Below are 43487 nucleotides of genomic sequence, written 5' to 3'. Positions count from 1 at the left end.
GCCATGCGCCGGGCGGCCGGGGCCGCGCTGGACGACTTCGCGGCCGCCTCGGGCGGTTGACGCGCTGAAACTTTCACGGACCGGGCTCCACCCGGAAATCACGACGAGCCGGGCATTCGAAACATTTCGCCGAATCGCCCCTGAAATCTCCGCGATCACCTGCTGCATATCGGATTTCGGTTATCCGATCGGCCGGCAGTGCGTTTCGGGTCCCCGGCTCGGCGCATTTTCAGCCGCCCCGACATTCCGGCCTGCCGAAAACTCCGGAGATTGACCGTTCCTAGGGGAGATGGTGCATTCGCTGTGGCTGATTTGAAATGAGGGAGAAGGGACACCAATGTTCGCTGCGAATCCAGCCCGGAGAGTGCTCGCGCTCGGTGCGGCGCTCGTCACCACCGGCGTGCTGAGCCTCGCGCTCGCGCCCAGCCCCGCCATGGCCGACACCGTCACGCTGAACGCCACGGTGGACTGCCTCAACTACAACAGCTTCGGGGACACCAGGGACTGGTACCCCATCTCCGTCATAGGGGTGCCCTACAGCAGCATGGTCGCGGTCCCGGCCACGCACGCGTGGCAGTTCACGAAGACGCTGGCCAGTGGGACGACGGCCGTCAGCGTCTCCGCCATATGCAGTGAGGGCCATTCGTACGACTTCGCCGGCTCCGCCGGCAGCGTCGGCATCCCCGCGGGAACCACCACCGTGACCGCCACCTGGGGCTGCACGACGGCCCCGGTCTATCCCGGTCCGTGGATGACCAACTGCAGCGTGCAGTCGGTTTCCTACAGCTGACCGGCAGGAGAACGCGGGGCCGCCTCCGAGTGAGGCGGCCCCACACGATCTAGCGGGAGAGCTGGGACAGGTCGCGGGACGCGCCGGTCGAGGCCGACGTGGTCAGCGCGGCGTACGCCTGCAGGGCGGCCGACACCGGACGCTGCCGGTCGCGCGGCCGGTAGCCGCCGAGGTCGGCCAGCAGCCGTTCGCGGCGGGCGGCCAGCACGTCCTCGGCCACCCTGAGTTCGATCGAGCGGCCCGGGATGTCGATGTCGATGATGTCGCCGTCCTCGATCAGGGCCATCGCGCCGCCCTCGGCGGCCTCCGGGGAGGCGTGGCCGATCGACAGGCCCGACGTGCCGCCCGAGAAGCGGCCGTCGGTGATCAGCGCGCACGCCTTGCCCAGGCCCTTGCCCTTGAGGAAGCTCGTCGGGTAGAGCATCTCCTGCATGCCGGGGCCGCCCTTGGGGCCCTCGTAGCGGATGACGACCACGTCGCCGGCCTTGACCCTGCCGCCGAGGATGCCCTCGGAGGCCTCCTCCTGCGACTCGAACACGATCGCCGGGCCCGAGAAGCGCCAGATCGACTCGTCCACGCCGGCCGTCTTGACCACGCAACCGTCCTGGGCGATGTTCCCGTACAGGACGGCGAGGCCGCCGTCCTTGGTGTAGGCGTGGTCGAGGTCGCGGATGCAGCCCTCGGCGCGGTCGAGGTCGAGCGACTCCCAGCGGGCGTCCTGCGAGTACGCCTTCACGGTGCGCACGTTGCCGGGGGCGGCGTGCCACAGCTCCAGCGCCTCGTCGCTGACCCCGGGGGACTTCGGGTCCCACTTGGCGATGTACTCCGCAATGGAGGCGGAGTGGACGGTCGGCAGGCCGCGGTGGAGCAGGCCGGCCCGGTCGAGCTCACCGAGGATGCCGGGGATGCCGCCCGCCCGGTGCACGTCCTCGACGTGGTACTTCATCGTGGCCGGCGCGACCTTGCAGAGGCAGGGCACCCGCAGCGAGATCTCGTTGATCTCCTTCAGCCCGAAGTCGACGCCCGCCTCGCGGGCGGCGGCCAGGATGTGGAGGATCGTGTTGGTCGATCCGCCCATGGCGACGTCGAGCGCCATCGCGTTCTCGAACGCCTCACGGGTGGCGATGTTCCTCGGCAGGACCGCCTCGTCGTCATCCTCGTAGTAGCGCCGGGTGATGTCGACGATCTGGCGTCCGGCGTCCTCGAACAGGGCCTTGCGGGCCTTGTGGGTCGCCAGCGTGGTGCCGTTGCCGGGCAGGGCCAGGCCGATCGCCTCGGCGAGGCAGTTCATGGAGTTGGCGGTGAACATGCCGCTGCAGGACCCGCAGGTCGGGCAGGCGTTCTCCTCCATCGCCAGGAGGTCGGCGTCCGACACGCTCTCGTCCGCGGCGGCGATCATCGGGTCGATCAGGTCGAGCTTGCGGCCGGGGATCTTGCCGGCCTCCATCGGGCCGCCGGACACGAAGATCGTGGGGATGTTCAGCCGGAAGGCGGCGAGCAGCATCCCGGGCGTGATCTTGTCGCAGTTGGAGACGCAGACCAGCGCGTCGGCGCAGTGGGCGTTGACCATGTATTCGACCGCGTCGGCGATCAGCTCGCGGGACGGCAGCGAGTAGAGCATGCCGCCGTGGCCCATCGCGATGCCGTCGTCGACGGCGATCGTGTTGAACTCGCGCGGGACGGCCCCCGCTTCGCGGACCGCGCCGGCCACCACGTCGGCGACCTCGCGCAGGTGCACGTGGCCGGGCACGAACTGGGTGAAGCTGTTGGCGATCGCCACGATCGGCTTGCCGAGGTCGCTGCCCGCTACGCCCGTGGCCCGAAGCAGCGCACGGGCGCCGGCCATGTTCCTGCCATGAGTGACAGTGCGGGACCTGAGAGCGGGCATCGAGGGACCCCCATCCGGAGACTACTGAGTCTTCAAATGGTACGACCACTGCCCGGCTGCCGAGACCCGCTGTCCACGAGTCGGGACGTGTCCACCCGGAAACCGGCTCGATCCGGGATGCCGCGCTCTGCTCGGGTATCGCGCTTACTCGGGATGCCGCGCGTTACTCGGGGTACCGCGCGGGCAGCACGCGTTCGGCGGCCCGGTAGATCGCGTCGATCTCCGCCGTGGTGAGCGATCTCTCCCGCTTGGTGATCCACTTGCGGACCAGCCCGCCGGAGAAGACGTCCACCTCGCGGATGTTGAGGATGCGCCACGGGATCGGCGGCCCGTAGATGGCCAGTGACGGCACCACGGTGATCTCCCGGCCGAGCGCCTTGCTGATCAGGTCGCTGGCCTGCGCCGCCTCCCACCGGGCCTCGTCGAGCCGCGGCTTCTGGTTGAACGGGCCGTGGAAGAGCTTGCGGTGCGACTGGACCCGTACGGGCAGCCGTTTGTCCCACTTTTCCGAGTCCACCGCGTACACGCCGGTGGGCCCGACCACCAGGTGGTCGATCTGCGCCTCGCTGCCGGGGATGGCCCGGGCGTGCAGCGTCTTGTATCCGTTGCGCTCCAGCTTCTTGAGCTGGGCCTCCGTCTGGCGCTCCGCCGCGGAGGCGCGCCGCCACGCGGGGATGGTGGAGACGGTCCTCGCCCGATAGACGGCGTCGGCGACGCACGCGAGGATGGCCGCGGTGAGCCCGAGCCGCCAGCTGCCGAAGAGCACGCCGAACACCACGCCCGCCGCGACAGCGATCACGGCCCGCCTGCGCAGGTGGCGATATCGCGTGTCCTGCCACAGGCTGATCAGTGACGTGCGCTCGACCGGAGCGTACGTCGGAGACGCCGGCGCCTCAGGGGGCGCCGAAGGGCGTTCCGCCTGCTCTGACGATTGGTCACCCACCCATATAGGTGACGTATCGTGACCGTCTTCTGGCGCTAGACCGGTATCCACATCACTCACGGTAGTTGAGCCGTCAGCGGCTTGCCTAGTGTTGGATGGTTCATACTTTTGTGGCCTGCTTGAGCTGATTCGTTGCTCGGAAGTGGGGGTATCTTCTCTAGATATCCGCGGCCCAGAGGCCTACCGTTCGGTAGCGTGGCGCACATTCACGATCTTACCGCTCTTGAGCAGGCGGCAGCCGTACGTACGGGTGAACTTTCTCCTGTTCAGATCACCGAGCACTACCTGGAGCGCATCGAGCGGCTCGACCCCGGCCTGGGGGCGTTCGTCACGGTGACGGCCGACCGGGCCCTCGCCCAGGCACGCGAGCAGGAGGCCCGGCTGGCCGCCGGTGACACCGAGGACCTGCCCCCGCTGCTGGGCGTGCCGATCCCGATCAAGGACCTCAACTTCGTCAAGGACGTGCCGCTGCACTTCGGCTCGGCCACGTACGAGGGGTTCGTGGCACCCGCGGACGACAGCGTGGTCGAGCGCCTGCGAGACGCGGGCACGATCATGCTGGGCAAGACCAGCACCCCCGAGTTCGGCATGCCCTGCTACACCGAGACCTACCTGCACGAGCCCACCCGCACGCCCTGGGACACCACGCGGTCGGCCGGAGGGTCGAGCGGGGGAGCGGGGGCCGCCGTCGCGGCCGGTCTCGCGCCCGCCGCGCAGGGCAGCGACGGCGCGGGCTCGATCCGCATTCCCGCCTCCGTCTGCGGCCTGTTCGGCATCAAGCCGAGCCGCGGCCGCATCTCCGCGGCCCCGATCATCCCCGACCTCGCGGGGCTGTCGACCAACGGGCCGCTGGCCAGGAACGTCGCCGACGCCGCGGCGCTGCTGGACGTCATGGCCCACAACAACCCCGGGGACCTCTACCACGCGCCGGCGCCGGAGCTCGGGTCGTTCTCGGCCTACGTCGGCCGCGAGCCGGGGCGGCTGCGGATCGCCAGGTTCGCCACCCCCGCCGTGCCCGGCGCGGAGGTCCACCCCGACGTGCTGGCGGCGTACGAGAGCGCCTCGGCGGTGCTGGAGTCGCTCGGCCACGAGGTGGAGGAGATCGCGCCGCCGTTCGGCCCGGACGTGGTGCCCGAGTTCGTCAAGATGTGGTTCAGCTTCTCGTGCATGCACCCCGTGGCGGAGGAGTTGGAGCCGAAGCTGCGCCCGCTGACCGCGTGGCTGCGCGAGCGCGGCCGCGCCGTCTCGGCCCCGGAGTTCCTCCAGGCGCAGGGGACGCTCCAGCTCGCCACCCGCTTCGCGCTGCTCGTCACCGACGCGTACGACGCGGTGCTCTCGCCGACCGTCACCCAGCCGCCCGTGCCGGTGGGCTGGTTCGAGGACGTCGAGTCGCCCGAGGAGACGTTCGAGCGGATGATGCGCTTCGCGCCCTTCGCCGCCATCTACAACGTGAGCGGCCAGCCCGCGGTGAACCTCCCGCTCTACTGGACGCCCGACGGCCTGCCCGTCGGCGTCATGCTGGCGGGCAGGTTCGGCGAGGAGGGGACGCTCATCTCGCTGTCATCCCAGGTGGAGGCGTCCGTCGGCGGCTTCTGGGGAGACCGCAGGCCGCCGATGTGGTGACGCGGTCACTCCCGCAGCAGGTTCACGATGTGGGCGGCGACGTCGGCGAGCAGCGTGGCCGGCCGCACCGGCGCCGCCGCCACGGCGGAGAACAGCGCGGGTAACCCCGGCAGCGGGAAGCCGTCGTCGGCGGTGACCGCGGCGGCCGCCTCGTGCTTGGCCAGCGTGGCCCGGCTGCGCTCCCACGCCTCCAGCACCTCCTCCGGCGACGGCACGCCGAAGCCGTGGCCGACCGGGGCCGCGTGGCGCAGCCGTACGAGCGGGGTGTCGGCGAACGTCAGCGCGATCCGGCAGCGGGCGGACAGGTCGTCGAGGTCCGGCACCCAATCGAGGGCGGAGCAGGGGGTGCGGCACCGGCCCGCGCAGGTGGCGAGGGCCCCCGCCACCTGGCTGTGCTGCCGGTCGAAGTAGGCCCGCCAGCCCGGTGGCGGCTCCACGGCCACGCGCAGGGTCCGCTCGGCCGCCGACCGCTCCGCCCTGGTGTGGTCGCACTCCCGGTCGGGCATGCTCCCGAACCGGCTGCCGGGAGCGCGCAGGCCCTCCGGCCACCGGGCCGGGTCGCCCGCGTGGCCGAGCGCGGGCTCGAAGGCGAGCAGCGGAAGATACTCGCTGCAGATGTGCACGGCCGCGATCATGGAGCTGAGCTCGCGCCGCCGCCAGCGGGCCTCGACCACCTCCAGGAGCAGTGCGTACGCCGGCCGCAGCGAGTCGAGCGCGCCGCGCGGCTGCTCCCGCGGCGTCTGCGGCATGTGGCAGTCGCGGGCGCGCCTGCGCAGGCCGGCGGGCACCGTCTGGGCGTCGATCTCGGTGTGGAAGTCCTCCGCGTCGAGCGTGAGCAGCCGCTGGCCGAACTCGCAGACCGACGCGACGAGGGCCGACTGCTCTCCCTCCCCGAGCACGGCCGGCGCGAGCGCGCCGACGTCACCGAACGAGTACCTCCCGGCCAGGGCGATCAACAGGTCGTGGGCTGAGTGCACCCGACGACCTTACTCAGGGCGCCGGGGGTCATCGGCCCCGCCGTCCTCCGCGCGGGAGGCACGCGCGGGCCGGTCCGGCAGGACGCGCACCTCGCCGAGGTTCTCCGGCGCGTCCACCAGGTGCTCGCCGGTGTCGTCGTAGGAGGCCCGCAGCCGGGAGTCCTCGATCACGTCGATCCGCCTGATCCAGCCGAGCCTGCGCCCCGCCACGGCCCGCACCGTGTCGCCCTCCCGTAGAGGCCGCCACATCTCCTCGCTCAGGCACATCGCCCTGGCCTCGCGGGAGGTCCCCTCGTCGATCGCACACCAGTAGGTCCACTTGGCGGTGTCGTCCGCCTTGCTGCCGTCCCGGAAACGGCGCAGCCGGACGATCCGGCCCTCGACGTTCGCCGCGCCGCCGAGGTCGCCGATCGCGTAGACGACCGGCAGGCCGGCGACCGCCAGGCCCACGGCGAGGGCGGCGGGCAGGACCAGCCCGTCCGGCCACACCCCGAATGCGGCGGCGGCGACCAGGAGGATCCAGGTGAAGAACCCGGCGAACCAGCCCGCCGCGAGACCCCGCACGATCGTCGCCCCCGGCGGCCGGCCCCACAGGAGGCGCGAGGGATAGCGGACGTTCACGACGTGCCACATCCCGCCGTAGTCGGACCAGGCCCGGTTGTCGTCGGCGGGGGTGCTGACCGGCAGGTTCCCGACGGCTCGCGGCGCGAGCCCGAGCGCGGCGGCGTACGCGAGGTGGCGGCCCCAGATCGTGACCGAGGCGGCGGGCTGCTCGGCGAACCGCCCGGTCGCCCGCAGGTGCTCGCGGACGCCGAGCCAGTGCGCGGCCGCCGCGGCCCCCTCGGCGGTGCCGCGCTCCCCGTTCAGCCTGCCCATCAACGTCACGAGCAGGGCGAAGGACACGATCGCCGCTCCCGGCCCGCCGTCGTGGTCCGCGCCGGCGTCGCCGGCGCCGGCCGCGATGCCGATCGCCACGGCGGGGACCACCGCCGCCGCGCCGAGGAGCAGCGCGTGGGCCCGGCTCCAGCGCGGCCGGGACAGGCCCTGCTCCCGCGCCTCGACGATCACCTTCCTGCGGAAGCTCTTCCACCACCGGCGCAGGTCGCGCGAGCCCTCGGCCAGCGCTCCCGTCGCCACCACGCCGTCCACGGCCAGCGCGCGCACGTGGTCGTAGACGAGCCGCTCGTACGGCCGCAGGCCGCCGGGCTCCTTGCGCAGCCGTACGAGGGACAGCTCGGGGCCGATCTCCTCGACGGTCACGACGCCCCTGGCGGCCAGGTCGAGCAGCGTCGCCGAGGCCGCCTCGTCGCACAGCCGCCAGTCGCCGGTGATCAGGTCGACGACCGCGGGGGAGTGCCCGGCGAGCACCCCGGTGGCCCGGCCCGGCTCGACGTCCGGGTTTCTCGTCGCCGCGGCGAGCGCGAGCAGGAGCAGCAGCCACAGGCCGGTCGCCGCCGCCGCGGCCGTCCAGAGGGCCATCGTCAGAACCTGACCTGCACGGGGCCCCGCTCCTCGCCGGGCGCCTGGAAATACTCCCGGGGCGTGAAGCCGGTCATGCCCGCCACAAAGTTGGCGGGCACCGTCTGGATGGCGTTGTTGTAGGTCAGGACGGCGTCGTTGTAGTACTGCCGCGAGTAGGCGATCCGGTTCTCGGTGGTGGCCAGCTCCTCCTGGAGCTCGGCGAAGCCGGCGCTCGCCTTGAGGTCGGGATAGGCCTCGGCCACCGCGAACAGGCTCTTGAGCGCGCCGGACAGCAGGTTCTCGGCGGCGGCCCGCTCCTCGGGGCCCTGGGCGCCGATGGCCTGCGAGCGCGCCGCGACGACGGCCTCCAGGGTGGCCCGCTCGTGGGCGGCGTAGCCCTTGACGGTCTCCACGAGGTTGGGGATCAGGTCGTAGCGGCGCCTGAGCTGCACGTCGATCTGCGCCCAGGCGTTGTCGACGTTGTTGCGGGCGCGTACGAGGCGGTTGTAGGCGGAGACGACCGTCGCGACGAGGACGGCCACGACGGCGAGGGCGACGAGCATGGGGATCATGGTGTTCACGGGCCTCCTGCACGGACGGTAGCCCCGGCCCGTCCGCCTGTGAAGGGGCCCCCGCGAGGGGTCCGTCGAAGGGCCCGGCGAAGGGCCGGCGAACGATCCTGTGGACGCTCCGGCGAACGGTCCCGGCGCGCCCATCGCACCCCGGGCCCCTTGCACGCGGCTTGCGGCCCGCTTTCATCCGTCCGCCACAGGCCCCCTGACACGCCCGAGGGCCCCGGCGACATGCCGGGGCCCTCGGGATCGTGATCGTGCGGCCCGCGCCGATCCGGCCAGGATCAGACCGGAGTCAGCCCATCAGGCCATCGATCAGGCGGCGGATCCTGCGGCGGCGTCCCGCTCCCGGGCGCGCAGCGCCCGGCTGACGCCGTCGGCGCCCTCCAGCAGCAGGCGCCGCAGGGCGTGCGGCGGCTGCGTGCTGCTGATGTAGTCCTGCGTGCGGGCCACGGTCTCCGGGCTGATCAGCAGCGCGGGGTAGCAGCCGATGGCGAAGCTCTGCGCCATGTCGGAGGTCCACTCGCTCCAGATCCGCCCGACCTCCTCGAAGTAGCGGTCGGCGTACGGCTCCAGCAGCTCGGGGTGCCGCGGGTCCATGAAGCCGAGGATCGTGGCGCGCAGCAGCGCGCCGCTCAGCTTCCCGCTCACGATCGTCGCCCAGGTCTCGGCCTTGGCCTCCGGGGTCGGGATCGAGGCCCGGCTGGTGGCGGCCGAGCGCTCGCCGGTCGCCGTGGCGTCCCTGGCCAGCTCGGCGTCGATGTCCGCGGCGCCGAGGACGCCGCCGGACACCAGCGACTGGATGAGCGTCCAGCGCAGGTCGGCGTCGACGGCCAGGCCCTCGGGCACCGCGGTGCCGTCGAAGATGCCCTTGAGGAACGCCAGGTCCTCGGGCGAGGTGGCGGTCGCGGCGAGGGCGTTGACGTAGGCGAGCTGGTGGTCCGAGCCGGGCTCGGCCGCCGCGACGAGGCGGCGCAGCGCGCCGGCCAGCTCGTTCAGGCCGGTGGCCCGCCACGCCGGGTCGGCGTACTGCTGCACGGCCTGGCGGGCCTGGCGCAGCACGGTCTGAAGGACGGTGAGGTCGCGCACCGAGTCGATGCCGGAGACGACCAGCTTGACGTAGTCGCGGGTGGCCATCTCGGCGTCGCGCGTCATGTCCCAGGCGGCCGACCAGCACAGCGCGCGGGGCAGCGACTCGGCGAACGCGCTGATCCCGCCGTTGACGAGGGTCTGCAGCGACCGGTCGTCGAGGCGGATCTTCGCGTACGTGAGGTCGTCGTCGTTCACCAGCACGAGGTCGGGCTGGACCTCGCCGATCAGCTCGGGCACGGAGGTCCGCGCGCCGACGATGTCGAGCTCGACCCGCTTGGTCCTGGTCAGCACGCCGTCGCGCAGGGAGTAGAGGCCGATGGCGACCCGGTGCGAGCGCAGCGTCGGGTGCTCCTGCGTGGCCTCCTGCAGCACGTCGAAGCTCAGGAACCGGCCCTCGTCGTCGGTGGTGAACGACGAGCGCAGCGTGTTGACGCCCGAGGTCTCCAGCCACTCCTTCGACCAGGACGACAGGTCGCGCCCGGAGGTGCGCTCCAGCGCCGACAGCAGGTCCTGCAGGGTGGTGTTCTTCCAGGCGTGCTCGTTGAAGTAGTCGCGCACCCCGGCGAGGAAGTTGTCGAGCCCCACGTACGCGACGAGCTGCTTGAGCACCGAGGCGCCCTTGGCGTACGTGATGCCGTCGAAGTTGACCTCGACGGCCTGCATGTCCGGGATGTCGGCGGCGATGGGGTGGGTGGAGGGCAGCTGGTCCTGCCGGTAGGCCCAGGCCTTCTCGACGTTGGCGAACGTCGTCCACGCGCCCTGGCCCCAGCGGGTGGCCTCGGCCTGGCACAGCACGGACATGTAGGTGGCGAACGACTCGTTCAGCCACAGGTCGTCCCACCAGCGCATGGTGACGAGGTCGCCGAACCACATGTGCGCCATCTCGTGCAGGATCGTCTCCGCGCGGCGCTCGATCAGCGCGTCGGTCACGCGCGAGCGGAAGACGTAGTCCTCCAGGAACGTCACCGCGCCCGCGTTCTCCATGGCGCCCGCGTTGAACTCCGGCACGAAGAGCTGGTCGTACTTGCCGAAGGGGTAGCGCAGCCCGAAGACGCGGTGGAAGAAGTCGAAGCCCTGCTTGGTGACCTCGAAGATGTTCTCGGGGTCGAGATACTGCGCGAGCGAGCGGCGCACGTAGATCCCGAGCGGGATCCCGTCGTGCTCGTCGCGCACGACCGCGTACGGCCCGGCGACGAGGGCCGTGATGTACGTCGACATGACGGGAGTCGGCGGGAAGTGCCAGCGCCTGGCGGCCTGCAGCGTGCCGTGCCGCCCCTGGTGCTCCTCCAGCGCCTCGACCGCGTCGGGGGCGGCGTTGGACACCACCTCCCAGTCGGCGGGGGCGAGGACGGTCAGCTCGAAGGTCGCCTTGAGGTCCGGCTGGTCGAAGCAGGCGTACATGCGGTGCGCGTCTGCCGTCTCGAACTGGCTGTGCAGGTAGACCTGCTGGTCGACAGGGTCGACGAAGCGGTGCAGGCCCTCACCGGTGCGCATGTAGGAGCAGTCGGCGTCCACGCGCAGCTCGTTGTGCGCGGCCAGCCCCGGCAGCGGGATGCGGCCCTTCTCGGCGTCGTAGGTGCTGATGTCCAGCTCCCGGCCGTTGAGCACGACCTTCCGCACGTGCGCGCCGTGGAGGTCGATGAACGTGTCCGCCCCCTCACGGTCCGACGTGAAGTGGACCGTCGTGATGCTCTCGAACCGCTCCTCGCCCTCGGTCAGGTCGAGTTCGACCCGGTAGGACTGGACGGAGAGCAAACGAGCACGCTCCCGAGCCTCATCCCGTGTCAGATTCCCTGCCACACCCGCTCCTCATCGCATGATCAACGCCCCCGACCCCCGCCGCCCCGTCGCGGCAGGGATTGCATGAATCCTGCCACGCCGCGGCGACAAGGCGGATTCGAGATCGCTCCTACCTGGAATAGGAGATTTCCTGCCCGGGTTGACGACCGAGGGAACCATAGTCCGTACGAGAGGGTGTCACAGTGTCCGACCGAAAGCTTGTCGATTTCTGGTTCGACCCCGCCTGCCCCTGGGCGTGGATCACTTCGCGCTGGATCCACGAGGTTGCCGCGCTCCGTCCCATCGACGTGCGCTGGCACATCATGAGCCTGGCGGTGCTGAACGAGGACAAGGACATCCCCGCCGAGTACGCCGAGAGGGTCAAGCAGACGCTCGGCGCCGTGCGGGTGCTGGCGGCCGCCGCGGACAAGTACGGCGAGGAGGTGCTCGGCACCCTCTACACGGAGATCGGCAGGCGCTTCCACGACGAGGGACGCGACCGCGGCCTGGACACGATCGCCGAGGCCCTCACCGCCGCCGGGCTCGACCCCGCGCTGGTGGCCGCGCACGACTCGGACGAGTATGACGAGGAGATCCGGCGCTCGCACGGCGAGGGCATCGACCTGGTCGGCCAGGAGGTCGGCACGCCCGTCATCGCGGTCGAGGGCGCGGCGTTCTTCGGCCCCGTCGTCTCGCCCATCCCGAGGGGCGAGGCCGCCGCGCGCCTGTGGGACGGCGTCCTGCTCGTCGCCGGCACCGACGGCTTCTTCGAGCTGAAGAGGTCGAGGACCCGCGACCCGATCTTCACCTGAGGCTTCACAGGCTCCTTCACCCTCGCGGGAATCCACTGGAAAGGTTTCGGCCGGAGGACTCGCCATCTGACAGCCGAGGCGCAAGGATGAGTGACATGCGTCACCTCTACGTGAACGGAGCCTGGGTCCCGTCCTCCTCGCGCGAGGCCGTCGACGTCGTCAACCCCGCGACCGAGGAGGTCGTGGACCGCGTGCCCGCCGGGGCGCCCGCCGACGTCGAGTCCGCCGTCGCCGCCGCCCGTGCCGCCTTCCCGTCGTGGTCGGCCCTGGAACCGGCCGAACGCGCCGCGTTCCTGGGGGCGGCGGCCGGGCTGCTGCAGGAACGCGCGCAGGAGATCGCGGCGACGATCGCCACCGACATGGGCGCCCCGCTCACGCTCGCGCTGAAGGTGCAGACGCTGATGCCGGCCGAGGTGCTGGCCTCCTACGCCGACCTCGCCAAGCGGTACGAGTTCGACGCCGGCCGCGTGGGCAACTCGCTCGTCGTGCGGGAGCCCGTCGGCGTGGTCGGCGCGATCACGCCGTGGAACTACCCGCTCCACCAGGTGGTGTGCAAGGTGGCTCCGGCCCTCGCGGCCGGGTGCACCGTCGTGCTCAAGCCGAGCGAGGTCGCGCCGCTCGCGGCGTACGCGCTGGCCGGCATCTTCCACGAGATCGGGCTGCCGCCCGGCGTGTTCAACATGGTCAGCGGTCACGGGCCGGTGGTCGGCGAGGCCATCGCCGCCCACCCGGACGTCGACATGGTCTCGTTCACCGGGTCCACCAGGGCGGGCCGCCGGGTCGCGGCCCTCGCGGCCGAGACGGTCAAGCGGGTGGCCCTGGAGCTGGGCGGCAAGTCGGCGAACATCATCCTCCCGGACGCCGACCTGGAGAAGGCCGTCAAGAACGGCGTCGCGGGGGCCTACCTCAACTCGGGCCAGACCTGTACGGCGCTGACCCGGATGCTCGTCCACTGGGACCAGTACGACGACGCCGTGCGGCTGGCCGTGCAGGCGGCCGGCGCCTACGTCCCCGGCGATCCGTTCGCCGAGGGCACACGCCTGGGGCCCCTGGTGTCCGCCGCCCAGCGCGACCGGGTCGTCAAGTACATCAACCGCGGCCAGGAGGAGGGCGCCCGCCTCGTGCTCGGCAGCACCGACAACCCCCTGGAACGCGGCTACTACGTCGAGCCCGCGATCTTCGCGGGCGTCTCGCCCGGCATGGCCATCGAGCAGGAGGAGATCTTCGGCCCGGTGCTGTCGATCATCCCGTTCTCGTCCGAGAACGAGGCCGTCGAGATCGCCAACGGCACGCCGTACGGGCTGTCGGGGGCGGTCTGGGCGGGCACCGAGGACCACGCCCTCGCGGTCGCGCGCCGCCTGCGCACTGGGCAGGTGTCGGTCAACGGCGGCCGGTTCAACACGATGGCGCCGTTCGGCGGCTACAAGCACTCCGGCATCGGCCGCGAGCTGGGCGAGTTCGGCCTGGAGGAGTTCCTGGAGGTCAAGGCCATCCAGCTGTAGGACGTCAGGGCGCCTGCAGCAGGATCTTGCGGCGCTCGTCCTTGCCCAGCCGGTCGACGTACAGCATGCCTTCGAGGTGGTCGAACTCGTGCTGGAAGCACCGGGCGAGCATGCCGCGGGCCTTCACGGTGACGGGCCGGCCGAGCTTGTCGACCCCGCGCAGGGTGACCCCGGCGGCGCGGGGGGTCGGGGCGTACAGCGGTCTGCCGGTCTCCTTGCCGGGCACCGACAGGCAGCCCTCCTCCTCGACGACCTGCTCGGTGTCGTCGATCGTCAGCTCCGGGTTGATCACGTGGCCCTTGCGGTTGCTGATGTCGTAGACGAACAGCCGCAGGCCCACGCCGATCTGCGGCCCCGCGAGCCCGACGCCGTCGGACTGGTACATGATCGCGAACATCTCGTCGATCAGCCGGCGCAGCTCGCGGTCGAAGTCCGTCACGGGCTCGGCGGGGGTACGCAGGACCGGGTCGCCGACATACCGAAGCTCGTGCATGACACTCCTGTCAGGCGGGAGGGTGTAAGGGACGCAGGCCCATATCGGCTATTACTCTAGTGGAGCCCGGGGTCGTCGCCGCCAGAGCCTTTCTGGGAAACTTGTGTCGTGCGTGTCTACATCGGTGCCGACCATGCCGGCTACGAGCTCAAGAATCATCTGGTCGCCTGGCTCAAGGAGCAGGGCCACGAGGTGAAGGACTGCGGCCCCCACGTCTACGATGCGGAGGACGACTACCCGCCGTTCGTGCTGCGCGCCGCGGAGGGCGTGATCGGCGACGCGGGCAGCCTCGGGGTGGTGATCGGCGGCTCGGGGAACGGCGAGCAGATCGCCGCCAACAAGGTGCGGGGGGTGCGCGCGGCCCTCGCCTGGAACGAGGAAACGGCGAAGCTCGCCCGCGAGCACAACGACGCCAACGTGATCAGCCTGGGCGCCCGGCAGCACACGCCGGAGGAGGCCACCAGGTTCGTCGAGATCTTCCTGGCCACGCCGTTCTCCGGGGCCGAGCGGCACGCCAGGCGGATCCGCCAGCTGGCCGAATACGAGGCCACCGGCAAACTGCCGCCGCTGCCCGCCTGAGCGCCTCCGGCGGTAACTCCAGCGCCGTAACCAGCGCCGTTCCTTCGGCGCCGTACGGCTAGCGAGCGTCCTTGTCCCGGCCCCGGCGGGGTTCCCGCCGGGGTGTCTCGTCGCGCAGCGGCCGCTGGTCGGCGGCCTCCTGCTGCTCGGGCGTCGGCCGGGACACGTCACGGGCCCGCATGGCCGTGATCGCGGTGATCTGCAAACTCTGCAGCGCCATGCCTCGAAGCCTACGCGGTCCCGGCGGCCGTGCGGAGATCAGAACACCCGGCAGCCCCAGGGGGCCGGGTCCCACAGCATGGCGGCCGACAGCTCGCGCACGGCCCCCGGCCGGTGCTCCCGCACCAGCCCGGCGTCCGCCGCCGCCCGCAGGGGCCGCCCGCCGAGGTAGGCCGCGCCCAGCACGTCGACCGGCAGCGTGAGGTCGGCGGGCGCGTCCGTCGGTTCGCACGACCCCTTGTCGGTGACGAGGCGGCGGCGGCCGGCGTTCCACGGGCAGGTCTCGTCCACGACCTCCAGGACCAGGTCGGCGGGGGCCGCGTACGCGCGGGCGGACAGGGCCCGGTCCACGTCGACCAGGCGGATCCACAGGTCGTCGAACCAGATCGCGTTGAGCCGGCGGGGATCGGCCAGCAGATGCATGATCGGGTCGTCCACCGGCCGCCGGCCGGCGTGGACGACCGTGCACAGGTCGCGGTCGAGGACGCCGCGCCAGACCAGCGCGTACGCCGCGGGATCGGTGGCCATCAGCTCCAGGAGCCGGACCTCTCCTTCCGGCACGGCGTGCTCGTTCCAGTCGGCCTTGGCCCGGAACAGCGCGTAGCCGCGCACTCCGGTCGCGTCCTCGGCGACGAGGCAGCGCAGCGGGCCCATCCCGCCCCGGTCGTGCTCGGTGTCCGGGATGACCTCGTTCCGCCAGAACCCGTCGGACCTCGTGTACAGGCCGGGACGGCTCTGCCGTACGGCGTCGTAGACCCGCTGAAGGGCGGCCAGTGCGTCGGCGGGGGTGGCCACGCGCAGGCGCAGCGCGGGATCGGCGGGGGCCGAGCGCGTGAAGGCCGAGCCGTGGGTGGGGATGCGGAAGGACAGGGCGTCGGCGGCCCTGCCATATCCGAAGCGCCCGTAGATGCCCGCCTCGCTGGCATAGAGCGCGGCGACGGCCTCACCCCCGTTCTCGTGCAGGTCGTGCAGCTGCCGGGTCATGAGCGCGGTCAGCACGCCGCGGCGGCGATGCGAGGGGAGCACGCCGACCGACGTGACGCCGGCCACGGGGATCGGCCCGCCGGGGACCGTCATCTCGAAGGACAGCGCGCCGGCGCAGCCGACCATCAGATCGCCGTCGAAGGCGGACAGCAGGCGGTCGAGCTCCATGACCTCGCGCCAGCGGTCGGTCAGCTCCAGGGGGTAGGTGCCGTTGAACGCCTCGTAGTCGACGGCGGCGAAGGCCGGCCACTCGGATTCCTCGATGGGGCGAACGGTGATGCTCATCACAGCACCGTAGAAGCGGGGTGCGGCGTGAGGCGAGCCAATATCCGTGCCGGATGATCTAGACGTTGGTCAAGCAGGTATCGCTACCTGGGATGTCCGGATACAGTCGAGGCCATCATGAATTCCCGTCCGGCGCCGCTGATCCCTCCTCGGCTGCGCGCGTTCCTGGCGCGCGTGCCACTCCTGGTGCCGCTGGTCCGCTTCGCGAGGAAGGTGTGGTCGAAGGACCGCTACCTTCTCATCGCGCTGGTCGTGCTCACCACCGTGGTCGGCGTGCTCGACGCGGAGGTGTCGGCGTACTGGTTCTCGCCCTCGCTGCTGATCCTCTTCACGCTGATCGGCGGCCTCCAGCTCCGGCTGCGCAGTCTCGCGCTCCTGCTGTGCGTGGTCGCGGCGGCGCTGACGTACATGGGACCGGTCACGGGGGTGCTCAGCGTCGGCCCCGGCCTGCTCATCACGATGGCCTTCACCGCCGCGCTGGCCTGGACGATGGCGCGGACGCGGGGCAAGCTCGGGGTCCAGGGCCTGCGTGGTGACGCGATGCTGCTGGAGCTGCGCGACCGGCTCAAGCGGCAGAGCGAGCTGCCGCCGCTGCCCAAGGACTGGGGCGGCAAGGTCGTGCTGAAGCAGGCCGGCGGATCGTCGTTCGGCGGTGACTTCGTCGTCTCGATGCGGGAGGGCGACCGGGTCCAGCTGGCGGTCGTCGACGTGTCCGGCAAGGGCGTGGACGCGGGAACCCGCGCGCTCATGCTGTCGGGCACCTTCGGCGGCCTGCTCGGCTCGGTGGACGACTTCCTCGCGGCGTGCAACTCCTACCTGCACCGCCAGCTCGGTGACGAGGGGTTCGTCACGGCCGTCCACCTGGAGCTCGATCTGTCCACGGGGGAGTACACCATCACCTCGGCGGGGCACCCGCCCGTGGTCCGGTTCGACTCCGGGTCGGGCACGTGGCGGGTCTCCACGGCGAAGGGCGTCGTGCTCGGCGTGGTGCCCGATCTCGCCTGCGAGACCGACAGCGGGGTGCTGCGCAAGGGCGACGCGCTCATGCTGTTCACCGACGGGCTGATCGAGCAGCCCGGCCGGGACATCGACGCCGGGCTCGACCGGCTGCTCGGCGAGGCCGAGCGGCTGCTGCCGTCGGGTTTCCGCGACAAGGCCCGGCAGCTCGTGCAGGCGATGTCCTCCGGGCACAACGACGACTGCGCGCTCGTCCTGATCTGGCGCCCCTGACCTTCCTACAGCCAGCCGGAGTCGGTGGCGATCCGCACGGCGTCGACGCGGTTGCGCGCCCCGGTCTTGACGAGGATGCGCGACAGGTGGTTGCGCACGGTGCCGACGGACAGGCCCAGCTCGGCCGCGATGTCCTTCGAGCGCCCGCCGCCCGCCGCGAGCCGCAGCACCTCGTGCTCCCGCGGCGTCAGCGGGCAGTCGGCGGCCTCCAGCGCGGCGACGGCGAGCTCGGAGTCGACGACCCGGCGTCCGGCGACCATCCGGCGGATGCCGTCGGCGAGATGCTCGGGGGCCACCTCGATGCCCAGGTAGCCGAGGACGCCCGCCGCGAAGGCCCGCTTGACGTGACCCGGGCTGGGCTGCGCCGACAGCAGCATCACGCGGCAGCGCGGCGCCTTCTCTCCCAGCCGCGCGGCGGCCGTGAGCCCGTCCACTCCCGGGAGGTCGGCGTCGACCACGGCGGCGTCCGGCCGTACGTCGAGGGCCGCGGGCACGATGTCCTCGCCCGACCCGACGTCCGCGACCACCCGCAGGTCGTCCTCCTCGTCGAGGGACGCGACCAGGCCTCGCCGCACCAACGGAAGGTGTTCGGCCACCAGGATCCGGATCAAGATGCTCCCCTCTGGACGTCCTTCAAAGGGTGATCGCCCAACTGCACACTGTCAACGAAGTGTCCCCAACCGGTCACACACGGGCAAGCCGCACCGGCCCCGGAAAAGTCTTCGCCCTCGTGCGGGTGGGCTACGCTCGAAGGGTGCTTCGTCTGCCAGGGCACCTTCTCCACCTCGGGGGTACGCGCTGATGAGCTGGCTCTTCGCGGCCGGATTCGTGATCCTCTTCGTCGGTCTGCTGGTCTCGATCGCCCTTCACGAGATCGGGCACCTCGTGCCCGCCAAGCTCTTCGGCGTACGCGTGACCCAATACATGGTCGGCTTCGGGCCCACGATGTGGTCGCGCAGGCGGGGCGAGACCGAATACGGCGTGAAGTGGGTTCCGCTCGGCGGCTACATCCGCATGATCGGCATGCTGCCGCCGCGTGCGTCCGACGAGCCCGGCAAGCTGCGCAGCGTCTCCACCGGTCCCTGGCAGGGCCTGATCGAGAACGCGCGGGCGGTCGCGTCCGAGGAGATCCGGCCGGGGGACGAGGGCCGGGTCTTCTACCGCAAGCCATGGTGGCAGAAGGTCATCATCATGACCGGCGGCCCGGCGATGAACTTCGTGCTGGCCTTCGTGCTGTTCGCGGTCGTGATGATGGGCTTCGGCGTCCGCGAGCTGACGCCCGTCGTGTCCTCGGTGTCCAAGTGCGCCATCCCGGCGGCCGAGGCGGACCACCGGGACTGCCGGGACAGCGATCCGCTGACGCCCGCCGCCAAGGCCGGTCTGCGGCCCGGAGACCACATCGTCGCCATCGGCGGCGCGCCGGTCACCGACTGGGAGGCCGCGCAGCGGCTGATCCGGGAGCACGGCGCGGGCGTGACGACGCTCGGCATCGAGCGGGGCGGGCAGCGGACCGACGTCCAGGTCGATCTGATCGCGCAGGACATGCCCTCGCTGACCGACCCCGACAAGATCGAGAAGAACGTCGGCTTCCTGGGAGTGAGCCCGACCACCATCGTGGTGAAGAAGGGCCCCGGTTATGTCGTCGGGCAGATGTGGGACCTGACCGAGCGCACCGCCGTCGCGATGGTCAACATCCCCAAGAAGATGGTCGGCGTGTGGAACGCCGCGTTCTCGGGCGAGAAGCGCGACCCGAACGGGCCGATCGGCATCGTCGGGGCGGGCCGCATCGGCGGTGAGATCGCCGCCTCCGACCTCTCGGTCGAGAACAAGATCGAGATCTTCATCAACCTGCTCGCCGGGCTGAACCTCGCCGTGGGCATGTTCAACCTGATCCCGCTGCTGCCGCTGGACGGCGGCCACATCGCCGGCGGGCTCTGGGAGGGCGTCAAGCGGGCGTTCGCGCGGGTGCGCCGCAGGCCCGTCCCCGGTCATGTGGACGTGGCCAAGGCGCTCCCGCTGACGTACGTCATGGCGGCCCTGCTGGTCGTCATGGGCGGCCTTCTCATCTACGCCGACCTCGTCAACCCGGTCCGCCTGTCCGGCTGAGGGGCTACTCGCCCGTCGCCCCGTCGATGCGCTCGCGCAGCAGATCGGCGTGGCCGTTGTGGCGGGCGTACTCCTCGATCATGTGGCACATGATCCAGCGCAGCGAGTAGTGGACGCCGTCCCTGGTGGGCGTCTTCGTCATGGCGTCCAGGTCCGCGCAGGCCTCCTCGGCCGCCCGCGCGTGCTCGATCTCCGCCTGCCAGGTCGCGAACGCCTCCTCGGCGGACGCGGTGTCCACATTGTCGAACTCGCCGTCCGGGTAGTCGTCGCTGTAGTAGATGCCGCGGAGATCCTCGCCGTTCAGCCGCCGCCGGAACCAGGCCCGCTCGACGTCGGCCATGTGCCGTACGAGGCCGAGCAGCGACATGCTGGAGGGCGGCACCGAGCGCAGCCGCAACTGCTCCTCGGTGAGGCCCTGACATTTCACGGCGAGGGTCTCACGGTGCCAGTCCAGCCAGGCGCGCAGCATCTCGCGCTCGCCTGCGACGACAGGGGGATCGATACGTGTGTCGGTCATCCCGGCATCCTCCCCTGGACCCGGCGCGCAGTCACCTCGATTAGCGCGCGGAGGCGCCAGGCCGATATTCGAGCAGGACGACGCGGGAGTCGAGCACCCTGGTGCCGGCCAGGTGCAGCCCCGCGCGGGGATAGCCGGCGTAGGCGGGCTCCCGGCCGTCGCCGCCCAGCGTGAGGGGGAAGACCATCATCCGGAGCCGGTCGACCAACCCGAGCTCCATCAGGCTTCTCACCAGCGTGAGACTGCCGATCGAGCGCAGCGGCACGTCCGACTCCCGCTTGAGCGCCGTGATCCGCTCGGCGAGATCACCGCGTACGAGCCGGGTGTTCTGCCACGACAGCGGCTCGCGCAGTGTGTTGGAGAAGACGGCCTTCGGCAGGTCGTTCATCCGGGTGCTCGCCTCGTCGGCGGCCCCGGCCGAGATCGCCGCCATCGCCTCATAGGTGACACGTCCCATGAGCATCAGCTGCGGCTGCTCGGTCGCCTCACGGATCCACGCGTCGAGGTCTGGACCCGAACAGCCGAAGAAGGGGCCCACGTCCACTCCGGCGGCGAAGCCGTCCAGCGACACGAACAGGTCCGCTGTGAGCTCGGCCATGAGAGTCACCGCGCCTTCCGCGTCTGCCTGCGCCCCACAGCGCGCACCAGCCGGCGTGATCGTCGGAAAAGGAGCCGGGCGAGGCCGAAGAGGAACGCGACCTCGAACATCAGGGTGCACATGAGCATGACCTCGTCGAGGAGCCTCCCACCGATCCGGCCACTCGTCCAATCACGGACGACGGGCGTGATGACCATGCCCAGCGCATATCCGATCATCGCCAACGCCTCTTGGTATGCAGCACGCATCAGCCGATCGTAGGGCCACAGGCGACACCGGGTGATCAGACCCGTCGAGAAACCCCGTTCTCAGCGCACTCCTCGCGCATGCGGACGTTCCCGGCGCCGCCGTCCAGTCCGCCGCCGTCGGCTACGAGCCCTGGCTGGATCAGGGCTCGCATGCGACCCTGATCTCCAGGCTGACTTGGGAGGATTCCATTGGTCCACGGCATCGAGCCCCTGCTCCTCACCTGTGCTTCCGCGCCGTGACCAGGGAGAGGGAACGAGATGACGACTTCTCGGGCATCGGCCTCGGCGGCATGGTCCTCCTCCTGACCGTCATGGCCCTGAGACACCCGTGGCAGGCGCTCAAGGAACTGCTCAGGCTGGCCGATCGACTGGGCCGCTGGGCGCTCGGGCACGCTCTGGCCCCTGCCGCGCTGGTGGTCGCGATCGTGTTGTCGCGTCGAAGGGATCGCCGCCCCACCTTCGAGGACTACCTCCACGGCCGCGACGAGGATTGAGACCCCTCGTGATGTCCTCCGGTGGGCACCCGCCAGGGACGCTCGTCGCCTGCCGGCGCGTCGCCACTCACCGCCGGCCGTGCGATTCTGCTCCTGTGGACCGGAGAGCTCTCGCCGATCTGTTGAGCGATGCCGGGGAAGCCGGCGCCGCATGTCGTCGCGCGCTGGTCTCCGGAGCGGATTACGAGGTCTGGCCGGCACCCGTCTCCACCCGCGAGCTCGTCGGCATCTACCGGCGTCGCGAACGCCTGAGCCGCCGGCGTGGCGTCTCGTCCATCGGCTTCGCGGACGCCGTCGTGCGCCTCGACACCTGCGGTCGTGAATTCGTCCTGGTCGGTTACGTCAAGGGCGTGACCCCCGCGTACCACTTCCAGGTCTTCCTGTCTGCCGACGCCTCGCGCGTGATCGCATGTCTGGGCATCAGCCAGGAACACCCGCCGCTCGCCGGCCCGGCTCCTCACCTGCCGCCAGCCGAGGCTGACGGTCTCTAAGCCGGGTTCGTCAGGCGCCATGTGCCCTCGATGCGCCCTGCCAAGACCCGAACATGCAGATCGGGGGCTTGCGGGTCAGTACATCGAGATGTGTACGTGGTCGTAGTGGTTGGCGGTGATTCCGCCGCGGTCGGACATGAGCCGCCAGCCGGGATGGCCGAGGTTGTAGATGCGCTGCTGCCAGATCACGTACATCACGCCGAGCTTGGGCCCGTTCTTGATGGCCCAGGCGGCCAGGCTGTCGCCGAGCGCCTTCATCTCTGGGGAGGGCATGGCGCCGCCCGAGCTCATCATGAAGTCGCAGGCGCGCCCGAGGGGATGCTCGCCGCTGTTCTCCGCTCGGTAGCAGCCCACCGGAAACCGCAGGCTGAAGTGGTTCTCGACCTCGGCGCGCATGAACCGCATCCGGGGCGTGATGTTGTCGGAGCCGCTGGGCAGCTCGGGCGCCCACGACCCGCCCGCGAGCTTCCCCGGCGCGATCGGGATCAGCGCGTCGAGCTTGTCCTTGATCTCGTCGATGAGGTCTTCGGCGTCCTTGCGCTGCACGGCGACCGCCTCGGCCTGCGCCTTGAGCTGTGCCGTCAGCGTCTTGGCGGCGTCCGCGGCCTGCTGCCGCGCGGCGCGGACCCGGTCGAAGTGGGCCAGCCGGGCAGCCTGCTCCTCTTTGAGCTGGTAGTTGAGCGCGGCGGTGTTCATGTCGGGCAGTGCCATCGCACTCTCGGTCTGGTAGCGCAGCCCGGCCATCTGCCGTACGGCGTCGCTCGCGGCCTCGTAGTCGGCCTGGGCCTTGGTCAGCCGGTCGCGGGCCGCCTTCTCCTCCTCACGGGCCTTGGCGAGGGCGACGCGTTTGGCGTTGTAGTCGCCGATCAGCCGGTCGACCTTCTGCCGCAGGTCCGACAGCTCCTTCTTGAGCTGCTTCTCCGTCGGTTTGGGCTCGGCGACGCCCGGCGCCGCCGTGCCGAACACGAGGACGGCGGAGGCGAGCACGCCGACAGCCAGGGGGAACGCGCGGGGCAGAGCCCACTCCTCTCCATCTGCCGACCGGGTTAGCTGACGGGTTCGGGCTGGAGGAGCCCGGGCAGGCGACTGCCTTGACCCCAGGTGCGTGATTGGGTCCCCGGTTCCCGGGCGGGGCGCCCGGGATTAGGCGTACCGGTTGTGACGGCCGGTGTCAGGGATACTAGTGGTAAAGAAACTGTCGCTGCCACCAAAGCCGCAACCAATCGGAGATCAGGCCGTTATCGCCTCGCGAAGCATCCGGGCGGCCTCCTCAGGCAGCACGTCGTTGACGAACGCGCCCATGGCCGACTCCGATCCGGCCAGATACTTGAGCTTGTTCGGCGCGCGCCGGATCGTGAAAAGCTGCAGGTGGAGGTAGGCGAGGTCGCGCCGATAGGTGACGGGGGCCTGGTGCCAGGCCGCAACGTACGGCATCACGACGCCGAACAGCCCGTCCAGGCGGCGCAGCACCTCGATGTAGAGCGGTGCGAACGCGGCCCGCTCCTCGGGCGACAGCGCCGGGATGTCGGGCACCCGGCGGTGCGGATAGACATGCACCTCGAACGGGTAGCGTGCGGCGGCGGGCACGAAGGCCGTCCAGTGCTCGTTGGCGGCCACCACCCGGGGGCCCGTCCGCTCGGCGGCCAGGACGTCCGCGAACAGGTTGCCGCCCTGATGGCGGGCGGCGGCGTCCAGCATCTGGCGCGTACGCGGCGTGACGTACGGATAGGCGTAGATCTGCCCGTGGGGGTGCGGCAGCGTGATCCCGATCTCGGCGCCGCGGTTCTCGAAGCAGAAGACCTGCTCCACGCCGGGCAGCGAGGACAGCTCGGCCGTACGGTCGGCCCACGCCTCGACGACCAGCTCGGCCTGCGCGTCGCTCAGCGAGCTGAACGACGCGTTGTGGTCGGAGGTGAAGCAGACGACCTCGCAGCGCCCGATCCCCGGCCGCACCTCGCTCAGCCCGCCCACCTGCTCGTACGCACCCGTGTTGAAGCTGAACGACGGGAAGCGGTTCTCGAACACCGCCACCTCGTACGGCGAGGGGATCTCCGAGCCGGGATGACCCGGGCACAGTGGGCACTCCTCCGCCGACGGCAGGTGCGTGCGCGTCTGGCGATGCCGGGCGACGGCCACCCACTCGTCCAAGAGGGGGTCGTAGCGCAGCTCGGAGGCGAGCGGGCGCGGCGGCAGGTCCCTGGTGTCGATGGCGCTGTGGTCGGCGTCGTCGCGCCGGTCGAAGTAGATCAGCTCACGGCCGTCGGCGAGATGGGTGATGGTGCGCTTCACAGAGCGGTCTCCAGCTTCACGGTGCGGTGTCCCGGGTCAGAGCGGGCTTACAAGGAGGTCGGGGCGGGTTTGCGGAGGCGGGGGGACACGGCGGGCATGCAGAAGCCGGGGGATACGCCGGGTTTGCAGAAGGCGGGGGATGCACCGGGCTTGCTACAGACGTCGGGAGACACGGCGGGCTCGCGGGGGGCCGGCCTCACAGCGCGGTCTCCAGCTCGGTCTCTCCGGACGGATCGGCGAGGAGAAGCTCGCCGGCGTGCTCCGACAGCGCGTCGCGGGCCTCCTCCGGCAGGCCGACGTCGCTCACGACCACGGCGGCCTCGTCGAGGGCGGCGATCGTGCTGATGCCGATCGTCCCCCACTTGGTGTGGTCGGCCAGCACCACGAGCTGCTGGGCGGCCGCGATGAGGGCGCGGTCGGTCTCCGCCTCCAGCAGGTTGGGCGTGGTGTAACCGGCCCGGACGCTCATGCCGTGCACGCCCAGCATGAGCGTGTCGACGTTCAGGGAGCGGACGGCCGCCACGGCCACCGGGCCGACGAGCGCGTCGGACGGCGTGCGCACGCCTCCCACCAGCACCACGGTCTGGTCGGGCCGTCCCGCCCGGTGGAAGACGTCGGCCACCTGCACCGAGTTGGTGATCACGGTCAGCTCGGGCACGTCCACCAGATGATGGGCCAGTGTCCAGGTCGTGGTCCCGGCCGAGAGGGCGACGGAGCTGCCCGGCCGCACGAGCATGGCGGCCCGGCGGGCGATGGCCTCCTTCTCGGCCTGCTGCCGCACCGACTTGGCGGCGAAGCCCGGCTCCTCCGTGGAGCCGGTGCCGGTGGCGGTCGCCCCGCCGTGCACCTTGACGATCAGGCCGCGTTCCGCGAGGACCTCCAGGTCGCGGCGGATCGTCATGTCCGAGACCCCGAGGTCGCGTACGAGCTGCGCGACGCGCACCCCGCCCGTTCTGCGTACCCTCTCAAGGATCGCCTGCTGCCGTTGCTGGGCCAGCATCCACCACTCCTCTACAGATTCAAACAAATTATGCCTCACGAACGTGGAGACATGTTGAGTTGGGGTGCGCCTCTTGCCGCCTGTGGTCCGAGGGGGGACAGTGGGCGAAAGCCGTACTCGACGGAAGGCGGTCGTCATGGGCAGACGCGCACGCAAGTCGAAGGCACGCAAGAAGAAGAAGGCCAACCACGGCAGGCGGCCCGCGGGCCGGTAGGCGCCCGGCCCTGCTAGGGGTTTCTGCCCCAGGCGGCGAGCAGATGGGTCTGCTGGTCGGCGCCGGCCGGGACGCCCTGCTCGTCCCCGAACACTCCCGCCTCGCGATAGTCCTCCCGCGCCTTCTCGAACCATTCGGAGCATGAGGCGACGAGCTCGGGGTCGAGCCGTTCCGGCCCGCCGATGGCACGTGCCAGATCCCAGGTGTGGATCAGCGCGTCCGCGAACAGCTCGGTGATGTACTCCTCGCCCAGCACGTCGCCGAAGGACAGGTGGGCCACGCTGGTCAGGGCGCCCTCGGCGTACACCGCCTGGACCGCTCCCTGCGCGGACGCCTCGAACGCCTTGACCGGGTCGTCGCCGAGCACGTCGCCCTCGAAGGCGTCCCCCACCTCCGCGACCGTACGGCCGGACAGTAACTCGGGGGCCCACAGGTTCTCGGCCACGACGTGGTTGACGAGCCCCCGGACGTCCCAGTCGACGCAGGGGGTCGGCAGCTCCCACTGTCCCCGGCGGACGAGACGGAGACGGGCCCCGAAGCCATCCAGTGCCCTGCGGTACGCGTCACGGATGTCGATCATGTCCCCTCCTCGCCACGAACTCCCGATTCGAACGTAACTCTTCTCAACGATCAGTCATACACGCTCGACGGGGAGGGAACGCCCGGGTCAAGGGAGGTTCTGCTCCACCCAGACGATCTTTCCGTACGGAGTGGGCCGGGTGCCCCACCGGTAGGCGAACCGCTTGATCAGCTGGAGACCGCGGCCGGTGTCCTCGTCGGGGGTGGCTGTGCGCGGGGCGGGAGCGGCGGGGGAGCCGTCGACGACCTCGACCACCAGCGTGCGGCCGCGCAGCAGGCGCAGCTCGATCGGCGGCCAGCCGTGTTTGAGCGCGTTGGTGACCAGCTCGCTCACGATGAGCTGGGTGCTGTCCACCAGGCTGCTCAGCCCCCACCTCTGCAGGGTGCCGCGGACGAAGCGGCGGGCGTGCGAGACGAACCGCGGGTCGGACGGCAACGGGCAGGTCGCCACCTCGTCCGGGTCGAGGTCGCGCACCCGGGCCACCATCAGCGCGATGTCGTCACGCTCGTGCCCCGACCGCTGGCTGCTGATGATCACGTCGCACATGTCCTCCAGGTCCTCGACGGGACCGGCGAGCAGACGGCGCAGCCCCATGATCCCGGCGTCCAGGTCGCGCTCGCGGCTCTCCACGAGGCCGTCGGTGTAGAGGGCGAGCACGCTCCCGGGCGGCAGGACCATCTCGCGCGACTCCAGCGGGTCGCTGCCGATGCCGAGAGGCAGGCCCGAGGGAAGATCGATGATCTCGGTCGACCGATCCGGGTGCAGGAGGATCGGCGGCACGTGGCCGGCCCGGGCGAGCGCGCAGTTGCGCGTCACCGGGTCATAGACGGCGTAGATGCACGTCGCGATCTGGCTGGGGTCGAGGTCCTGGCTCATCAGGTTGAGCCGGAACAGCACCTCGTCGGGCGGCAGGTCGAGGCTCGCGAGCGTACGTGCGGCCGTGCGGAGCTGGCCCATGGTCGCCGCGGCCCTGGTGCCGTGGCCCATGACATCGCCCACAACCAGGGCCGTACGGCACCCGGGCAGGGCGATCACGTCATACCAGTCGCCCCCGACGCCCATCAGGTCGCTGGCCGGCAGGTAGCGGGAGGCGATGTCCATGCCGAGCGCCTGCGGCAGCTCGACGGGCAGCAGGCTGCTCTGCAGGGTCAGCGCGGTCCTGCGCTCCCTGGTGTAGAGCCGGGCGTTGTCGATGCACACGGCGGTGCGGGCGGCCAGATCCTCGGCCACCACCACGTCCTGCTCCTCGAACGACCGCGTTCCCGGGTGCCTCGTGAAGATCACGCAGCCGAGCACCCGTCCCCGCGCCCGCAGGGGCACCGCGAGGAACGACGAGTCGGTCAGCAGCGAGGCGACCGCCTCCTCCCGGTCCATGCTGGCGCCGATCAGCCGGGCGCTCTCCTTGTCGAGCGCCGGATACATGAGCGGTTTGCCGCCGGCCATGCACTGGGCCTGCGGAAGGATCGCCGGATAGACCGTCGACTCGCCGACGGGGAAGGCCTTCACCCAGGAGTCCGGATCGGCGCCGGCGACGGCCAGGGCGACCCTGCGTACGAGGGTGGTGCCGTCCACCGGCCTGGACGACAGCTCGCCGTCCGCGGCGAGCCGGTCCTGCACCATCACGGCCGCCGCGTCGGCGAAGCGGGGGACGGCCACGTCGACCAGCTCCCGGCTCGTCTCGGATAAGTCGAGCGTGCTGCCGATCCGCCGGCTCGCCTCGTTCAGGAAGGCCAGCCGCTCGTGCGCGGACGCGGCGCTGCTGCGGCGCCACTGCGCCCGGTTGCCCGGGGCGGGGTCCTTGATGACGCAGTTCCGGTTCAACGAATTCTCCGGAGAGAGCGGATGGTGTTCCAGAATCGTATGGAGCTGATACCGCGCATTTCAGCCGTTTGACATGAGAGCTCCGGTCGGTATGACGGAGCGATGGCGCAGCCGTACCCGCCGGTCAAGGGACGAAACGGATATCAGTGAGCATGCGTCACATCAGACGGCGGGCAGGTGCGCGAGGGCCGCGTCGATCCGCTCCTGCGGGAGCGTGAAGTCCTCCAGGTGCCCCGCGAGACGGCTCTCGTAGGCGGGCATGTCGAAGTGGCCGTGCCCGCACAGGGACATCACGATGACCTTCTCCTCGCCCGACTCCGCGCACCGCAGCGCCTCCGCGATCGTCGCGGCCACGGCGTGGGAGGGCTCGGGCGCCGGCACGATCCCCTCGGCCCTGGCGAAGCGGATGCCCGCGTCGAAGCAGTCGGTCTGCGTGACGGCCACGGCCTCCACCAGGCCCAGCTCGTACACGTGCGAGAGCAGCGGCGACATGCCGTGATAGCGCAGCCCGCCGGCGTGGATCGGGTCGGGCACGAACGTGTGCCCCAGCGTGTGCATCTTCATCAGCGGCGTGAACCCGGCCGTGTCGCCGAAGTCGTACGCGTAGGTGCCCCGGGTCAGGGACGGGCAGGCGGCGGGCTCGACGCCGCGCAGCACGGGGTTCATGCGCCCGGCGAGCTTCTCCCGGAGGAACGGGAAGGCCAGCCCGGCGAAATTGGAGCCGCCGCCGGTGCAGCCGATCACCACATCGGGGGTCTCGCCGAGGACGGCGAGCTGCTCCAGTGCCTCCTCGCCGATGACGGTCTGGTGCAGCAGGACGTGGTTGAGCACCGAGCCCAAGGCGTATCGCGTGTCGTCATGCTGACCGGCGACCTCGACCGCCTCGCTGATCGCGATCCCGAGCGACCCCGTGCAGTGGGGGTCCTCCGCCAGGATCCTGCTGCCCGCCGTGGTCATCGCCGACGGGCTGGCGTGCAGGGTCGCGCCGTAGACCTTCATCAGCGTGCGCCGGTAGGGCTTCTGGTCGTACGACGCCCGGACCATCCAGACCTCGCAGTCGAGGCCGTACTGGGCGCAGGCGAACGCCAGGGCGGACCCCCATTGGCCCGCGCCGGTCTCGGTGGTCAGCCTCCGCACGTCCTCCCGCGCGTTGTAGTACGCCTGGGGGACCGCGGTGTTGGGCTTGTGCGACCCCGACGGGCTGCCGCCCTCGTACTTGTAGTAGATCCGCGCCGGCGTGCCGAGGGCGCGCTCGAGGCGGCGGGCGCGGATGAGCGGCGTCGGCCGCCAGAGGCGATAGACGTCGAGGACGCCGTCGGGGACGGGGACGAACCGCTCACCCGACACCTCCTGCTCGATCAGCGCCGCGGGGAAGAGCGGGGCGAGATCGTCGGGGCCGACCGGCTGCAGCGTCGCGGGGTGGAGCACCGGCGGGGGCGGCGTGGGCAGGTCGGGGACGACGTTGTACCAGTTCCGCGGAATCCGCGACTCGTCGAGAAGGACCCTGGTCGGCTCGCCCATGACTCCCAGTCTCCGCGCCGGGGGCCCATCGGGAAAGGGCGTCTGCCGATGTGGCCGGACTCGGTCAGACGGCCGCGTGAGACAGCTGCGTCAGACGCTTCCCCCCGAGCGCCAGTAGACGTTGGCCTCCCGGGTGAGGAACCCTTCGTCGACAAGGTAACGGCGCAGCGCGGCGTAGTCGTCGTGGAACGCCCGCAGCGCCACGTCGACCTCCTTCTCCGGATAGCGCACGCCGATCTCGAACACCTGGGCGATGTAGTCGAGCACCATCAGCCGCTTGGCCCTCTTCGTCGGCATGGAGACGAGCCGCCCGTCCACGAGGAACGCGTCCATCGGGTCCGCCGGCGTGGCGGGGATCGTGCGCAGCAGGTCGCGGAAGGTCTCGGGCCGTGCCCGCCAGCCGTCGTCCTCGTCCCGTACGGCGAGGCCGCCCCGCTCCAGCCGGTCCAGGGCCTTGGCCACCACGTCGGGGTCGAGCCCGGTGACCTTGTCGAGCGGCTCACCGGGACGCAGGACCAGCCCGGCCAGGACGCGCAGCGTGTCGTCCTGCCCGAGCAGCCCGAGCACGCGGGAGATGTGCTTGTCGATCACCTGTCCACGGTATTGCCTTGATGAAGGCAGTAGGAAACCTGGAGGGCGACGTGACCGCTCAACTGGACCATACGATCGTGCACAGCAGTGACCGCTTCGCGTCCGCCCGGTTCCTGACCGGGCTGCTCGGCGAGCCCGAGCCCGGCGCGTACGGGCCGTTCGCCACGGTCCCGCTCGGCAACGGCGTGACGATCGACTACGCCGACTCGATCGTCGACCGGGACAGGATCGTCATGCAGCACCTGGCGTTCCTCGTCTCCGAGAACGAGTTCGACGACATCTTCGCCCGCATCGCCGAGCGGGGCCTGCCCTACTGGGGCGGCCCCGAGCACCGGGAGCCGCAGCAGATCAACCACCGGCACCACGGCCGCGGGGTGTATGTGGACGACCCCGACGGCCACTCCATCGAGTTCCTCACCCATCCGTACGTCAAGGAGGAGTGACCCCTCAGCCGTTCTGCGTCCGGCCCCGGTCGAAGACGGCGCGCCTGCGGGCGGCGAAGTCCTCGGGGCTGGTGATGGCGAGCCCGTCCCGGCCGGTCTCCAGCTCGGCCCGCAGGCCGTCGGCGCCGGTGCCGTCCCGCAGGAGGTCGTAGATCTCCCGGATCCTGCGCAGTGTCTCCGGCGTCGTCGTCGCGATGCTCTGCGCGAGCTCGACGGCCCGGGGCAGCAGCCGGTCGTGCGCGACGACCTCGTTCACCAGACCGATGCGCAGTGCGAGGGGAGCATCGACGAAGTCCCCCGTGAACGTCATCTGCCGCGCCCACGACTGCCCGACGGCCTGGCTGAGCCTGGCCGTCATGCCCCAGGAGGGCACGATGCCGACGCGGGTGTGGGTGTCGGCGAACCGCGCCCGCTCGCTGGCGATCCTGAAGTCGCAGGCGAGCGCGAACTCCAGGCCGCCGGTCACCGCCACGCCGTTGATCGCCCCGATCACGGGCACCGGGAAGTTCCGCAGCGGGAGGATGGAGTCGGGGTGGCCGATCTTCACTCCCGCTTCCAGCTCGCCGAGGTCCAGTCCCGCGCAGAAGGCGGGGTCGGCCCCGGTGAGGACCATCGCCCGCAGGTCAGGCTCCTGCGCGAGCCGCCCGAGCGTGTCCTGGAACTCGTCGAGCAGCGCCTTGGAGATCGCGTTGTACTTACGCGGACGGTTCAGCGTCGCGACCGCGACGGCCTCGGAGGGCCGGTCGACGAGGACGAGGTCGCCCATGGTGCTCCTCAGTGTGTTCCGGGGGTACGGCGAGAACAGGTTATAGAAACGTACGCGGCCCCGGATGCCTTCAAGAGCACCATGCCGATCGATTTCGAGGTCACGCGCAAGGACATGCCCGTGCCCAGCCCCACCACGGTGAGCCCCGATGCTCCGGCGCCGTGATCTTCACCTGTCCGCCGTCAGCGGCCTCCCGGCCCGTACGGACAGCAGACGGCGACCGGGGCAGGAGTCTCGCCGGCCGGGGGCAGAGGCACGCCGAAGCGCGCCACGCAATGCCAGACCTTCTTCAGCGCCTGTGCGTCATAGAGGCCGGTGCGGGCGGCGTCTCCGATGATTCGCGGATCGAGCACGCCGTCGACCGCGATCTCCGCGCCGAGTGACACGTACTCCTGGCCCCGGTAGTCGGGGTGGCGCCGCAGATGCTCGACGGTGAGGCGGAACCCGGGATGCCATTCCACCGGGCAGGGCAGCCGGCGCGCCGCGGCCTCCACAGCCGTGCCGCGATAGCCGGGATCGATGACCAGGGCCTCCACGTCCCGGTCGAGCCTGACCGGCCCGTGCACCTGAGCCTCGATGTAGTCGTCCAGGAGGTCCGCGTCGTCGGCCTCGGCCGGCTCGATCAGCGCCATGCGGGACGCGACACCGAAAGCCGAAGGTTCGAAGAAGCTGTCCGGATAACAGAAGGTCGTGCGGCGAAGAGTCTCGGCCGTCAGCCGGAAGTGGGCGGATCCGAACCGTGGCGCGGCGCCGACGGACCTGCGCCGGAAGTTCAGCGCGCCATAGACGGGGCGCTCCCGCGCGGGTGCGTTGTCGTAGGCGCCACCGAAGATCCTGCTTTCCCAGCGCCACCGGTTGCCGCCCGGGTGAGCCGTGAGCCCCCCGTTGCTCGTTCCGGTGACGAACTGCGACACGTAGGCGCCCTCGTCGGCCAGCCCGAGCAGGATCTGCCGGCCGCCTTCCGAGCGGTCGGGGTGGAAGTTGAGGGTCACACGCAACCGGGCATCGAGCGGGCCGCCCGACGACAGGGCTTCGACATGGCGGAGGGCTCGCTCCTGTGGCGATATGGACGTGTCCGCGCTCACCCGCGCAGTCTGCCGGAACGCGATCCGTCACCGCATCTCGAATAGCTGGCCGGCTGATCGCTCGATGAGACGTGGTCGAGCAGTGCCCCGTGCCGGTCGCAGCCACCCGTCACTACGTTCAGACGAGAACGGTGCTCAAGGCGGACAAGCGCTCCTCCGCCAACGGATGCGGTCTTCGACGTGCTTAAGCGATGGTCGGGGCGACAGGATTTGAACCTGCGACTTCTTGCTCCCAAAGCAAGCGCGCTACCAAGCTGCGCCACGCCCCGTCTCGTCGGGTACGCGAGCGGTCCGAGACTCCGGTACGCTTACGCCCTGACGACCGGATGAAGTCTAGACCAGATGGACACCGGGCGCGCGCGGACGTAGCTCAATGGTAGAGCCCCAGTCTTCCAAACTGGCTACGCGGGTTCGATTCCCGTCGTCCGCTCTCACTATGAAAGGCCAGGTCACCCGCATGGGGGCCTGGCCTTTTGACGTTTCCGATCTTCCGTGCCCCACGCGTCCCACTTCACCGGGCCGGTGAGAAAGTGACCTTGTGGTCGATCACCCCTCCGAATCCGTCAATCACTGGCTTGGGGTGTGGGAGGTGAACAGCTTCCACGCTTGCCGGGCCGAGCTGGGCGAAGGACGGCGAGCGTGGGCGGAGACGGCCATGTACGCGCTCGCCAGAGCCGAGGCCGCAGGGCTGGACGCCGTCACAGCGAATGTGAGCCGCTTCAACCTGCGTGCATATCTGATCGACAGCCTTGGCTCGACGCGTTCGCCCCTCCTGAACCCCGACGCCCTCGCCATGGACATCCTCTCGGCCCTCCCCGTTGACCTGGAGGACGCCGCGGAGTGGGCCATCGACTGGCGACAGCGGCCCCACAAGCAGATCCGGGCCCTTCGTCAGTGCAAGAACCTCCTGGCGCCGGCCCAGATCATCCGTAGCCGCCTGTCGGCGACGCCGACGGCAAGAGCGCTTGACCAGTGGCTTGCGCTCCGAGCGCGGCTTCCCTAGCCGTCTGGACAGCAGCAGCTGATCAGCACGGGGATTCCGACCCGACCTTGGGCATTTTCAAGCGTCCCCGGCCCCCGGCGAGCGCCGCAACTCGTCGTGGTGCAGCACTTCCACGAACATGATTCGCCCGTCGACGACGTCGAGGATCAGCTCGCCTTTCTCCGGAAGCAGTGGCACGCAGCGATGCCCGGGGCCGTACCCACCGGTTGGAGGTTCGGCCGTGTAGAAGCTCTGGCAGAAGTCGTCGCCACATCCGCATTCGCCGTAGAACCGGATATCCCAAGCAGAGACGGCGAGTTCTTCCTCGCCCTCTTCTCTCAAGCACGTGATCAGTTCTGTGATGAGGCCGGGGAACAGATCCCGTATCAGTGGCCCTTCCGTCATGCTCACGCCGCACAGTGTCCCAGCGGCCTCCAGGTGACACCAGAATGAGCCGGTGCCGAACAGCCCGCTCCCGCTTCGGCCCTGGATGGAGTCACCCCTGCATCGTCTACGTCTCGCCTGGTTTCTCGAGATGTGACGTGTCGTCGAGGTCGATCACCATCTCGCCCAGGAAGCCGGCCCCGCAGTTGCGGCAGAAGGCACCATCTGACGCGCCGTCGACGACGAGGCGACCATGCGAACCCGGGTGACCGAGGTACCACCGACCCCGAAACATGACCATCAGTCGTGGCCAGCGGGGTTCACAGGAACACAAGGTGTTCTTCGGCTCACGCGCCCACTCGAACGGGGGTGGCGTACCAGGCTCGATGACGAACTTGCCCGGGTAGGTCACACCGCACTCGCCGCACCAGGCCCTCAGGTTGAGGGCGGTGGTCAGGACGCTGCCGTGCTCGGCCGGTAGGCACGGAAGGACGTAACCGTTCATCTCGGTCAGGAGAGAGGGCCACTGGGGCCGGCAGCGGCGCGATGGTTTACGAGGTCTGAACAGTCTCATGTGGGCACCCCTTCGATTTCGCGAAAGGCGCCCTCGGAGCGGCTGACGACACCATGGCCCCTGGCCGAGCGTGGAGAAACGGTCAGTCGCCGGTGCGGAAGAGGGCCCAGACGGCCTTGCCGCCCTCGTCGAGCGCGTCCCAGCCCCATGCCTGGCTGTAGGTCTCGACGATGTAGAGGCCGCGTCCGTGCTCGGAGACGAAGTCGGGTTGCGTGGGCGACGGCGCCTGGTCGCTGGGATCCGAGACGGCGAGCAGCACGTGCGGGGCGATGCGCAGGAGTGTCAGTGTTATAGGCCGGGCGCTGGCGCGGTGCGCCGGATACGGTGCGTAACGGACCGCGTTCGTCACCAGTTCGCTCACGACGAGTGCCGCGTCGTCACTCAGTTCCGACAGGCCCCACTGTCGCAGGGTCGTACGGGTGACATCGCGCGCGGTCTTGACCGAGTCCGCCTGCGGTGCCAGGGGGCACATCGCCGTATCGGACGCCCCTGCCGCCCTCCGGAACCAGCCGAATCCCACGTCACGGGTCAGCTGGCCGCCGGGTTTGGGCTCGTCCGACATGGTTGCCCGTACCTCCCGCTGGCCTAGGTCGAGGACTGGTGCACATTTTGGCCCAATATGCACCTAGACATGATGGATCAGTGCCTCCCGTCGCTGCAAGACCCAAATGCACGTGCAATTGTCATGTGCAGACGCACAAGCCGTCCGTGCTAACCGTCAGGGACACGTAGATCAGACCTTGTCATCGGAGCCCGAAGTGGTGACACTGTGTGGGCTGGGGGTGTCGTGCGGGTCGTCCCTTGGCGGCACACAGAGCCGAGGTGAGAGGGAGGCGCCGTGATACAGATCCAGGCTGGATCGGGTCCGACGGCCCTGCGCATCCTTCTCGGGTCCCAGCTCCGCAAGCTCCGTGAGAGCAAGGGCATCAGCCGTGACCAGGCCGGCCAGTGCATCCGGGCTTCCGAGTCGAAGATCAGCCGGATGGAGCTGGGCCGGGTCGGATTCAAGGAACGCGACGTGGCCGACCTTCTCGCCCTTTACGGGGTGGAGGACGAGGAGACGCGCGATGTCGTGATGAACCTGGTCGAGCGGGCCAACGAGCCCGGCTGGTGGCACCGGTTCAACGACCTGCTGCCCTCGTGGTTCCAGGCGTACGTCGGCCTGGAGGAGGCCGCCGAGCGCATCCGCACCTACGAGGTGCAGTTCGTTCCCGGTCTGCTGCAGACAAAGGAGTACGCGCGGGCCGTCATCATGGCCGGCGCGGTCGGAGCGGCGCCGGAGGAGATCGCCAGGCGGGTCGACCTGCGGCTGGAACGCCAGCGCATCCTCGACGGCGAGAACAGCCCCAAGTTCTGGGCCGTGATCGACGAGGCCGCGCTGCGCCGCCCGATCGGCGGCGTCGACGTGATGCGGGGTCAGATCCAGCACCTCATCGACCTGATGAACCAGCCGAACGTAACGATCCAGGTCATTCCGTTCAGTTATGGCGGACACGCCGCAGAGGGCGGTGCCTTCAGTATTCTGCGGTTCTCCGATCCCGACTTGCCCGACATCGTGTACGTCGAGCAGCTCGCCAGTGCGCTCTACCTGGACAAACGGGAAGAGGTCGACCGCTATAGCGAGGTCATGGAACGCCTCTGCGCGGTCAGTACGACCCCCACAGAGACGGTGGACCTGTTGCGGCAGATCATGGCGGACCTCTGATCAGTCGCTACCGGGGCTCATCTGCTCTAGACTGCCCTTGGCGTTGGACACCCGCCACAGTCGAGCATGCCCGGACAGGTCGCGTGCAGGCGAGACGGTGATCCTGCGCCTCTCACGTGGGCGCGGCGCGCGTTACTGTGCCGCGGTTGCCGTGCACGACGTGCCCGCGATCACCAGATGCTGGATCAAGGAGACCACCCCGTGAAGACCGCTGTCGAGGAGCTCAGCCCTACCCGGGTCAAGCTCACCGTCGAGGTGCCGTTCAAGGAGCTCGAGCCGAGCCTGCAGGCCGCGTACAAGAAGGTCGCGCAGCAGGTGCGCGTGCCCGGCTTCCGTCCTGGCAAGGTGCCGGCCCGGATCATCGAGCAGCGCTTCGGCCGCGCGGTGGTTCTCGAGGAGACCCTGAACGACGCCCTGCCCAAGCTGTACGGCCAGGCCGTTGACGAGACCGACGTCTTCCCGGTCAGCCAGCCCGAGATCGAGGTCACCAAGATCGAGGACGGCGAGCAGGTCGAGTTCACCGCCGAGGTGGACATCCGCCCCGCCTTCGACGTCCCGGACTACCAGGGCGCCGAGGTCGTGGTCGACCCCGCCGAGGTGACCGACGAGGACATCGACACCCAGCTCGAGGCCCTGCGCCAGCGCTTCGCGACGCTGACCGGCGTCGAGCGCCCGGCCCAGAACGGCGACTACGTCGTGATGGACCTGCGTGCCGAGATCGACGGCCGCAACCTCGACGAGCAGCAGGCCGCCGACGTGTCGTACGAGGTCGGCGCGGGCTCGGTCCTGGAGGGCCTGGACGACGCGCTGCAGGGTATGGCCGCCGGTGACGAGAAGACCTTCCGCACGACGCTCGTCGGTGGTGAGAACGCCGGCGAGGAGGCCGACGTGATCATCAACGTCAAGTCGGTCAAGGAGAAGGTGCTGCCCGAGCTGGACGACGAGTTCGCGCAGCTCGCCAGCGAGTTCGACACGCTCGACGAGCTCAAGGACAGCATCCGCCAGCAGGTTCGCCGCAACAAGCTGGTGGACCAGGTCGTGCAGAGTCGCGAGAAGGCGCTCGACGCGCTGCTCGAGAAGATCGACATCCCGCTGCCCGAGAGCGCGCTCCAGGCGGAGATCGACGCGCGCAAGCACAACCTCGAGCACCAGATCGCTGAGAGCGGCCTGAGCCGCGAGGCGTACCTCCGCCTCCAGCAGACCACCGAGGAGGAGCTGTTCGCCGAGTACGAGGCGACCTCGGCCAAGGCGCTGAAGTCCGGCTTCGTCCTCGACAAGATCGTCAAGGCCGAGGAGATCGGCGTCAGCGAGCAGGAGCTGACCGACTTCGTGGTCCGTCGCGCCATGCAGATGGGTGTCGCGCCGAACACGCTGGCCCAGCACCTCGCCGACAACAACCAGCTCCCGCTGGCGATGATGGAGATCGTGCGGGAGAAGGCCAAGACGCTCATCGGTGACGCGGCCAAGGTGACCGACACGGCCGGCAACGAGGTGGACATCAAGGCCATCTACGCCGAGCTCAACCCCGAGCAGGAGGCTGTGGGCGTCGAGGAGGCGGGCGCCGGGGAGCCCGCCGACGAGGCCAAGGAAAGCTGATTTTCCAGGCTCTCGCCTGACTTCTGCCGCCGATCGGCCGCGAGGCCGATCGGCGTGGCGGTAACGGTGAAACCCCCGGCGCACTCGGATGCGCCGGGGGTTTCCGGTTATATTCGGGCAAATCCCTGCAAAGTTGTTTCTTACCGCGTGTTGGGGAGCAAATCGTACGGCTGAGATCTGTATGTCCCGGTGCGTGCGGCTACGGCGGGGAACACGGGCGATGTGGCGCGGTGGCCTCGCCATGGGCCGGACATGCGCCGTCAGCGAACAGTACGGCGCACGGGCATGACCTGTCTGCGTCGCGCGTTAAGGTCACAAGCAAAGCCAATCGATTACGACGCATCGGAAGGTGACGCTGTGACCAGCCCGCCGACCTTCTTCCCGACCGGTGGTTCCGGCTTCGAGGCCCGGAGCCCGGAGGGTGGCCCCTCCCGCCTCGAGGACCAGCTCTACCAGCGACTGCTGCGCGAGCGGATCGTGGTGCTCGGCACCCAGGTCAACGACGAGGTGGCCAACCGGCTGGCCGCTGAGCTCCTGCTCCTCGCCGCTGATGACTCCGAGCGCGACATCTGGATGTACATCAACTCCCCCGGTGGCTCGGTGACCGCCGGCATGGCGATTTACGACATGATGGAGTACGTGCCGAACGACGTGTGCACGGTCGCCATGGGACTGGCCGCCTCCATGGGGCAGTTCCTGCTCTGCGCCGGCGCCCGGGGCAAGCGGTACGCGCTTCCGCACGCCCGGATCATGATGCATCAGCCGTCGGGCGGCATCGGCGGCACCGCGGCCGACATCGCGATCCAGGCCGAGCAGATGCTCTACGTGAAGAAGACGCTCGCGGAGCGGATCGCCTTCCACACCGGCCAGCCGCTCGAGCAGATCGAGCGCGACTCCGACCGGGACCGCTGGTTCACGGCCGAGGAGGCCAAGGACTACGGCTTCATCGACCACGTGGTGCGCAGCGCCCGCCAGGTGCCCTCCGAGGGCGCCGTCTCGTGACTGGAGCTTCCCAGATGAGTGAGCTGATCCGGCCGGGTGACATCAACGGCCGCTATGTCCTTCCCTCCTTCGTCGAGCGCACGTCGTACGGCGTCAAGGAGATGAACCCCTACAACAAGCTGTTCGAGGACCGCATCATCTTCCTCGGCGTCCAGATCGACGACGCTTCGGCGAACGACGTGATGGCGCAGCTGCTGACGCTGGAGTCGCTCGACCCGGATCGCGACATCAGCATGTACATCAACTCGCCGGGTGGCTCGTTCACCGCGATGACCGCGATCTACGACACCATGCAGTTCGTCCGGCCCGAGATCCAGACGGTCTGCCTTGGGCAGGCGGCCTCGGCCGCCGCGGTCCTGCTGGCCGGAGGCACCCCGGGCAAGCGGTTCGCCCTGCCCAACGCCCGCGTTCTGATCCACCAGCCCTACACCGAGGGCGGCGGCCAGGGCAGCGACATCGAGATCCAGGCTCGTGAGATCCTGCGGATGCGGTCGCTGCTCGAGGAGATCGTGGCGAAGCACTCGGGCAAGTCGGCCGACGAGGTCCGCAGGGACATCGAGCGTGACAAGATCCTCAGCGCCGAGGAGGCGAAGGCGTACGGGCTGGTGGACGACATCATCCCGTCGCGGAAGAAGCGCGCGGCGGCGGTCGCCGCTTCCTGAGGGAGTTGCCGCACCGGAACGGTGCCCATTTGGGCACGTTCCGGTGCGACTCACCGCTAGGGGGCTCACTGAGGGCCCGAGAGACGGTAACGTCGAAACCTGAGCGGGATGACGTTTTCGCACCGGATCGCGATCGTCGGATCATGACTGAGAATCATGAGCCGGATCGCGAGCAGGATGCGGACGGAAGCGACCGCGGCGGCAGGGGCGGTCCCACGCAAAGGAGTATCTGGGGTGGCACGCATCGGCGACGGGGGAGACCTGCTGAAGTGCTCGTTCTGCGGCAAGAGCCAGAAGCAGGTCAAGAAGCTCATCGCCGGACCAGGCGTCTACATCTGCGATGAGTGCATCGATCTCTGCAACGAGATCATCGAGGAGGAGCTCTCCGAATCCTCCGAGCTCAAGTGGGACAACCTCCCCAAGCCGCGCGAGATCTACGAGTTTCTCGACGCGTACGTCATCGGGCAGGACAAGGCGAAGAAGGCGCTGTCGGTAGCGGTCTACAACCACTACAAGCGCGTCCAGTCCGGGGAGCGCGGCCGTGACGACGGCCTGGAGCTGGCCAAGTCCAACATCCTGCTGCTCGGCCCCACAGGGTCGGGAAAGACTCTGCTCGCGCAGACCCTCGCCAAGATGCTCAACGTGCCGTTCGCCATCGCGGACGCCACCGCCTTGACCGAGGCGGGCTACGTCGGCGAGGACGTGGAGAACATCCTCCTCAAGCTGATCCAGGCCGCCGACTACGACGTCAAGAAGGCCGAGACCGGCATCATCTACATCGACGAGGTCGACAAGATCGCCCGCAAGAGCGAGAACCCGTCGATCACGCGGGACGTGTCGGGCGAGGGCGTGCAGCAGGCCCTGCTGAAGATCCTGGAGGGGACCACGGCGAGCGTGCCCCCGCAGGGCGGGCGCAAGCACCCCCACCAGGAGTTCATCCAGATCGACACCACGAACGTGCTGTTCATCTGTGGCGGCGCCTTCGCCGGCCTCGAGAAGATCATCGAGTCGAGGGTCGGCAGGAAGGGCATCGGCTTCAACGCGATCATCCACTCGAAGGAGGAGATGGACTCCTCCGACATCTTCTCGGACGTCATGCCGGAAGACCTCCTGAAGTTCGGCATGATCCCCGAGTTCGTCGGCCGTCTCCCGGTGATCACGTCGGTGCACAACCTCGACAGGGACGCGCTGATCCAGATCCTCACCGAGCCGCGCAACGCGCTCGTCAAGCAGTATCGCCGTCTGCTCGAACTCGACAACGTCGAGCTGGAGTTCTCCGACGACGCGCTGGAGGCCATCGCCGACCAGGCCATCCTGCGCGGCACCGGCGCCCGCGGGCTGCGCGCCATCATGGAGGAAGTCCTCCAGTCTGTGATGTACGAGGTGCCCTCCCGCCAGGACGTGGCCCGGGTCGTCATCACCCGCGAGGCCGTGCTGGAGCACGTGAATCCGACCCTGGTGCCCCGCGACCAGCTGCAGGCCAAGCAGCAGCGGACCCCGAGGGAGAAGTCCGCCTGAAACGGGCCTTCGCCGCGGAGTTGTCCACAGGGCGTGCGGCGACGGCTCGGACGGCTTCCGGACGTCCCTAGAATTGGGCAGTGTGACTACGTCTGAGCTGCCCACCCAGTACGCACCCGTCGATGTCGAGACCCGGAGCTACGAGCGCTGGGTATCGGCGGGCTACTTCACCGCGGACCCGGGCAGCGGGCGCGAGCCGTACAGCATCGTGCTTCCCCCGCCTAACGTGACCGGGTCGCTCCACGTGGGCCACGCCCTCGACCACTCCATTCAGGACGCGCTCACCCGGCGAGCCCGGATGCGGGGCATGGAAACGCTGTGGCTCCCCGGCATGGACCACGCCGGCATCGCCACGCAGAACGTCGTGGAGCGCGAGATCGCCAAGGATGGCCTGTCTCGCCACGACTTCGGCCGCGAGGCGTTCGTCGAGCGCGTCTGGCAGTGGAAGGAGGAGTCCGGCGGCCGGATCCTCGGCCAGATGAAGAAGCTCGGCGATGGCGTGGACTGGTCGCGTGAGCGCTTCACGATGGACGAGGGGCTCTCCCGGGCCGTCCAGACGATCTTCAAGAAGCTGTTCGACGACGGGCTCATCTACCGTGCCGAGCGGATCATCAACTGGTGCCCCCGCTGCCTGACGGCCCTTTCCGACATCGAGGTCGAGCACAGCGACGACGACGGCGAGCTCGTCTCCATCCGCTACGGCTCCGGTGACGAGGAGATCATCGTCGCCACGACCCGCGCCGAGACCATGCTGGGCGACACCGCTGTCGCCGTCCACCCCGCCGACGAGCGCTACGCGCACCTGGTCGGCAAGTACGTCGAGCTCCCGCTCACCGGCCGGCGCATCCCGATCGTCGCGGACGAGCACGTGGACCCGTCCTTCGGCACCGGTGCGGTCAAGGTCACCCCCGCGCACGACCCGAACGACTTCGAGATCGGGCGCCGCCACTCGCTGGAGTCGCTCGTCATCATGGACGAGCGCGGAATCATTACCACCCACGGCCCCTTCGAGGGGCTCGACCGGTTCGAGGCGCGGCCCGCCGTGGTTGCCGCGCTGCGCGCGCAGGGCCGCATCGTCGCCGAGAAACGGCCCTACGTGCACTCCGTCGGACACTGCTCCCGCTGCAAGACCGTCGTGGAGCCGCGGCTGTCGCTGCAGTGGTTCGTCAACGTCACCCCGCTGGCGAAGGCCGCGGGCGACGCGGTGCGTGACGGCCGCACCCGCATCCACCCGCCGGAGCTCGCCAAGCGCTACTTCGACTGGGTCGACGACATGCACGACTGGTGCATCTCGCGCCAGCTGTGGTGGGGACACCGGATCCCCGTCTGGTACGGCCCGGACGGCGACATGGTCTGTGTTGGGCCGGACGAGGAGCCGCCGGCCGGCTACGAGCAGGACCAGGACGTCCTCGACACCTGGTTCTCCTCCGGACTGTGGCCGTTCTCCACGCTGGGCTGGCCCGACGCCACACCCGATCTGGCCCGCTTCTATCCGACGGCCGTGCTCGTCACCGGCTACGACATCCTGTTCTTCTGGGTCGCCCGGATGATGATGTTCGGGTTGTACGCGATGGACGGCCAGCCGCCGTTCCGCACGGTGGCCTTGCACGGCATGGTCCGCGACCAGTTCGGCAAGAAGATGTCGAAGTCGTTCGGCAACGTCGTCGACCCGCTCGACTGGATCGAGCGGTACGGCGCGGACGCCACGCGCTTCACGCTCCTGCGCGGCGCCAACCCCGGCTCCGACGTGGCGATCAGTGAGGACTGGGCGGCCGGATCCCGCAACTTCTGTAACAAGATCTGGAACGCCACCCGCTTCGCGCTGATGAACGGCGCCGTCTCCGAGGGCCTGCCCGAAGAGCTCACCTCGGCCGATCGGTGGATCCTTTCGCGCCTGCAGGAGGTCGTCACGAATGTCGACGCGGCCTTCGAGGAGTTCGAGTTCGCCAAGGCGTCCGACGCGCTCTATCACTTCGCCTGGGACGAGGTCTTCGACTGGTACGTCGAGCTGGCCAAGGTCCAGTTCGCCGAGGGCGGAGTGGTGGCCGAGAACACCAAGCGGGTCCTGGGGCATGTCCTCGACGCGCTGCTCCGGCTGCTCCACCCGCTCGTGCCGTTCGTAACGGAGGAACTGTGGCGGGCTCTGACCGGCGGGGAGTCGATCGTGGTCGCTCCCTGGCCTTCGGCATCGCCCGAGTTGCGCGACCCCGCCGCCGAGGAGGAGATCTCCTCGCTGCAGAACCTCGTGACGGAGGTGCGCAGGTTCCGCTCGGACCAGGGCCTGAAGCCCGGCCAGCGGGTTGCTGCGCGGCTGTCCCTGTCCGGTACGGCTCTCGCCGCCCACGAGGGGGCGATCCGCGTCCTGCTGCGTCTGGACGAACCGACCGACACCTTCAACCCGACAGCCCGGCTCACCGTCGGCACGGTGGTCGTGGAGATCGACACGGCCGGAGCCATCGACGTGGCCGCCGAGCGGAAGCGGCTGGAGAAGGACCTGGCCGTGGCACGCAAGGAGCAGGCTCAGGTGACGGCGAAGCTCGGCAACGAGCAGTTCATGGCCAAGGCGCCGGAGGACGTCGTTGCGAAGGTGCGCCGGCGGGCCGAGCAGGCCGCCGAGGACATCTCCCGCCTCGAAGCCCAGCTCGCCGCCCTGCCGGCTTAGGCCGTCTGCCTGTGCGCCCTCGTCGTGGACGAGGGCGCACAGGCATCTGGAAGCTTTGCGACGCCTGAGGTTTGAATGCCCTGGAGACAGGGCAGGACCACAAAGTTGCCCAAGTTGTGCGCAGCACTCCCGCGCGGGTGCTAGTCTTTCTGCACGCGCTGAGGACCGGCGAGCCTGAATCCCCCTCAGGGGATCAGCTGTTAGGCTCTCAGTGACTCCCTTTTATCGGACCCGATCTCGGGATGTTTCGTCGTGATTCGACGGACTTTCGGGGATCAGGTAAGTTAGAGGGGTTGCCCCGGAAACGGGGGGTCGGAATTCCTGTCGGTCGGCGGGTTTCGGGTCAAGTAAGTCCCGGTGGGACGGATTTGACACGAAAGAGCCGGTCGGGAAGAATTAAGACCAGCAG

43 protein-coding genes, 2 tRNA genes and 1 riboswitch are annotated in these 43487 nt (G+C 69.7%); of the genes, 19 read left to right on the top strand and 26 right to left on the bottom strand.

What is annotated here, in order from left to right:
• Positions 1-337 precede the first annotated feature (337 nt).
• Entirely contained in the window at positions 338-790 is a 453-nt protein-coding gene (locus FLX08_RS35365; RefSeq protein WP_142624619.1) for a hypothetical protein, read from the top strand.
• 49 nt (positions 791-839) lie between these two features.
• Here the strand turns inward: FLX08_RS35365 and ilvD are convergent, their stop codons facing one another.
• Together ilvD and FLX08_RS35355 are read right to left on the bottom strand one after the other, a co-directional pair.
• A complete protein-coding gene (gene ilvD, locus FLX08_RS35360; protein WP_142624618.1) occupies positions 840-2678 on the bottom strand; it encodes a dihydroxy-acid dehydratase in 1839 nt (612 codons plus the stop codon).
• 163 nt (positions 2679-2841) lie between these two features.
• Entirely contained in the window at positions 2842-3621 is a 780-nt protein-coding gene (locus FLX08_RS35355; RefSeq protein WP_244313122.1) for a nuclease-related domain-containing protein, read from the bottom strand.
• Positions 3622-3816: 195 nt separating this feature from the next.
• On the opposite strand from FLX08_RS35355, the gene FLX08_RS35350 reads away from it, so the two are divergent.
• On the top strand, positions 3817-5244 hold the full coding sequence (locus FLX08_RS35350; RefSeq protein WP_142624616.1) for an amidase: 1428 nt from the start codon (positions 3817-3819) through the stop codon (positions 5242-5244).
• Positions 5245-5249: 5 nt separating this feature from the next.
• Here the strand turns inward: FLX08_RS35350 and FLX08_RS35345 are convergent, their stop codons facing one another.
• From FLX08_RS35345 to pepN, 4 genes are all read right to left on the bottom strand, one after another.
• A complete protein-coding gene (locus FLX08_RS35345; RefSeq protein ID WP_142624615.1) occupies positions 5250-6221 on the bottom strand; it encodes a hypothetical protein in 972 nt (323 codons plus the stop codon).
• A gap of 9 nt (positions 6222-6230) precedes the next feature.
• Positions 6231-7700, bottom strand: a complete 1470-nt coding sequence (locus FLX08_RS35340; protein WP_142624614.1) for a DUF2207 family protein — start codon at positions 7698-7700, stop codon at positions 6231-6233.
• Positions 7701-7702: 2 nt separating this feature from the next.
• Complete coding sequence (locus tag FLX08_RS35335) at positions 7703-8254, bottom strand: LemA family protein (RefSeq protein WP_142624622.1); 552 nt, start codon at positions 8252-8254, stop codon at positions 7703-7705.
• Positions 8255-8569: 315 nt separating this feature from the next.
• Complete coding sequence (gene pepN, locus FLX08_RS35330) at positions 8570-11146, bottom strand: aminopeptidase N (protein WP_142624613.1); 2577 nt, start codon at positions 11144-11146, stop codon at positions 8570-8572.
• A 182-nt stretch (positions 11147-11328) separates the two neighbouring features.
• On the opposite strand from pepN, the gene FLX08_RS35325 reads away from it, so the two are divergent.
• The gene (locus FLX08_RS35325) at positions 11329-11937 is read left to right on the top strand and encodes a mycothiol-dependent nitroreductase Rv2466c family protein (RefSeq protein WP_142624612.1); all 609 of its coding nucleotides are present in this window, start codon (positions 11329-11331) and stop codon (positions 11935-11937) included.
• 95 nt (positions 11938-12032) lie between these two features.
• Positions 12033-13439: an aldehyde dehydrogenase family protein gene (locus FLX08_RS35320; RefSeq protein ID WP_142624621.1), complete on the top strand. Its 1407-nt coding sequence runs from the start codon at positions 12033-12035 to the stop codon at positions 13437-13439.
• 4 nt (positions 13440-13443) lie between these two features.
• On the opposite strand, the gene def is transcribed toward FLX08_RS35320, so the two are convergent.
• Positions 13444-13932 (bottom strand): peptide deformylase, encoded by a 489-nt coding sequence (gene def / locus FLX08_RS35315; RefSeq protein WP_142624611.1) that lies wholly within the window; start codon positions 13930-13932, stop codon positions 13444-13446.
• Positions 13933-14040: 108 nt separating this feature from the next.
• Between def and FLX08_RS35310 the strand changes: the two genes are divergently transcribed.
• Positions 14041-14511, top strand: coding sequence for a ribose-5-phosphate isomerase (locus FLX08_RS35310; RefSeq protein WP_142624610.1), 471 nt, complete (start codon positions 14041-14043; stop codon positions 14509-14511).
• Positions 14512-14569: 58 nt separating this feature from the next.
• Here FLX08_RS35310 and FLX08_RS40990 read toward each other — a convergent pair whose 3' ends face one another.
• Positions 14570-14731 (bottom strand): hypothetical protein, encoded by a 162-nt coding sequence (locus FLX08_RS40990; RefSeq protein WP_167530697.1) that lies wholly within the window; start codon positions 14729-14731, stop codon positions 14570-14572.
• Between the two features lie 38 nt (positions 14732-14769).
• On the bottom strand, positions 14770-15999 hold the full coding sequence (locus tag FLX08_RS35305) for a GNAT family N-acetyltransferase (RefSeq protein WP_142624609.1): 1230 nt from the start codon (positions 15997-15999) through the stop codon (positions 14770-14772).
• A 117-nt stretch (positions 16000-16116) separates the two neighbouring features.
• On the opposite strand from FLX08_RS35305, the gene FLX08_RS35300 reads away from it, so the two are divergent.
• The gene (locus FLX08_RS35300) at positions 16117-17229 is read left to right on the top strand and encodes a PP2C family protein-serine/threonine phosphatase (RefSeq protein WP_142624608.1); all 1113 of its coding nucleotides are present in this window, start codon (positions 16117-16119) and stop codon (positions 17227-17229) included.
• Positions 17230-17234: 5 nt separating this feature from the next.
• On the opposite strand, the gene FLX08_RS35295 is transcribed toward FLX08_RS35300, so the two are convergent.
• Entirely contained in the window at positions 17235-17840 is a 606-nt protein-coding gene (locus tag FLX08_RS35295; RefSeq protein WP_142624607.1) for a response regulator transcription factor, read from the bottom strand.
• A gap of 190 nt (positions 17841-18030) precedes the next feature.
• Between FLX08_RS35295 and FLX08_RS35290 the strand changes: the two genes are divergently transcribed.
• Entirely contained in the window at positions 18031-19335 is a 1305-nt protein-coding gene (locus FLX08_RS35290) for a M50 family metallopeptidase (RefSeq protein ID WP_142624606.1), read from the top strand.
• Positions 19336-19339: 4 nt separating this feature from the next.
• Here FLX08_RS35290 and FLX08_RS35285 read toward each other — a convergent pair whose 3' ends face one another.
• Genes FLX08_RS35285 through FLX08_RS35275 form a run of 3 tightly spaced genes read right to left on the bottom strand, consistent with a single transcriptional unit; the run spans position 19340 to position 20698 of the window.
• Entirely contained in the window at positions 19340-19852 is a 513-nt protein-coding gene (locus tag FLX08_RS35285) for a DinB family protein (RefSeq protein WP_142624605.1), read from the bottom strand.
• A 40-nt stretch (positions 19853-19892) separates the two neighbouring features.
• Positions 19893-20450 carry a dihydrofolate reductase family protein gene (locus FLX08_RS35280; protein WP_142624604.1) on the bottom strand — a complete coding sequence of 186 codons (558 nt, stop codon included), beginning with the start codon at positions 20448-20450 and terminating at the stop codon, positions 19893-19895.
• Between the two features lie 5 nt (positions 20451-20455).
• Positions 20456-20698 carry a hypothetical protein gene (locus FLX08_RS35275; protein WP_142624603.1) on the bottom strand — a complete coding sequence of 81 codons (243 nt, stop codon included), beginning with the start codon at positions 20696-20698 and terminating at the stop codon, positions 20456-20458.
• A gap of 236 nt (positions 20699-20934) precedes the next feature.
• On the opposite strand from FLX08_RS35275, the gene FLX08_RS35270 reads away from it, so the two are divergent.
• Positions 20935-21192 carry a hypothetical protein gene (locus FLX08_RS35270; protein ID WP_142624602.1) on the top strand — a complete coding sequence of 86 codons (258 nt, stop codon included), beginning with the start codon at positions 20935-20937 and terminating at the stop codon, positions 21190-21192.
• Between the two features lie 95 nt (positions 21193-21287).
• Positions 21288-21683 carry a hypothetical protein gene (locus FLX08_RS35265; protein WP_142624601.1) on the top strand — a complete coding sequence of 132 codons (396 nt, stop codon included), beginning with the start codon at positions 21288-21290 and terminating at the stop codon, positions 21681-21683.
• A 75-nt stretch (positions 21684-21758) separates the two neighbouring features.
• Here FLX08_RS35265 and FLX08_RS35260 read toward each other — a convergent pair whose 3' ends face one another.
• From FLX08_RS35260 to FLX08_RS35250, 3 genes are all read right to left on the bottom strand, one after another.
• Complete coding sequence (locus tag FLX08_RS35260) at positions 21759-22670, bottom strand: coiled-coil domain-containing protein (RefSeq protein ID WP_244313121.1); 912 nt, start codon at positions 22668-22670, stop codon at positions 21759-21761.
• Between the two features lie 34 nt (positions 22671-22704).
• A riboswitch (cyclic di-AMP (ydaO/yuaA leader) is annotated at positions 22705-22843 on the bottom strand.
• 70 nt (positions 22844-22913) lie between these two features.
• Entirely contained in the window at positions 22914-23972 is a 1059-nt protein-coding gene (galT, locus tag FLX08_RS35255; protein ID WP_142624599.1) for a galactose-1-phosphate uridylyltransferase, read from the bottom strand.
• Positions 23973-24168: 196 nt separating this feature from the next.
• On the bottom strand, positions 24169-24972 hold the full coding sequence (locus tag FLX08_RS35250; RefSeq protein ID WP_142624598.1) for a DeoR/GlpR family DNA-binding transcription regulator: 804 nt from the start codon (positions 24970-24972) through the stop codon (positions 24169-24171).
• Positions 24973-25108: 136 nt separating this feature from the next.
• Between FLX08_RS35250 and FLX08_RS43540 the strand changes: the two genes are divergently transcribed.
• Positions 25109-25186, top strand: a complete 78-nt coding sequence (locus FLX08_RS43540) for a 50S ribosomal protein bL37 (RefSeq protein ID WP_425280664.1) — start codon at positions 25109-25111, stop codon at positions 25184-25186.
• A 13-nt stretch (positions 25187-25199) separates the two neighbouring features.
• Here FLX08_RS43540 and FLX08_RS35245 read toward each other — a convergent pair whose 3' ends face one another.
• From FLX08_RS35245 to FLX08_RS35230, 4 genes are all read right to left on the bottom strand, one after another.
• Positions 25200-25766: a TIGR03086 family metal-binding protein gene (locus FLX08_RS35245; RefSeq protein WP_142624597.1), complete on the bottom strand. Its 567-nt coding sequence runs from the start codon at positions 25764-25766 to the stop codon at positions 25200-25202.
• A gap of 87 nt (positions 25767-25853) precedes the next feature.
• Positions 25854-27587 (bottom strand): ATP-binding SpoIIE family protein phosphatase, encoded by a 1734-nt coding sequence (locus tag FLX08_RS35240; RefSeq protein WP_142624596.1) that lies wholly within the window; start codon positions 27585-27587, stop codon positions 25854-25856.
• A gap of 162 nt (positions 27588-27749) precedes the next feature.
• Positions 27750-29108, bottom strand: coding sequence for a TrpB-like pyridoxal phosphate-dependent enzyme (locus FLX08_RS35235; RefSeq protein ID WP_142624595.1), 1359 nt, complete (start codon positions 29106-29108; stop codon positions 27750-27752).
• Positions 29109-29198: 90 nt separating this feature from the next.
• Positions 29199-29699 (bottom strand): DUF2087 domain-containing protein, encoded by a 501-nt coding sequence (locus tag FLX08_RS35230; RefSeq protein WP_142624594.1) that lies wholly within the window; start codon positions 29697-29699, stop codon positions 29199-29201.
• 20 nt (positions 29700-29719) lie between these two features.
• On the opposite strand from FLX08_RS35230, the gene FLX08_RS35225 reads away from it, so the two are divergent.
• On the top strand, positions 29720-30142 hold the full coding sequence (locus FLX08_RS35225) for a VOC family protein (RefSeq protein ID WP_341874371.1): 423 nt from the start codon (positions 29720-29722) through the stop codon (positions 30140-30142).
• A gap of 4 nt (positions 30143-30146) precedes the next feature.
• On the opposite strand, the gene FLX08_RS35220 is transcribed toward FLX08_RS35225, so the two are convergent.
• From FLX08_RS35220 to FLX08_RS35210, 3 genes are all read right to left on the bottom strand, one after another.
• Positions 30147-30908: an enoyl-CoA hydratase gene (locus FLX08_RS35220; RefSeq protein ID WP_142624592.1), complete on the bottom strand. Its 762-nt coding sequence runs from the start codon at positions 30906-30908 to the stop codon at positions 30147-30149.
• A 182-nt stretch (positions 30909-31090) separates the two neighbouring features.
• Entirely contained in the window at positions 31091-31993 is a 903-nt protein-coding gene (locus FLX08_RS35215) for a DUF3626 domain-containing protein (RefSeq protein WP_142624591.1), read from the bottom strand.
• A 192-nt stretch (positions 31994-32185) separates the two neighbouring features.
• Positions 32186-32262: transfer RNA gene (locus tag FLX08_RS35210), tRNA-Pro, on the bottom strand.
• Positions 32263-32352: 90 nt separating this feature from the next.
• Here FLX08_RS35210 and FLX08_RS35205 point away from each other — a divergent pair.
• Positions 32353-32423 (top strand) — tRNA-Gly (locus FLX08_RS35205).
• Between the two features lie 108 nt (positions 32424-32531).
• A complete protein-coding gene (locus FLX08_RS35200) occupies positions 32532-32996 on the top strand; it encodes a hypothetical protein (RefSeq protein WP_142624590.1) in 465 nt (154 codons plus the stop codon).
• A gap of 57 nt (positions 32997-33053) precedes the next feature.
• Here FLX08_RS35200 and FLX08_RS35195 read toward each other — a convergent pair whose 3' ends face one another.
• From FLX08_RS35195 to FLX08_RS35185, 3 genes are all read right to left on the bottom strand, one after another.
• Positions 33054-33386: a hypothetical protein gene (locus tag FLX08_RS35195; protein WP_208761868.1), complete on the bottom strand. Its 333-nt coding sequence runs from the start codon at positions 33384-33386 to the stop codon at positions 33054-33056.
• Positions 33387-33486: 100 nt separating this feature from the next.
• Entirely contained in the window at positions 33487-33864 is a 378-nt protein-coding gene (locus FLX08_RS35190; protein WP_142624589.1) for a hypothetical protein, read from the bottom strand.
• 151 nt (positions 33865-34015) lie between these two features.
• A complete protein-coding gene (locus FLX08_RS35185) occupies positions 34016-34495 on the bottom strand; it encodes an ATP-binding protein (protein ID WP_142624588.1) in 480 nt (159 codons plus the stop codon).
• Between the two features lie 276 nt (positions 34496-34771).
• Between FLX08_RS35185 and FLX08_RS35180 the strand changes: the two genes are divergently transcribed.
• The 6 genes from FLX08_RS35180 to FLX08_RS35155 all read left to right on the top strand — a co-directional run bounded on the left by FLX08_RS35180 (position 34772) and on the right by FLX08_RS35155 (position 43078).
• On the top strand, positions 34772-35638 hold the full coding sequence (locus FLX08_RS35180) for a helix-turn-helix domain-containing protein (RefSeq protein WP_142624587.1): 867 nt from the start codon (positions 34772-34774) through the stop codon (positions 35636-35638).
• A 201-nt stretch (positions 35639-35839) separates the two neighbouring features.
• A complete protein-coding gene (gene tig, locus FLX08_RS35175; protein ID WP_142624586.1) occupies positions 35840-37234 on the top strand; it encodes a trigger factor in 1395 nt (464 codons plus the stop codon).
• A gap of 357 nt (positions 37235-37591) precedes the next feature.
• Entirely contained in the window at positions 37592-38236 is a 645-nt protein-coding gene (locus tag FLX08_RS35170) for a ClpP family protease (protein WP_280117152.1), read from the top strand.
• A 14-nt stretch (positions 38237-38250) separates the two neighbouring features.
• Complete coding sequence (locus tag FLX08_RS35165; protein WP_142624584.1) at positions 38251-38898, top strand: ATP-dependent Clp protease proteolytic subunit; 648 nt, start codon at positions 38251-38253, stop codon at positions 38896-38898.
• A gap of 234 nt (positions 38899-39132) precedes the next feature.
• Positions 39133-40416 (top strand): ATP-dependent Clp protease ATP-binding subunit ClpX, encoded by a 1284-nt coding sequence (gene clpX, locus FLX08_RS35160; protein WP_079317756.1) that lies wholly within the window; start codon positions 39133-39135, stop codon positions 40414-40416.
• 73 nt (positions 40417-40489) lie between these two features.
• Entirely contained in the window at positions 40490-43078 is a 2589-nt protein-coding gene (locus FLX08_RS35155) for a valine--tRNA ligase (protein WP_142624583.1), read from the top strand.
• Positions 43079-43487 lie beyond the last annotated feature (409 nt).

It is taken from the genome of Microbispora hainanensis (assembly GCF_006874475.1).
GTDB classification, from domain to species: domain Bacteria; phylum Actinomycetota; class Actinomycetes; order Streptosporangiales; family Streptosporangiaceae; genus Microbispora; species Microbispora hainanensis.
Note: the sequence above shows the minus strand (reverse complement) of the source record. Positions and strands in the feature narration are given on the sequence as shown.

Excerpts from the sequence above, each read along its gene's own strand:
- FLX08_RS35185 (WP_142624588.1), bottom strand. The coding sequence starts at position 34,495 with ATGTCGGACGAGCCCAAACCCGGCGGCCAGCTGACCCGTGACGTGGGA.
- FLX08_RS35220 (WP_142624592.1), bottom strand. The coding sequence starts at position 30,908 with ATGGGCGACCTCGTCCTCGTCGACCGGCCCTCCGAGGCCGTCGCGGTC.
- FLX08_RS35340 (WP_142624614.1), bottom strand. The coding sequence starts at position 7,700 with ATGGCCCTCTGGACGGCCGCGGCGGCGGCGACCGGCCTGTGGCTGCTG.
- FLX08_RS35320 (WP_142624621.1), top strand. The coding sequence starts at position 12,033 with ATGCGTCACCTCTACGTGAACGGAGCCTGGGTCCCGTCCTCCTCGCGC.
- FLX08_RS35245 (WP_142624597.1), bottom strand. The coding sequence starts at position 25,766 with ATGATCGACATCCGTGACGCGTACCGCAGGGCACTGGATGGCTTCGGG.
- FLX08_RS43540 (WP_425280664.1), top strand. The coding sequence starts at position 25,109 with ATGGGCAGACGCGCACGCAAGTCGAAGGCACGCAAGAAGAAGAAGGCC.
- ilvD (WP_142624618.1), bottom strand. The coding sequence starts at position 2,678 with ATGCCCGCTCTCAGGTCCCGCACTGTCACTCATGGCAGGAACATGGCC.
- FLX08_RS35285 (WP_142624605.1), bottom strand. The coding sequence starts at position 19,852 with ATGACCGACACACGTATCGATCCCCCTGTCGTCGCAGGCGAGCGCGAG.
- FLX08_RS35190 (WP_142624589.1), bottom strand. The coding sequence starts at position 33,864 with ATGAACGGTTACGTCCTTCCGTGCCTACCGGCCGAGCACGGCAGCGTC.
- FLX08_RS35290 (WP_142624606.1), top strand. The coding sequence starts at position 18,031 with ATGAGCTGGCTCTTCGCGGCCGGATTCGTGATCCTCTTCGTCGGTCTG.
- FLX08_RS35300 (WP_142624608.1), top strand. The coding sequence starts at position 16,117 with ATGAATTCCCGTCCGGCGCCGCTGATCCCTCCTCGGCTGCGCGCGTTC.
- FLX08_RS35225 (WP_341874371.1), top strand. The coding sequence starts at position 29,720 with ATGAAGGCAGTAGGAAACCTGGAGGGCGACGTGACCGCTCAACTGGAC.
- def (WP_142624611.1), bottom strand. The coding sequence starts at position 13,932 with ATGCACGAGCTTCGGTATGTCGGCGACCCGGTCCTGCGTACCCCCGCC.
- FLX08_RS35365 (WP_142624619.1), top strand. The coding sequence starts at position 338 with ATGTTCGCTGCGAATCCAGCCCGGAGAGTGCTCGCGCTCGGTGCGGCG.
- FLX08_RS35305 (WP_142624609.1), bottom strand. The coding sequence starts at position 15,999 with ATGAGCATCACCGTTCGCCCCATCGAGGAATCCGAGTGGCCGGCCTTC.
- FLX08_RS35250 (WP_142624598.1), bottom strand. The coding sequence starts at position 24,972 with ATGCTGGCCCAGCAACGGCAGCAGGCGATCCTTGAGAGGGTACGCAGA.
- FLX08_RS35335 (WP_142624622.1), bottom strand. The coding sequence starts at position 8,254 with ATGATCCCCATGCTCGTCGCCCTCGCCGTCGTGGCCGTCCTCGTCGCG.
- FLX08_RS35280 (WP_142624604.1), bottom strand. The coding sequence starts at position 20,450 with ATGGCCGAGCTCACAGCGGACCTGTTCGTGTCGCTGGACGGCTTCGCC.
- FLX08_RS40990 (WP_167530697.1), bottom strand. The coding sequence starts at position 14,731 with ATGGCGCTGCAGAGTTTGCAGATCACCGCGATCACGGCCATGCGGGCC.
- FLX08_RS35165 (WP_142624584.1), top strand. The coding sequence starts at position 38,251 with ATGAGTGAGCTGATCCGGCCGGGTGACATCAACGGCCGCTATGTCCTT.
- FLX08_RS35235 (WP_142624595.1), bottom strand. The coding sequence starts at position 29,108 with ATGGGCGAGCCGACCAGGGTCCTTCTCGACGAGTCGCGGATTCCGCGG.
- FLX08_RS35275 (WP_142624603.1), bottom strand. The coding sequence starts at position 20,698 with ATGCGTGCTGCATACCAAGAGGCGTTGGCGATGATCGGATATGCGCTG.